The organism is Clostridium collagenovorans DSM 3089 (genome assembly GCF_900130005.1).
Taxonomy (GTDB): Bacteria; Bacillota; Clostridia; order Clostridiales; family Clostridiaceae; genus Clostridium_D; species Clostridium_D collagenovorans.
This window is the reverse complement of the sequence record NZ_FQXP01000009.1, coordinates 115,344-158,390: the sequence shown is the minus strand read 5'-3', so window position 1 is coordinate 158,390 and position 43,047 is coordinate 115,344. Positions and strand designations below refer to the sequence as shown.

Sequence of the window (43,047 nt, the reverse complement as noted above, 5' to 3'; positions counted from 1 at the left end):
TCAGAAGTCAGTTCAAGTCATAGTACTGTAGGAGCTTCTTCGAAAGTTGAGGTTAGGGAAGGACTTGACGGTAATTAATTGAGAGTTATTGAGAATGGTAATCCATGTTTGAAAGCAGATAACCGTTGAACGGACTATCTAATTGAAGATAGAGTGGAACTCAAAAATAAATATTAGAAGTGCTTAGTGGATCCTACGCTCAATACATGAACAAGATTCACTTAATTAATTGCTGAACCGCCGTGTACCGAACGGTACGCACGGTGGTGTGAGAGGACGGCGGTTAGTCACCGCCTCCTACTCGATTTAGGTAACAGGTATGGCCCATGTGTAAGAATATAAAAGAGGGACATAAATGTTACTTATTATACAACTTGTTGCGACAATAGGCGAATGAGTGAAACGAATGAAGCCTACTAGATTAATTAAGTAAGGTTAAAATCTTCTTTATGTAAAGTGAACTTTAGAAAAAATAATTATATTATATTATATAAATATAAGGCTACAAAGCCATTTAAACAAAAGATTAAAGGAGATTGATTTACTATGAAAAATGAAATGCAAGAATGCGGGATGGTAAATATCTCTTATAATATTGCAGAAGCGTTAGTGAAAGCAGAAGAATTTACAAATGAAGGAGAATATATAATGATGTTGTATAATTTAATAGAAAGTGTAAAGAAAAAAATATACAAAGCTAAATACATATCTAGATGTACTATAATTATATGTTCAATTTGGGTATACCTTGTAGTGAACAATAATATTATAATTACATATTAAGATACAGATGAAGAGGAATATATATGATATTTGGATATGTAAGAGTAAGTACAAAAGAAGAGAATCAAGAAAGACAGATAAAAGCTTTATTAGATTATGAAAAAAACTTAGAAGAGGATAATATTTATACAGATAAACAAAGTGGTAAAGACTTTAATAGAAAAAACTATTTAGGGTTGAAAGAAAAGCTAAGAAAAGGTGATACATTAATAATAAAAGAATTAGATAGGTTTGGAAGAAATAAGAGTATGGTATTAGATGAATTAAATTATTACAAAGCCTTAGGGGTAAGGGTTAAAGTTCTAGATGTACCAACTATATTAATGGATTTAGATTCTTTTGGTAATGAAGTAGCTAAGGCGATGATAGATATGATAAATAACTTATTAATAGAAGTTCTATCTACAATATCAGAGCAGGAAAGAATTAAAATAAAGCAAAGACAAGCAGAAGGTATTGCTATTGCTAAGCGGGAAGGAAAATATAAAGGGAGGAAAGCAGTAACAGAGAAAGATTTACCTAAAAACTTTTCTAAAGTGTATAAGCAGTGGAAAAATAAAAGTATAAATGGAACACAATTTGCACAGTTGTTATGATTAAAAAGTAGAGCAACATTATATAAGTACATAAAGATATATGAAGATACTATGTAGAAGAGTAATAATAAACCTCTTCTTTTTTTTATATCTCCCCCGAGAATTACAAGAAAAAAGGTATGGGTATTTTATACAGATATATTGGCCACTATTAGTTAAAGTACAAACCAATTGAAATTTTTATGTAAACCAAGTGTATACCCAAGAATAGAATATTCAAAATAATTAAATATGAGCTATTTGAATTAAAATTGAAGGTTTATTTTAAGTGGAAGTAGCTTCTATATGCCTCAAAGTGAACTTTTGAAAAATATAAGTATAAAATATAAATATAAGGTATTTTACAAAAGATAAAATGTAATGAGGTAGAAGTTTATGATAGATATTATGATTATGGAAGAAAAAGATTATGTAAAAGTGTATAATTGTGGAGTTTTAATTTTAGAGGAGAACAATTATAATGAAATTGTATTAACTATAAAAGAAGCATTAACCATCATAGAAGATGATTTATATCAAATTGAAGTTTTAAGAAACGTATTAAGACAAGTTGAAGATATAAAGAGGTTGGTGGCTTAAGTGTTAGATGAAAAGAAAATAATTAGTTGTTATGTAAGGGTAAGTACAAATAAGGAAGACCAGCAGAAATGCTTACAACAACAAAGAGAATTATTACAAGAGATGTACAAAGATTATGAAATATTCTTGTATAGTGATACTGGAACTGGGATAAGCTTTAATAGGCAAGGATTTAAAAAGTTATTATATGATGCAGGCTTAAATGAAAAGAGGTTAAAGGATGGAAGATTAACTTTTGAAGCAGATGAATTTAGAGAGCCATTGTTTAATGAAATAGTAGTATTATCTACTTCAAGGTTTGCAAGAAATATAATAATTATTGATGTGTTAAGAACTTTATGGGATTTTAAGAAAGTAAATGTTAAATTTCTAGGTGTTCAAAAAGATAGTAGTAATATGAATGATAGTATTCTACTTCAAATGTTCTTTGCAATGGCTGAAAATGAAGTTAAAGAAACAAGTGTAAGAACTAAAAGAGGAAATAAAACTACTGTAATGCAGAATAAGATAAGGAATAATAGTATTTTTGGATGGGATTTTGATAAAGATACTAATTCATTAGTTGCAAATGAGAAGGAAGCAGAAGTAGTTAGGTTTATTTATAACACTGCATTAGTGCAAGGATTAAAAAGAACTGCACAAATAACAAATGAAGCAGGATATAGAACAAAGAAAGGTAATCTGTGGAGTGATAGCACAATAAAAACATTAATAACTAATCCCAAGTATAAAGGCTACAATGTTAGAAATAAGTTTACCAGTCAAAATCTTTTTACAGAAAGTAAAGTTAAGTATGTAAAAAAGGAAGATTGGATTGTAAAGAAAAATGAAAGAATTGAACCTTTAGTGAGTGAAGAACTTTGGGAAGAGGTACAAGAAGCAATGAAAAATAGATGTTCACATGGTAATAGAGGAACTAATGCTAGAAAGTATGATACTGGAGGAAAAGTTATTTGTAAATGTTGTGGTGCTACATATGTAAGATGTGTTGAAAAAAGAATAAGTGATAAACCACAAGGACATCATTATTTGATTTGTTCTCATAAAAAGAAATATACAAAGAAATATTACCAGTCTGAAAATATTAATGTTGAGATGTCAGATGATTTTATAGAAGAGCAAAGAAAAGTGTATTATAAAAATGTTCACTTGCAGATAAATTTTTAAATTATAAAGCTTAATAAAGAACTGTCAAAGGCAAATTCAGAAACAGTTGATATGGTAAATGATTTGATAAAAATAGAAAAGGACAAGCTAAAGAAAAATAAAAATTCATTAGAAACTCTTTTGAATTCTTTTATTGATTCAACAAGTAACACTATGAAAGATATTATTAAGAAAAAGATGCAGACTTTAGAAAATGCAATACAGATTACTGAAATAAAGATAGCTATTTTAGAAAATAAGAGAGCTGATAAAAATAAATACATAAGAGAGCTAAGTAATAAGGTATCTGCATTAAAGAAAAAGGGGGGAAGAACTACAAACTAATGTCTTAGAAAGAAGAGAATGGCTTTATAAGGTAGAAAATATTGTTGTTGGTGGGAAGAATAATTTGATTGCAGTTTACAAGTTAGATTTAAATTATATATAGCGTCGTTTTAATGTAAAGATATAGGGGGGATTTAATGTATAAATATAGTACATATGTTGATGTTGAAGATTTAGGAGGGGAGGATGTTTGGCTTGGGTTAAGCTTGAAGTCAGGTATAGCTTTTAAATTTCAAGAATGTTATTGTAGTTTTAAAAGAAAAGTTGATGGCCCTGACATTTTTGAAAGATTAACAATAAGGTATTATAGTGATAATCTAGAAGAAGTGAAAAAAGTCGAAGTGAAAATAAAACGATGTTTAGATTTATTATCATTTATATTTTTTATTCCTATGCCAGTTGGATATGTTAGTCGTACTAAGTGTGAAGTAGAAGAAGAGTTAGATAAGATGTGTACAAATAAAAAAATAGAAAAACTTAATGAAATAGATAATATAGTAAATGGTTTTAGAAAAACTAAAGATAGGTTTTTTGATGTGTTGGAAATATTCAGAAAAGGAATGAGATATCACTTTATGCTAGATTTTCAAGAAGAGGCATATTTGTATTATTTCAAAGCTATTGAAAATGTTGTTAAAGATTATTTTGACAAAGAAGGAAAAGATAAATTAGATGTTGATAATAGTAAAGTGAAGAAGTTTCTTGAAGATATATATGCTAAGGAATTAAATGTTGTTTATTCAGAAAATAAGCTAGAGAATTTAATTGGTAATTTAAAAAAAATGTTGATAAAAAGTTGTTCGGAGGATGTGTATTCTAAAATATCTTTTTTTGCAATAAAAATAAGATTAAGGTTGATTATAATGTGCTAGGTAATGCAGTTACAGTAAGAAATGGAATTGCACATGAGGAGAATGTAAATATTCAAGATTTTTCAGATGAATTTAAATGTATAGCATTATTAAGTAAAGATATAATAGCAAAAAAATATTTTAATGAATTGTATAAGAAAATTGCAATAGATTCTCGCATAGAAATCTTATGATAATGTATAGATTGTTTTGTTGAGGTAAATGCAATAAAATACTTCTTAAAGGTGTGAAAGAGGGACAACTAAGTTAGTTTAATGAAATTTTGAAAGAGTTAGTGTAAAAGCTAACTCTTTTTGTTACAAGTGTATTAAATTATTATTTGAGAGGTAAATATGGAAAGAGATGAGGTAATAAGTGAGATTATATGTATTCAGTGAAAAATATGATTTGATAATTGCTCATGGAATTCTACAATTTATTAAGAAAAATGATAGAGATAAATTTATTAAATATATGAAAGCTAATACTAAGCATAGTGGATATAATGTAATAGCTGTTTTTACTGATACTATTGAGTTGCCAAAAGATTTAGAAAAACATCTTATAGGAATATTCAAGGAAGAAGAAATAAAAAGTTATTATGATGATTGGGAAATTGAGATGTTTGAATCATATATTTTTGAAGATGAACATGAAAATGGATTAAGGCATAGCCATGCAATAAATAAAATAGTTGCTAGAAAGATATAAGTTTTATAATGAATTTAGTTTAATAAAATAATAATTTAAGGATTAAGTTTACAGGATTTTAGGAATAGATATCAATAAGATTTTATTTTTCCTTGAATAAAATTTAGCTTTGAATTTAAAAAAGAAAGAAGCAATAAATGAATTCAAAGGAGTAGTATTATTAATATGACACCAATCACAATTCTACACAGGGGTTGTAACATAGATGTTGAATATAGAATGGTGCAACTAAAGTAGTGCAATCGAAATATAATAGATGAACAATGAAGAGTAGCTTAAACTAAAGGTTTAAGCTACTTTTATCATTTTATCCTTCTGATAGAATAAAAGTTTATATAATATTAATAGGAAACATATAAAAAGTTTGTAACAAAGCAAATTAATGGGCTTGAATTAAATTATATAAATTTTCAAAATAGTTAAGTGTTAAAAAAGGTGTCGAAAATAATCAGTTGAGTTATAGTATTTAATAATGTAGAATACAGAAGGTAATTATTTTAAGGGGGATATATATTTTGATAAAAGATAAAATAAAATCAATAGTTAAAAGTAAAATATTTGTTGGAGTACTATGTTTTATTCTAGGAGGTGTAGTTCTAGGAGGACCTTCTGGAATAGATATTACTGAAGAGCGATATAATCAATTATTAGAGATGGAGAAAGTTGCATTAGGTAAAACAAATCAAAATAGTGATGATAAATCAAATAATGCAAACAATAATGATAAGCCAGAAGAAAAGAAGGAAAACAAACCTTTTGCGCCTGGTGAAACGGCTTATTTAAGTAGTGATAAGGGTGTTAACTTGATGTCATTAACCATAAATAGTGCTAAATTAATAGATGATAGAAATAAATTCTCAGATAAAAAGGCTGATAAAGTTGTTGAAATTGAATATACTTATGAAAATATAGGGTTTGATGAGAATTTACAAATATTTGATTCGAACTTTAAGATATATGACAAGTCAGGAAATGCATTAGAAACATACCCAGCTGGTGGAGAGAAGCATTCACAAGCTATTAGTAAAGGGAAAAAATGTACTGCTAATATGTCTTTTGCATTAAATGATGAATCTAATGAGCTAGAAATAGAATTTTATAAAAATCCTCTTAGCAAGAAGGCTAATGGAGTATTTACAATAACAGCAGAATAAAAATAGGGGAAGTACTCTCTTTTGATTTCAATAATATGTTTTTAAAACCTAAGGACTGTATAATTAAGTGATTCTAACTTTAATAATATGTAATTTCAAGTTTAATTTTACTAATAATCTTAAACTTTGAAATTATATTATTAATGGGGTTCGCTTAAGTATACAGTCCTTAATTATTTAAACTATTGAATTTTTACTTTAAAGGTTTCTCCTGGTTCTTTTACTATATGACCTGAAGAGTAGGGTTTGCCATCTAGGGTTATAATTACTTCTTTTACATTAAAAGCATAGCCTAAAGTGTTAACTATAGCTTCTAAGGTAGCTGCTTCGGGACCACTTCCTAAGCCCATTACTTCATTGAAATTAGATGCAAAATCTATAGTTAAAACCTTGTTTTTATTAAAATAAACTTCGTTTATTTTAACAGCAGGTTTTAGAAGTGGTGGGGTATTAGCATCGGAGCCTGTTTCGAATTCTTTTTCAAAAAGTTCAGCGTAGTTTGTAGAGTCAGATACTTCGATTTCTTTTTCGTTATATTTTAGAGAGTAATCTTCTATAGAAAAAGAATATATTCTGAATTTTTTTAATTGGTTTTTAGGTTCAGAGGATGAGGTGTTACCAGTATTAGATGAAGTATTACTGGAATTAGAGTTAGATGAAGTTCCATCGTTACTTGTTACAGTGTTACCTCCATCCTCTTTATTAGCGTCATCCTTTTCTAAAGTTTCCTTAATTTCTGTATCTTTTTTATCTGAAGTATCACTTGAATCAGTTTTTGCTTCTTCCTTTTGGATTGTTCCAGAGGTGTTGTTTTCTTGCTTTCCATTATCTTGTTTTTTATCACCACAACCAATGAATGAAAGTGACATAACCATTGCGATAATCAGGCTTATAACTTTTTTATTCATTTTAAATTCTCTCCTTTTAATATCTCGCGTATATGATAACACAAGACCTTATTTTATACATAGACTACATATAAATTATTTAGTTTATAACTTTTCCTATAACTAAACTTAATTTTCCTGTATTGAGGATTATTTCTTAGAATTATATATAATTATAATTGTTTTTTTGTGTTTTTAATATAGAAAATAATGAGAAAAGGAAAATTTAATAAAAAATCCACATAAGAATTCATAAATTATATTAACAAGGCTTATACTTAGAGGTATAATGTAAAGGATATTTAATTGAAAATAATGTTAGAATTGATGTAAATAAATTGTATATTAAGTTATAATTTAGAATTAAGCCTTCATTTATTTAATGGGCTATATTTTATGTAGTATATATTGTATAAATAAAATTAAACTATAATTATAATGTTATCATAAGAAGTTAAATATAAAATAAGTTATATTAAATTAAGTTTTAATATTTCGAAGTCTATATACTTTAGCAAGGATTATCTATAATACTAACAATTAATCATTACTAAATAAATATAATTTAAAGCTAAAATATATATTCTTGAAGGAAACGCATGTACTTAAAAGAGTTTTAAATAATTACAAAATAATTGCTTTAGGAGAAATTAACATGAAAAGATTTATAGTATTACTTTCTATAATTATCTTTAGCATATTAATGGTATTTCCAAGAAATCCTGTTTTTGCTACTATAGAAGAAGATAAAGAGTTTATAACTAGCACTTATAATATAAATTCAGATATAAAGTTAAATGGATTAAGTTCTGGGGTGGCATATAGTTTTTATATTCCTGATACCTGTGAAATTGTTAAAAATGGAGTTATGACTTTAGAAATTCAACTAGAAAATATGGATAAGGAAAAATATGAGGACGTGAATATAGAGGTGACACTTAATGGAGGAATTTTACCTTTAGTTATGTTGCCTAGTGAAGAGGAATCTTTTAAGCTTGAGATTGAATTACCTAAGGGTAATTTAGTAAAAGGATATAATAATATAAGCTTTACATCTAATGTAAAACTTAAAGAGGATGTAAATAAAGAAGATTTTAAAGGAAGCAGTATAAATATAAAAAAGGAAAGTAGCATTGAGGTTTTTTATGCTGATGTAAAGGATACCTTGGGTTTATTTGAATACCCATACCCTTATTTATCATTAGGGTACAGTAAAGAAGTGAATTCTATAATTGTACTTAATGACAATTGTTCTGAAGCTGAATTAAGTGCAGCTTTAAATATAGTTCAAGATTTTTCACAGAGGGCTAAGCTTACAACGGAATATATAAAGATTAAACAGTATAGTGATTTATCGGAAGAGGATAAAAATCAAAATCTAATATATGTTGGCGATATAGATAATGCTTCTAGTAGTATTTACAATTTAGTTGAGGGACCTATTTTAAAGCAGTTAAAGGATAAGGTTTTTATATGTGAGTATAATAGCCCTTTTAATAATAGTAAGAAACTACTTTTTATAGGAAGTGAGAAAGTAGAACAATTAAATAATGCTACTAAAAGTCTAGCTTATAAAGGTTATACTAAGTTTGTAAAGGAAAAGGGAACTTTTTTTGAGGATCCAGTATTATCTAAGCTTAATAAAGAAGATATTAGTGCCTTGTATCTGAAAAATTTAGGTTATGAAGATGCCTATGCTTATAGGGATAAGAATAATTCATATGAGTATTTAATACCCTTAGAAGAAAAATGTAAGTTATATAGTAATTCTTTATTAAAGTTAAAGATAAATTCTTCTCCTTTTATAGATAATGAAGCAATTACCTTTGATGTTATTATAAATGATATATTAATTGAGAATTACAAGTTAACTCCTAATGCAAATAAGCATGAGTATGATATAAAGTTACCAGAGGAGGCTCTTAAATCACCTTACCTTAAAATTAAAGTTAAGTTTAACTTTGATGAAGAGAAATTAAATGAAGTAAAGGGTGAAAATGCGTACATAGCTGTTTCTAAGGAATCTAAGGTTAACTTAGGAAATGATATTCAAGCAAAAAGGAATATTGGTGATTACAGTAAATGCTTTATAAGAGATGGTAAGCTAAATGATTTAGCAGTGGTTGTACCTGAGGTTTTAACAGGCAATGAATTGAATTTAATAGGTAAATTAATATATAAGATGAGTGAAAAATTAAGTGAAGTTGATAGTGTGCAAATTATTAAGGGGCAAGACTTTAGGGAAGGTAATAAGAATTATATCTTCTTAGGTTCAGCAAAATTTAATGAAGGAATTCAAAATATTAACTCTGAGCTTTACATAAAATATAAAAGAGGCTATAGAGAATTTAAAGAAAATGATGTTATAGGAAATGAAAAGGAAGAACTTTTAAATTCTGCAACGGTTCAACTTATAAAGTCCCCTTGGTATGGTGAGAATTCATTATTAATATTAACTGCACCAAAGAATGAAAGAATTAATAATTTAGTAGATATATTATGTAGTGATGAAGAATTGAAGGATATACATGGAGATTTGTTAATAGTAAGTAGAAATAATGAAAATAAAGGTTTTTATTTTGATATTACATCTAATATAATTTCACCAGAGGATGAAGGAATTAATGATATAAGTTTTAGTGATTTTAAAAATAAAAAGATATTTATTTTATCTACAATCTTCATAATCTTAACTGCATTGTCTTGTGTATTAGTTATGCACTCAAAAAGAAAAAAAGGTAAAAAGAAAAAATAGTTATATAGAAAGCTGTAACATTAAAGGATATAAGATATCTTTTGATGCTACAGCTTTTATTTTATCTTTGAAAATGGTTTTATAATAAGAATTTTACACATATAAATATAAAATTTAATAAAATTTGTGTTTAAAAGGGAATATGAATCATAGATTAATAATGTAAATATTATAGGAGGTTGGCTAATGGGAAAACATAATGATAAATATGACGTAATAGAACTAGGTAAGGAAGAATTTATGATGGTTCCATTAAGCAAGATGATGGATAAGAACAAAGGAGACAAAAAGCTTGATGATCAGTGCAAAAAAGATTTGGAGATGAAGAAGGAAAAGAAAAAACAAAAGGATATGTATAATATGTGTGCAATGGATAATGATTTCTTTAAAGAGGGCATGTATGTAAATCCATACTTACTAAATATGATGTATATGAATTCATGCTTAATGATGAGTATGATGAACAGTGGATCACAATTCCCAATGAATCCTTTTATGAATTTTAATATGAATAAAATTGAAGAAAGAGATTTTGAGGATTTATTTGGTGAGGGAGTAATTGAAGAAGATTACGAGATTGTAGAGGAAGATATTAGAGATCATCATGAGGAAAAGCATAAATGTGAGCTTAGGCATATAGTTAAAAGAATAGAATGTAATCATCCAGATATTATAAGAACAATGCTTAGATATGGAATGCCAGCAGGTATTGTAAGGAATGAAATTATGAAAATTGTTAAAGTTGCTATGGAAGAGTGCAAGTGTAGAGAATAATTTATGAATAAGAAAGTAAACTTACAATCTATTTCATTGACTTCTTGATTAATAGTTAATTAAGAATGGAGGTTAAATTATAAAATTAATTTGTTGATTTTAAAGTTTTTTATTAATTTGTTGGTTAATAGTTGATTAATAATAGGAGTTGAATTATAAAATCACTGTATTGATTTTAAAGCTCCTTATTAATTTGTTGATTAATAATGGTAAATTAAGTAACTTAGAATTAATTTTAAATTTATAGTTATAAAGGAGTTCTTTGAAGCTGCAATATGCTTTAAGAACTTCTTTTCTTTTAGGGGGAAAGATTTATATAAGTGTGTTTACAATAAAAGGTAAAGATATTATAATGGTAATTAATTACATATATTAAAACAAGTTTTGAAGCTTAGTAATAAGTTTATGCAAAATATATAGAAACGAAGGATGGAAATTATAGAAACCAAGTTAAAATAATGAGAATTTAGTGTACAAGCTACTTTGTGAAGTGAGGAGGAGAGCTATGAAAAATAATAATGTTCGTTATACCAGAGGAGGGGGATCTATAAATAGGCCCAGAAAGAAAAGCGGTTTCCCAAAGGGATTTTTAGTACTATTACTTTTGTTGCTTTCATTAGCGGCTTTTTTTACTAAAGTGCTTAGCAATGAACAGGATATAGCTGGTGCTAATACAGGAAGTGGAAGTAGTACCACAGAACAAGGGAAGAATAATGAAGAAAATGCTACTGAAAAGGTAAATAGTGAACAAAGTGGAAAAGAAGTCAAGGGTGAAACAGCAAAGGTCTATGTTGTTCAATGTGGTGTTTTTAAAAATGAGGAAAATGCTAAAAAGGTAGGAAATCAATTATCATCTATAGGGGAGGCGTTTTACACTAAGAGTGGTGAGTTAATAAGAGTTAACTTAGGAATTTATACAGAGGAAAATGCATCAGCTATAGTTGAAAAGATAAAGTCTCATAATATAGATGCAACAAGAATACCTATAACTATGAGTGCAAATACAGTAGCAGAAAAGGAAATAGTTGAAATAATAAATGCTAATCTTAAGATTTTAAATAAGGCAGCAGAGGATAAAGTAGAGGCTGTTGATACTGCTAGTATGAAAAAGTGGATTGATGAGTTAAAGAAAGTTCCAGAAACTGATCCTAGCTTTGAAAATTTGAAAAAAATAACTGAATTCAGCAAAGGACTTGAAGAAAAAGTATCTAAAAATAAAAGTGCTGAATATTACGAATATATATATAATTTTATAAAAGATTTAGGTTATATAAAATAAAACTCAATAAAATAAAATTTAAATATGAGCAAAAAGTTTTTTATGTAACAAAACGGTAAAAGTTATTAAAAAAATTATTAATTACATTCTTATAGACTTGTTTATGAAGATATTAAATGATAAACTATATAAGATGTAGCAATAAGGTGGGATATTAGTGAAAAAAACAGAGGGAGGAACTCCCTATTTTATTTTCATAGTATTGTTAGGAGCTATATCAGGAACACTTTTGGGTGACATATTAGGAAATCACATAGAAGCGTTAAGTGTGTTAAAGCTTAGTTATCAAATAGGCATGGACACACCTATTTTATTGAATTTAAAGTTTATGGTTTTAACCATAGGTTTAAATTTTAATGTCAACATTATGTCTATTTTAGGGATAATTTTGGCAATAATAATTTATAGGAAGTTTTAGGAGTGATAACTTGAACATAATATTAGCATCAGCTTCTATAAGGAGACAGGAATTATTAAAAAGATTAGTTTCGGATTTTGAAATCATAGTAAGTGATTTTGATGAAGACACAATTAAATTTTATGGTTCTTGTAGTGAATATGTTATGAATCTTTCTAAGGGTAAAGCTTTAGATGTAGTAAAAAAAGCTGAAAAAGATTCTATCATAATTGGATGTGACACCATAGTATCAATTGATAATAGAGTCTTAGGTAAACCAAAGGATAAAGAGGAAGCAATTAACATGATGGAATCTTTAAGTGGCAGAAAGCATGAGGTTTACTCAGGAATTACTATTATAAATACAATGACAAAAGAAGTTGTAAGTGACTTTTCATGTACTTCTGTTGAATTTTCAGAACTAAGTAAAGAAGAAATATTGCGTTATGTAGAAAGTGATGAACCTTATGATAAGGCTGGAGCTTATGGAATACAAGGAAAAGCTGGAGTCTTTGTTAAGGAAATTCACGGATGTTACTATAATGTAGTTGGTCTTCCACTAAATAAGCTAAGAGGAATGCTAAAGAAAATGGGGGTAAATTAAATAAAGGAGTTTAGTAATAATGAGTGAAATTATTACCATTAAAAATTTACCTGAAAATGAAAGACCTCAAGAAAGACTCTTAAGATATGGTGCAGAGTCTTTATCTAATGCAGAATTATTAGCTATTATTTTAAGAACAGGAATAAAAAACGAGAATGTAATACAACTTAGTAATAGAGTTATTAAGACTCAAGGTGGCTTGAATGGATTATTAGGATCTACGGCTGAAGACTTTAAAGAAATTAAAGGAATTGGTCTTAGTAAGACAGCACAGATTTTGGCTGTAGCTGAAATATCTAAACGATTTAGAAGTTATAAATCGGGGGTAGATTATAAAATATCGAAACCAAAGGATGCCGCAGATTTAGTTAAGGAAAGTATGAAATCTTTAAATAAAGAAGTTTTAAAGATTATTCTTTTAAATACAAAAAATGTAGTCTTGTGTATAAAAGATGTTTCAATGGGGAGCTTAAATAGCTCCATAGTTCATCCGAGGGAAGTCTTTATAGAAGCTGTAAAGAAAAGTGCAGCCTCTATAATAGTTTGTCATAACCATCCCTCTGGTGATCCGACTCCTAGTAAAGAGGACATTAATATTACATGTAGATTGAAAGAATGTGGTAAGTTACTTGGTATAGAGTTTGTTGATCATATAATAATAGGTGGAGAGACTTTTATAAGTCTCAAAGAAAAAGGAATAGTTTAAATACGAAAGGAGAAATATTTATATGGGATTATTTGGGATTTCCAAAGATATGGGTATTGATTTAGGAACAGCTAACACCCTAGTATATGTTAAAGGAAAGGGGATTGTTTTAAGAGAACCTTCAGTTGTTGCTATTAATGTTGATACAAATAAAGTTTTAGCAGTTGGTAATGAAGCTAAGGAAATGATAGGTAGAACACCAGGAAATATAGTAGCTATTAGACCTCTAAAGGATGGAGTAATAGCTGATTTTGATAGTACAGAAAAAATGTTAAAGCATTTTATAACAAAATTAAATTCAAAAAGTGCTTTTGCTAGCCCAAGAATAGTTGTTTGTTATCCTTCAGGAGTAACAGCTGTTGAGAAAAGAGCTATAGAAGAAGCAACTAGAAGTGCTGGAGCTAGAGAAGTATACTTAATGGAAGAGCCTATGGCAGCAGCTATCGGAGCAGGACTTCCAGTAAATGAACCTACAGGAAGCATGGTTGTAGATATTGGTGGTGGTACTACAGAGGTTGCTATTATATCTTTAGGCGGAATAGTTACTAGCCAATCTTTAAGAATTGCTGGTGATGAATTAGATAAATCAATCATCAATTACATAAAAAGAAAATACAATCTTATGATAGGTGAAAGAACTGCAGAAGATATTAAAATTAAATTAGGTACAGTTTATAAACCAGAAGATGATGAGAGCGAAGATGAGAGTATGGAGATTAAAGGTAGAGACTTAATCTCAGGATTACCTAAAAATACAATTATAACTGATAATGAAGTTAGAGAAGCTTTAAATGAACCTATTATGTCTATTATTGAGGCTATAAAGGTAACTTTAGAAAAGACACCTCCAGAATTAGCATCAGATATTATGGATAAAGGTATTACTTTAACTGGAGGTGGAGCTCAGTTAAAGGGGCTTGATGCTCTAATTAATGCTGAAACACACATGCCTGTACATATTGCTGAATCATCTTTAGATTGCGTTGCTGTTGGAGCAGGAACTGCTTTAGATAGCATCAACGTTATGCAAAAAAGAAGATAGTAAATGAAATTCTTAAAAAAGAATAAACTTGCTATATTAATAGTAGTACTTTCAATAGGATTTTTAGTGCTTATAGGAACAAGCACTAAAAGTCCTAATACTAATTTAGCAGAAAATGGCATAGGTGCAGTGTTGAATCCCATACATAGAGTTCTTTATAAAGTTGGTACAAAGGTAAGAAGTAGTTTTAGCTTTATAACTAATTTTAAAGAGGTTAAGAATGAAAACAATGAGTTAAAAGATCAAAATAGAGAACTAAAGAATAAGGCCTTAGGATATGATATTCTTAAAAAAGAAAATGATAGACTAAGATCAATGTTAAATTATGTTGAAAGTAGTTCCAATGACTACTCTTATATAGGTGCGGACATCATTGGGATAAGTGGTAATAGTTTCTTAGATGGTTTCATTATTAATCACGGATCGGATAATGGAATAGAAAAGGGAATGGTAGCAATGACTGGAGAGGGTCTTGTAGGTCAAGTTACTTCTGTTGGTTCAAACTGGGCTATTGTTCAAAGTCTATCTAATGAAAATATTGCAGTTGCAGGATACGTAGAAAGGGTTTCTGAAAACAATGGTATAGTTAAGGGTTATAGAGATGATAATAATAGACTTTTAGCACAAATTGAAATACCATCCTTAGAATCAGAGATTCAAAAAGGGGATATAATTCTTACTTCTGGTATAGGTGGAATATATCCAAAGGGATTAAAAATAGGAGAAGTAATAGAAGTAACAGAAAATAAAGCAGACATAAGTAAGACAGGAATAATTAAACCTTATGTAGATATAAATAAACTTGAAGAAATATTTATAGTTATACCAAAAGAAAAACGAGAAGTTAAATATTAATTATTAAAGAGGTTTATTATGAAGAAAACAATAGTATTAACTTTAATAGTCTGTGCTTTATTGGTTTTGGATAATACTTTAATTCCTATGATAGGAATTAAGAACTATTATCCAAGTCTTTTATTTACATTTGTGTGTATATTCTCAATTATTAACGGTCCTATTGATGCTGCGATTTTAGGTTCGGTATCAGGACTTTTACAAGATGTATATTTCTTTAATGGATTTGGAATAAATGCTTTTGCTAATTTAATAATATGTGTTTTAGCAGCTAAGTTAGGGGAAAATATATTTAAAGAAAAAGCATTGATTCCAGTTGGTGCGACATTCTTTTTTAGTGCTTTAAAAGGAATATCATTATATTGTATATTGTATATATTAGGAGAATTCACAAGTATTCCTGCAATATTGTACACAAGTATATATAATATGGTAGTTGCCATATTAATGTATAGATTAGTTTATAAATTAAGTATTAAGCAGTATATGAAAAGAGAATGGAAATTCTAGTAGTGTGGTGATCTAATGAAAAGTAGAAAAAAGCGAAAAGAATTTAACAGATACATAGCCTTTATAATATGCATGGCTTTGATTTTCACTGCTATTCTTAGCAAGCTAATAGAATTGCAAATAAAAGATGTGGAATATTATAGAGAAATTGCGGATAAAAATTCCCATAAAATAATTAATAAAGCCTCTCCAAGAGGAGAGATTTACGATAAAGAAGGTAAACTTTTAGCTACTAATAAGCAAAGTTATATAATTACCTTTACAGAAACAGAAGAAAGTAAAGAAAAATTTTACAAAACTATAGATGATGTTTTAAAGCTTTTAGCAGAAAATGGTGAGAAGTTAGAAGATGGCTTTGCCTTAAAGGTAGATCCTTTTAAATTAGAGTTTAATGTTAGTGATGAAAGTGCTATAGAATGGAATGACTTAAGGTTTAAAAAGGATAGAGGTTTAAGTGAAGCAGTGGCTAAGAAGAAGTTTCCTAATAAGAACTTAGATCAGCTTAATGATGAACAAAAAGCTGAAGTTGAAGAAGCTCTTAAGTTTATAACTCCTGAGCAAGTTTTTCATCATTTAGTTATTCAATATAGTTTATTTGATTTAGTGAAGGATCAATATATAGAGGAAAGTTGGAATAAACTATCTGAAGAGGAGAAATCAACTATAAATAAAGATGAGTGGTATAAGAAGGAAGTTAAGAACTGGGAAAATACAAAACCAGAAGCTAAGTCTGAATACCTATATGAAAAGGTTGATTATGCTACTATAAGAAACTATATGATTGTAAAAGATAAAATCAATATGCAAAGATTCTCAGGATCTAATCCTGTTACAATTGCTAATGATATTAAAGAAGAAACAGCTTTTATATTTGAACAAATGCAACCTAATTTACCTGGTATATCTGTAATGAAGCAACCTATAAGAGAATATCCAAATGGGGATTTGGCTTCATCTATTTTAGGATATATGAGAAAGATAAATCCAGGTGAGCAAAGCAAATATGAAGAAAAGGGCTATGACCCTAATACGGATTATATCGGAGCTGATGGAATAGAAGCAGCCTTCGAGGATGTCCTAAGGGGAACTAAGGGACAAGAAAGTATTGAAACTAATAAATCTGGAAGAAAGATTAAAAGTTTAGGAGAGCAGGTTGCTTACCCAGGAAATAATGTTAAACTAACACTTGATGCAGATCTTCAAAAGGTATCTGATAAAGCTTTAGATGACACTATGGCAGAACTTAGAAAGAAACGTAGAACTACTTATGGTAATGATAGTGATGTAAACACTGCCAATGCTACAAGAGGTGCAGCAGTTACCATAGATGTTAAAACAGGTGAGATTTTAGCGATGTCTAGTAGACCTGGATATGATCCAAACTTATTCACGGTTCCAGGAAGATTAAGTGATGAAGAATACAAAAAGTATTTCAGTCCTGATATGGAAGCCTTTGGAAGAGAATATATTAAAAAGAGTGGATTAACATCTTTATCTACATACAGAAAGAAAAGTATGGTTGGTATGAGTGCTCAAGAAAGAGAAGACTATATACTAAATGACTTATTCCCAGTTGTTAGGGATGAAAATGGTGAAGCTGTAGGTAGGACAGATAAGTACGATATTGCGCCTAAACCTTTATTTAACTATGCAACACAAACCTTAGTTCCACCGGGATCTATATTTAAGGTTTTAACTTCTATTGCTGGTTTAGAAGAAGGGGTAATCAATAGAAATACTATGATTCATGACTCTGGTTACTATAATAAGAGATATAAACAATATAAAGGTGCCAGCTGGAAGTTTAACTTAAATGGTGGAAGTCATGGTAATCAAAATATTATTCAAGCTTTAGCTGACTCAAACAACTATTACATGTATGAAATTGCTGATAGAATGTTTGAAAAGGGTGGAGTTGAGACTAAAGAAGGTCTTAATATGCTTGCTAAGTACGCTTGGAAGTATGGATTAGGTGCTGAACCAAGTGAAAATGCTAACTATTCTACTGGCATAGAGTTAAATGAATACTTTGGTCAAGTTTATAACTATGAATCAAGTAAAAAAAGTTTTGCTGTGCTATATACTCAAAATATTTATGAGTTTTTACAACAGGGAACTAACTCTATAAAAAGTAATACTTATAAAGGAATAGATATAGTACCTTCTAATACTGATGAGGAAAGTATTAAACAGATTAAGAAGGATTTAACTAATATAATAAAGAATGAAATAATAGAAGGTGTAGACGGAAGAGAATTCCAAGCAGACTTTAAGAAAACCCTAGAGGATAAATTAAAAGAATTAATTAATTCTCAGGACAAGGTATATAAAGACAGTCATAAACAACTAATTGATATCTTAAACTCACAGGTTCTTAATGAAGAAAGTACTGTTAAGTTAGATGGTGCTACAAAGGAAGCTTTAAAAAATGAGATTAAGAATTCTAAACCAGAGGATTATAAATCTTTAGTTAGTTATGTGGAGAACAATTTGGTATCTAAAGCAGAAGAAATAGAGTTAAACAATGAGACTAAAGCTAAGCTTGAAAATATAATAGCTAACTCTAAGTCAGAAAATATTAATGGCTATAGTGATAAAGATATTAATGGAATGATAGAAACTATACAGTTCTCTGTAAGAGATGCTAAGGAAGAAATAAAAAGTGGTACAAATACCTACAACGCCTCTATCGGGCAAGGTTTAAATCAATTTACACCACTTCAGTTAGCTAACTATATAGCTACAGTAGTAAATGGTGGTAATAGATATAAGGCTCATATTGTGGATAGCATAACAGATGCTGACGGTAATGTAATTAAGGATTACAGTGAACCAGAATTAATTGAAAACACCGGTGTAAGTAAAGAAACTATTGATATTGTTAAAGAGGGTATGCTAGGAAGTACTACCACTGGTACAGGATCAAAAGCCTTTCAAGGATTCCCAATTCCGAGTGGAAGTAAAACAAGTTCATCTACTTTCCACAATGAAGAACTTGATATGGGAAGAACTACTTATGCATTATATGGAAGTTTTGCACCTTATGATAACCCTGAGATTGCAGTAGTTGTAATTATCTTCGACGGAGGTAATGGAGGAGATGCAGGACCTGTTGTAAGAGCTATTTATGAAGAGTATTTTAGGGATAAGATAACCGAAATGAATCCAGGGTATAAATTTACATATACTAAGGAAGAAGAAAAGGTAGATCCTAATAAACTTAATACTAATAGTAGCAATGAGGATAAAACTACAAATCCAGCAGGAACTTTAAGTCAGTCTGAGGTTAATGATGTAAATCAAAATGTTGGTAATACACCATAATAACGAATTTTAAATAATTTTAAAGAAATTTTAAGAATATTATATAGAAGTTAATAGAATTTATGGTTTTAATTTGGAAGTTTTAGTTATATAATAAGAGGTAGTACCTATGTACTACCTCTTATTTTATAAAAATATTGTAAAACTAATAAAAAAATATTATATTATTACATATAATGTTATTCTTTGCGTTGAATGATCATATTAATTTAATAGAAAATAAGAGAAAATGGTTTAATTTGTATTGCAAATTGTTTAGAATCCAAGAAAATATCCTCTCTGGGATATTGAAATTTATGCACTAAGTACTTAGAAAATATATAGTATTATGATTTCTATATAGTGTATAATTAAATTTATTATAATATTAAAAAATATGAAAGCAAACTGTAAAAATAGGGTGGATAATCGTTTTGGAGGGGTATATGCAAAAAAATAGAATTATCATTAAAGGCAATAGAGAAGGCTTAAATGCGGTAATAAACATAAATGCCTTCAGTGATTTTGAAGATATGTTAAATGCCTTAATTGAGAAACTATCTAAGGGGAAGAGATTTTACAAGGGAGCAATTTTGACTATAACTACAGAGTTAAAGTATATGAAGGCAAGGGATATAAGAAAGTTAAAGGATGTATTATTTGATACCTTTATGATTAAGGATTGTATTTTTCAAGATTCAGAAGAAGAAAAGAATAAAGTATTTACTGGTGTATTTGAAGGAAGAACAAAGTTTGTACATAAAACAATTAGAAGTGGACAAATGGTTAAATACCCTGGAAATTTAGTTATTATAGGTGATGTTAATCCCGGTGCAGAAATATATGCCGCTGGAAATATAATTGTATTTGGAAAACTTAGAGGAATTGTACATGCTGGCAGTGATGGCAATAGTAAAGCTATAATTGCAGCTTTAAAGTTACAACCACAAATTATAGACATAGCTGGTGTAATAAATAGGGGGGCAGAGGATGATTATGAACCTGCTTATCCTGAAGTTGCTAAATTAAAAAATAACTATATAAGTGTAGAACCGTATACACCTAATAAATATATTTAAGTGGAGGTATTGAAATGAGTGAGGTAATTGTAATAACATCGGGAAAGGGTGGAGTAGGAAAAACTACTACAACAGCTAATATTGGAACTGCTTTAGCTAGTTTAGGGAAAAGGGTAGTTGTAGTTGATGGAGACACTGGTCTTAGAAATTTAGATGTACTTATGGGATTAGAAAGAAGAATAATTTATACTATTTTAGATGTAATTGAAGGAAAGTGTACTTTGAAAAAGGCTCTTATTAAAGATAAGAGATTTGAAACCCTATATCTCCTACCAACAGCTCAATGTAGGGATAAGGATGATATTTCTGCTGAAAATATGATTAAAATAATAGACGAGCTTAAAAATGAATTTGACTATATATTAATAGATTGTCCAGCTGGTATAGAACAAGGCTTTGAAAATGCTGTTATAGGTGCAGATAGAGCTATTGTAGTTGTAAATCCAGAGATTACATCTGTAAGAGATGCTGATAGAGTAATAGGGAAGTTAAATGACAAAGGTTTAGAAGATCATGGGGTTATAGTTAATAGATTAAATTATGAAATGACTAAACGTGGTGAGATGCTAGGCGTAGATGATATTATAGATTGTCTTGCTATCAAATTAATAGGTGTTGTTCCAGAAGATAAGAATGTAACTGTAAGCACTAATAAGGGTGAACCAGTGGTTCTTGATGATCATGCTATGGCAGGCGTGGCATTTAAAAATATTGCAAGAAGAATAATGCATGAAGAGGTTCCTTTTGAAGATTTCAGTGAAGAAAAGGGATTTTTAGCTACAATCAAAAGATTGTTTAAAAGATAACTGGGGGTGTAGATATGGATTTATTTAAGTTTTTTTCTAAACAAACACCTAAAGAAACAGCTTCGAGTAGATTAAAGTTGATATTAATTCATGATAGAGCAACTGTATCTCCTGATTTTTTAGAAAATATAAAAAGAGATTTGCTTGAAGTAATAGCTAAGTACGCGGAGATTGAAGATGAAGAGGTTGATGTTAAATTAACTGATACAGAAGAGATTGAAGATAGTTTTCCTGCATTAATAGCAAGTATTCCTATAAAAAGAATAAAGGGATAGAAATTTTTCTATGGATATATTATAGAACTATATGCAACACTAAGCATATAGTTCTATAAATTTTCAATGTATTGTTACATATAAATCATAAATTTGTGTTATAATTTTTAGGAGTATTTATTGGAGGATCATATAAATGTTACAAAAACTCAAGATTAATAGAAAGGTATTAAGAGAACTTGATATAATAACCTTACTAACCTTAGTAACTATAGTTATTTTTGGTTCTTTGAACATAGGTAGTATAAGTGGAATAGATCAAATGAAAAAGCAACTTATATTTTTGATTATAGGACTAGTAATAGTCTATGTTACCTTATTATTTGATTATTCTTTATTACTAAATTACACAGATATATTCTATTGGTTGTGTATATTTTTCTTAATACTTAACGATTTTACTCCTTTAGGACATACAGTAAATGGTGCTCAATCCTGGGTTAAAATAGGGCCAATCCAATTTCAGCCTTCGGAATTTGCAAAAATAGCTATGATATTTATGCTAGGTAAAAAGCTTCAAGAAATGGATGGAAAGATAAATGAACCTAAAAACTTCTTTACTCTTTGCTTTTATGCTGCATTACCTATGCTTTTAATAGTTATTCAACCAGATATGGGGATGACAATGGTATCATTCTTTATAGTATTAGGTATATTTTTTGCTGCAGGACTTGATATGAGGGTAATATTAGGAGGACTTGGAACCTTAGTGGTATCCGTATTAGTTCTTTGGAATACGCCTATAATAAAACCTTATTGGAAGGTTAGATTATTATCATTTTTAAATCCGACGCAGTTTAGCCAATCCTCCACTTTCCAATTGGTACAATCTCAGATAAGTATAGGTTCGGGAGGTTTAGCAGGATTAGGACTATTTAATGCAAAGCAAGCAAACTTTGTTCCAGAAGCTAGAACGGACTTTATTTTTGCTGTTGTTGGTGAACAGTTTGGCCTTTTAGGAGCTATATTTTTACTTGTACTATATGGAGTAGTAATTTATAGATTTATTAAGATTGCACAGACTTCTAAGGATATCTTTGGATCTGTAATAACTATAGGGATGACATCGGTATTATTATTCTCTATATTCCAAAATATAGGTATGACTATAGGAATTATGCCAGTTACAGGAATAACTTTACCACTTATGAGTGCAGGAGGAAGTTCACTTATAACTAACTTCATGACCTTTGGTTTAGTTTTGAATATTGGTATGAGAAGAAAGAAAATAAACTTTTAAGGCATATAGTACCTTAGTTAATATCATATAAAAAAGAGTAAGCAGTATTTTTATAATACTTCTTACTCTTTTTTATTGTGATATATGGTCCTGTTTTTTGTTTTTAGTAAAGAAATTCTTAAACTATAAGAAAATATTCATATAATCATAAGTTTTTAAATATAATTTAAAGATAAATGATTAAGGAGGGTACTTATGAGTAATTATCGTATGCAATATGAAAACTATTACAATAATATCTCTAAAAAGCGTAAAGTCAAAGCTGCTAATAAGAGTAACGATAAAGAGAAGATTACATCCAATTATAGAGAAAGGGAATGCAATCATAGAGATAAGGAATATGATTATATCTTAAAAAGAAATGGTTACAGAAATAGTTCTAGGAGTAGTAAGAAGAGCTGGGCTAATACAATTATTATGCAATTATCTGGGGTTTTGATTATGAGTGTACTTTTGCTAGGATGTAAGGCTATAGATACATCTACTACTCAAAAAGTATATTCTAAAAGTTGTACCATTTTATCAAAAAATTATGATTTAACTGCCATAGCAAGTAGTATTAAGAATGGTGGATATAAGGAATTTGAGGGTAAAGTTTTATCTTACATAGATGGAGTTAAGAGCAAGGTCCTTGGAGGTAAAACACTTGAAGAAAGGCTCAAAGAGGATTTTAGCTTTCCAACTATTCAAAATAATAGCTTAGGTTTAAAAGCTGATAGTAATGAAGGTAAAGTGATATCTACATCTAATAAGGGAGTAGCAAGTAATAGGTTTGTTCAAGCTGCTAGTTCTGGGAAAGTAGTTAAATGTGATTTTAGAGGTGATAAGCAAGTTGTTTTAATAGATCATGGGCAAGGTATTCAAACTGAATATGCAGGACTTGATGAGGTTTTTGTTTGTGAAGGTGATTATATAAACAGAGATGAAAACATTGGTGCTGTCAAAGAAAAGGATAGTGAAGATAAGAGCTGTGATTTTAAATTATTGTATATGGGAAAAGATAAGGATTTCCAAAAGTACATTAATTAAAAATATATATGAAGAAGGGTCAGTTTTAAATTATTAATTGGCTAAAACACTAAATATTCAGGGGGATAAAGTGATTAAATTTACTAAAGTTTTTTTTATATATTTAATTTATTTTTTATTATGCTTTAATGGACAATTTTTAGTAGCATTAGGTTTAGTAATGATACATGAGATGTCACATTATTTAGCTGCATATTCCTTTGGATTTAAGGAGTTTAATATACAAATTATGCCCTTTGGAGCTAGACTGAATTTGGAGGCTCTAGAGGATGCAACCCCTAAACAGGACTTAATAATAACAATAGCTGGACCCTTAAGCAATTTTATTTTGGCATTGGTATTTTATTGTATAAATATATTTTTAAATACAAATTCAATAAGACTATTGATATATAGTAATTTGGCTTTGGGTATATTAAATTTGCTACCGTCTTTACCCTTAGATGGGGGAAGAATACTTAGAGATATTTTAGCTATAAAAATGCCTTATAGACAAGCTAACAAGTATGCTGTTAATACTAGCTTTGTGGTTGGAAGTCTTATGGCAATGGTATATTTTATATTGTTTTTTAGGGGAGAAGGAAATATACTTTTATGCTTAATATCTTTACTTGTATTAGTCACAGCTATTAAAGAAAAAGAAAGGGTGGCATATGTAATCATGGGTGATATCATTAAAAAAAGGGCTAAATTTTTGAAAAAGGGATACATGGAAAATAGAAGTATATGTATCTTTTATAAAAAGGACTTATTATCTGCCTTATCCTTAGTTGATAAAAATAAGTATTCCATGTTTTTGATTGTGGATGAAGATATGAGTGTTGTGGATGTGGTTTATGAAAATGAAATTATAAAGGGCATTTCAAGTTACGGTAATATAAGCTTAGAGGAGTTTATGGACAAACATGATGATTTTGGAGGAATTTAAACTTAATATATTATAAGAAAAGGTGAGCATTTTTAAATGTTCATCTTTTTTAAAAGCAATTATTACTATTTGTAATTTACTCCTTATATGATACAATATATTGATACTAAAAGTTTAGGAGGAATATAAATGAAGAAAATTTCTGATGACATTCTATATAAAGTAGAAAAACCTGCTAGATATATAGGTGGAGAATTAAATTCATTTGTTAAGGATAAAGATAAAGTTGATATAAGATTAGGCTTTTGTTTCCCAGATGTTTATGAGGTAGGGATGTCTCACCTTGGAAGCAAAATATTATATTACGTTTTAAACAATAGAGAAGATACATATTGTGAAAGAGTTTTTGCTCCATGGCCTGATATGGAGGAGCAACTTAGAGAACATAACATACCATTATATGCTTTAGAGAGCAAGGATCCTTTAGGAGAGTTTGATATTTTAGCTTTCACTCTTCAATATGAAATGAGTTACACTAATATATTAAATATGCTTGATATGGCTGATATACCTTTAAGAAGCACTGATAGAAGTGAAGAAGATCCACTTGTTTTCTTTGGTGGACCATGTGCTTACAACCCAGAGCCTATATATAACATAGCGGACTTTTTTGCAATGGGTGAAGGGGAAGAGCAGTTAAATGATGTTTTAGACTTATATAAAGAGTTTAAGAAGAATGGTAAAACTAAAAAAGAATTTTTAAGAGAAGTATGTAAGGTAGAGGGCATATATGTTCCTAGCTTATATGAGGTTTCTTACAATGAAGATGGTACTATAAAAGAATTTAAACCTATGTATGAAGATGTACCAGCTAAGGTTAAGAAGAGAATTATAACTAACTTTACAGAGGCTGAATTCCCTGAGAAGTTAATAGTTCCATATACTGATATAGTTCATGATAGAGTTACAGTTGAGACTTTCAGAGGATGTACAAGAGGATGTAGATTCTGCCAAGCTGGTATGATTTATAGACCTGTTAGAGAGAAGTCTACTGAAAAATTAATGGAGCAAACTGAACAGTTAATTAAGGCAACAGGATACGGAGAGGTTTCTTTAATATCTTTAAGTATTTGTGACTACTCTAATATTGATACTTTAGTTAGAGGTTTAGTTGATAAGTTTGGAAATCAAAAGGTAGGGGTATCCCTTCCATCTATAAGAATAGATTCTTTATCTGTGGATTTATTAAATGAAATCCAAAAGGTAAGAAAAACTGGTTTAACTTTAGCACCAGAGGCTGGTTCTCAAAGAATGAGAGACATAATTAATAAGGGTGTTAATGAAGAGGATTTAAAATCAGCTGTAGGAAGTGCTTTTAGAGCTGGTTGGTCAACTGTAAAATTATACTTTATGGTAGGTCTTCCATATGAGACTGCAGAGGATGTTATAGGAATTGCTAACTTAGGACAGCTTGTATGTGATGAGTACTTTAGCATACCTAAGAATGAAAGACAAAAGGGCTTGAAGGTTACTTTAAGTACGTCTATTTTTGTACCTAAACCATTTACACCATTCCAGTGGGCTGCACAGGATAGAATGGAAAGTGTTAAAGAGAAAATAGGTATGTTAAGAGATAATATTAAGAGTAGAGCCATTCAATATAACTGGCATGAAACTCCAGTAAGCTTCATGGAAGCTGTAATTGCTAGAGGTGACAGAAGACTTTGTGAAGTTATCATAAATGCTTTTGAGAATGGTGCTAGATTTGACGGATGGCAAGAATATTTTAACTTTGATACATGGCTAAATGCATTAGAAGCTTGTGGAGTTGATGGCGAGTTCTATGCTTACAGAGAAAGAAGCTATGATGAAGTTCTTCCTTGGGATTTCATAGATGTTGGAGTAACTAAGGAATTCTTAATGAGAGAAAATGAAAAAGCTAAGGCAGTAGAAGTTACTGTAGACTGTAGAGAAAAGTGTTCAAACTGTGGTATTAACAGAAGTTTTAAGGAAGGGAAGTGTTTTGAAGGTGCGTTACTTAATTAAGTATACAAAGGAAGGCGAAATTAAATTTGTATCTCACTTAGACTTAATGAGAACAATTCAAAGAAATGTTAGAAGAGCAGAACTTCCTATAGAATTTTCAAAGGGATTTAATCCACATATGGCTATTTCTATAGCACAGCCTTTATCAGTTGGAATGTATTCATGTGGTGAATATTTAGATATGGTTTTAACTGAAGAGATTCCTGGAAATGAAATAGTTGATAGATTAAACTCAAGTGCTCCAATGGGAGTTAGATTTTTAGATGCTGTTAAGGTTGAGAAGATTGAGGGTAAAAAACAACTTCAAGCTATGGCTTTAATAGATGGTGCTCAATATACTATTAAGCTTAAATGTAGTGACCTTAAAAAAGCTGAGGAGGAGTTAACAGAACTAAACTCTAAGGCTATTTGGGAAACTTTAAAGAAAAGTAAGAGCGGTGAGAAGATAGTAGATATTAAACCTATGATAAAAGAATTCAGATTCTGGATTAAGGATGATAATTTAGTTGTAAACTCACTAATAGCTTGTGGTAGTAGAGAGAACTTATCTGCTCAATTATTAGCAGAATACATAATTAACAATTGTGAAAGCTGTGAAAAAGACAGATTTGTAGACATAAAAAGAGAAGAAATGTATGCAACTAAGGGTGATAAATTAGTTACATTAAGTGCATACTTTAAATAAGATTTATATAAAATATTAAATCGCACTTAGAGAAAATATTTTATGATTATTGAGAGGGGATGCTTTAATTTGCATCTCCTTTTATATTAATTGATTTAGGTGGAAGTTAAAATGAGAGAGATATTCATTGAAAGAAATAATAATTTACTTAGACTAGCTGTGAAACTAGATGAAAAGTTTATAAATTGTAGATTTTATGAGGAAGATAATAAGCCTAAGGTTGGAGAAATATATCTTGGAGTAGTAAAGAATATAATACCCTCTATGAAAAGTATTTTTATAGATTTAGGTACTGATAGAAATGCTTATTTGTACCTTGATAAGTATAATTCTAAAATTAAAACAGGTGATGAAATCTTAGTTGAGGTTTTAAAGGAAGAGATAGGTGAAAAGGGAGCTACTGTTACCACTAAGGTTAGCTTAGGTGGAGATTTTGCAGTGGTTGGAGACTTTGGAGTAGGAATTAAAATATCTAAGAAAATAGATGATATTGAGTTTGTGGAGAGCATAAAGAAGAGCATAGATGCTCCTAAGGATATGGCAGTAACAATAAGATCAAGAGCAACTGAAAAAACCATAGATTTTATTGAAGCTGAGATTAACTCTCTTATTTCTAGATTTAAGGATATAAAGCAAAGGGGTACATACTCTAAGGGACCTAAACTTTTATATAAGCAACAAAGAGCTTTAAGAGAAGAACTACTAGAATTAAAATCTGGTGATAAGGTGTACTGTAATAGCAAAGATGATCATGAGAACGTAGCTTCATTGCTAAAGGAAATGAATAAAGAGGAAGCATCCAATAGCTTATATGAGGGAGAAATTAATTTGTTTCTTCAGTATGGATTAGAAAAGGAAATACTAGCTTTGAGAAAAAGAGAGGTAATGCTTAAGTCTCAAGGGTATTTAGTTTTTAACAAAACTGAGGCTATGAATGTAATTGATGTTAATAGTGGGGCTTTAATTGAGGGCAAAAATATGGAGGATAACATATTTAAGGTCAATTTAGAAGCTGCCAATGAAATATGTAGGCAAATTGCTTTAAGAGATTTAAGTGGCATAATAATTATAGATTTTATAGATATGTTTAAGGAAAATCATAAGAAGAAAATAATAGAGGTCTTAAGAGAAAACTTAAGAAATCATAGAAATAAAATAAAGGTTTATAATTTTACAGAGCTTTCCTTGGTTCAAATAACAAGGGAAAGAAGAGAGAAGTCTATCTTAGAGTATGTTGAAGAGGTGGAGAGGCAGGAAGCTTATACTTTAAGCAGAATAAGTAAAGAGTATTTGATGTTTTTAATTAAAAATGAGCTTATAAGACTTAGAAAAACTTTGGATTTAAAGAAAGTGAAAATAGAAATAAATGAACTTTACTATTTTGATTTTATAAATAATTTAGAGGAATTTAAAAATTATTTGTGTAAAAATGAAATAGAAGTAGAAGTTATTTTTAATAAAGTGGAAATTTTCAATATTATTTCATCTGTATTTAATTAAAAATAAAATCTTTACAAGGAATAATCATTATGGTACAATAGCCTTTGTAGGCCGCACACAAAGGGTTTTAAATCACTTTTTATAGGTGTACCTTAGTGGCGAGATTGGATAGAGGAGGTGCTTTCAGTGTACGCAATAATCGCAACTGGTGGTAAACAATACAGAGTTCAAGAAGGAGACGTAATATACGTTGAAAAAATGAGCGCTGATGTTGATTCTACTGTAGAATTAAATGAAGTTCTTGCATTAAGTAAAGAAGAAGGTTTAGTTGTTGGAAAACCTGTAGTTGAGGGAGCTAAAGTTGTTGCTAAAGTTTTAGAACAAGGAAAAGCTAAGAAGGTTATAGTATTTAGATACAAACCTAAAAAAGATTACAGAAAGAAGAATGGTCATAGACAACCTTACACTAAACTTCAAATCGAAAAAATCGAAGCATAATACATATTGTTATGACAGAGATTACATTTAGAAGACAAAATAGTAAGATAGTATCGTTCAATATAGATGGACATTCTGGATATGCTGAGGAAGGTAGCGACATAGTTTGTGCCGCAATTTCTGCAATATCATTGACAATAGTTAATGGTATAGCAGGGGTATTAAAGAAAAAGATAAAACCTACTGTTAAACATGGTTTTTTAAGTCTTGATCTTAGAGGTTTTTCAGTGGAAGACATAGATGACTGTCAAATATTAATGGAGACTATGCTTTTAGGTTTGAAAAGTGTAGAAATAGAATACGATGATTACGTAGTAGTAAAGGAAGAGGAGGTGTAATGACTATGCTAACAATGAATCTTCAGTTATTTGCCCACAAAAAAGGGGTAGGTAGCTCAAAGAACGGAAGAGATTCTGAATCTAAGAGACTTGGTGCTAAGCGTGCTGATGGTCAATTTGTACTTGCAGGAAACATTCTTGTAAGACAAAGAGGAACAAAAATTCATCCAGGTTTAAACGTAGGAAAAGGTGGAGATGACACTCTTTTCGCTAAAGTTGATGGAGTATTAAAGTTCGAGAAGTTCGGTAAAGATAAAAAAAGAGCAAGTGTTTACCCTGTAGAGATCGAAATCGTTGCAGAGTAATATTAATGCTTAAAAGGCACCCGTTTTCGGGTGCTTTTTTAAAATTACAAAACTTTTTAAAATGACATACAACCTCTATTCAGAATTAATTGAAGACACAATGATTTAAATACATATATAATAGAAGTATACTTTTGGTATTTATGTTCAATCATAAATATATATGCAATTTAAATTTCGTAAATAAGGTAGGGTGAGAATTTATGTTTATAGATAAAGCGAAAATATTTGTTAAGTCTGGTGACGGTGGAGACGGAGCTATTTCTTTTAGAAGAGAGAAATACGTTGATCTTGGTGGACCAGACGGTGGTGATGGAGGTAGAGGAGGAAGTGTTAAGTTAGTTGTAGATCCTAACATGACAACACTTATGGACTTTACTTATAAAAGAAAATACGTAGCAGGAAAAGGTGAGAACGGTGGAAGATCCAAATGCTATGGTAAAGATGGAGAAACTTTAATAGTTAAGGTACCTATGGGTACAGTTATTAGAGATGAAGAAAGCGGAAAAATAATGGCTGACTTAGCTCATAAAGATGATTCTTTTGTAGTTACTAAAGGTGGTAAGGGTGGTAAAGGAAACGCTAAGTTTGCAACACCTACAAGACAGGCACCAGGTTTTGCTGAGCCAGGTATGCCAGGAGAAGAAAGATACATACGTTTAGAGTTAAAATTACTTGCTGATGTTGGATTATTAGGTTTCCCTAATGTAGGTAAATCAACTTTACTTTCTATGGTTTCAAAGGCTAAACCTAAGATTGCCAACTATCACTTTACAACTTTAAAACCTAACTTAGGTGTTGTAGCTATGCCTGGAATTGAAAGTTTTGTAATTGCAGATATCCCAGGTATCATTGAAGGTGCAGCAGAGGGTGTTGGTTTAGGATTAGAATTCTTAAGACATATTGAACGAACTAGATTACTTATTCATGTAGTTGATATTTCAGGTGTTGAAGGAAGAGATGCTATAGAGGACGTTAAGAAGATTAACGAAGAACTTAAGCAATACAGTGTTAAGCTTTGGGATAGACCTCAAATAATAGCTGCTAATAAGAGCGATATGCTATATGATGAGGAATATTTTGAGACTTTCAAGGCTGAAATGGAGAAATTAGGTTTCAATAAGATATTTAAGATTTCTGCTGCTACTAACGAAGGTGTTCCGGAGTTAATGAAGGAAGCTGCAGAAATGCTATCTAAGATCCCTGTTACAGAACTTGAAATTAAGGAAGAAGATAGATTTGTGGAAGAAGAGAAGAAATTCACTTACACAATTGGAAGAGCTGAAGATGGAGTATTTGAAGTTACAGGTAGCTTCGTAGATAGATTACTTCATGCAGTAAATGTTAATGAGCCAGATTCTTTAAGATATGTTCATAAGGTTCTTACTAACAAAGGTATCTTTGATGAGTTAAGAGAATTAGGAATACAAGATGGAGAAATAGTAAGATTAAATGACTTTGAATTTGAGTATTTATTATAATTTAGGAGGAACAAGATGATAACATCAAAACAACGTGCACAATTAAGATCACTAGCTAATGGTATAGACGCTATATTCCAGATAGGTAAAAATGGGGTAGACGAAACTTTCTTAGAGCAAGTGAGTAATGCTTTAGAAAAAAGAGAATTAATAAAAATAAGTGTTTTAAATAACAGCGGGTTAGAGGCTAGAGAAGCTAGTGATATGATTTGTGAAGAATTAGGATGTGAAGGGGTTCAAGCAATCGGAAACAAGTTTGTTATATATAGAAAGTCTTCAAAAAAACCTGTAATAGAATTATAATAGAATTAGAATAATATATAATATTAAGCTTTAGATAATAAATCTAAAGCTTAATGCTTATGTAGAACTTTTCTATATAAAGAATTTAAGAGAAAGTTTTTTATTAAATAAGGTTAAGATATATTTTTAGGTTAGGTTTCATAATAAGTATAAAATTTTTATAGGTTTACTTTTAAAGAAGTAAGAAGCTTTGATTGTATATATTATAAAATACATTTTATAAGCATTGAATATTAAGGACTATATCTATATTTATTTAATATTAAAATTAAGCAAAATATTAGGAAGGTTTTTATTGAAACTTATATAAACAAGGGTTTATATATAGAAATATAAATTTTAAAATAAGGATGATATTCATGGTGAGAAAAGCTATTTTTGGTGGAACTTTTGATCCTATACATAATGGACATTTAAATATAGCATATGAATCTCTAGAAAGATTAAATCTTGACGAAATAATTTTTATGCCAGCAGGAGATCCTCCGCATAAAAGTATTAAAAAGATAACTAATGCAACATTAAGATGTGAAATGGTCTTGATGGCTATACGGCACGAAAAAAGGTTTAGCCTAGACTATTATGAAGTAAGAGAAGAGGGAATAAGTTATACATATAAGACTTTACTTCATTTTTCAAAGGTTCAACCTGAGGTTCAGTGGCATTTTATCACTGGAGCAGATTGTTTATTTTACATAGATACATGGAAAAATGTTAAGGAACTATTAGGATTATGTACTCTTGTAGTTTTTAATAGATTAGGATTTTCAGAAGATGAAATACAAGTTAGGAAAGAATATATAGAGAAAAAATACAACACTAAGATTATTGTCTTAAATACTCCTTTTCTCGAAATATCTTCCACAAACATTCGTAATAGAATAGCTGCGGATAAAGAAGTAAGTTATTTACTTCCAAGTGGTGTGGACAATATTATAAAGGAACTTGGATTGTATAGGGGGATTAATAATGTGGAGTAATGAAGAAATTAAGGAATATTTAAAAAGTAGCTTAAATGAGAATAGATACAATCATTGTATTGGGGTAAGCAAAACTTCTAAAAAACTTGCAAAGCTTTATGGTGCGAATGAAGAAAAGGCAGAACTTGCAGGGCTTACTCATGATTGTGCAAAGTATATGGAAAGCGAAAAAATATTACAGATTTTAAAAGATAATGGTGAAGAGATAGATGTGGTAGTACAGCATTGGCCTCCTTTGATGCATGGCTATGCTGGAGAATATGTTGCAAGAGAAGTATTTGGAATAGAAGATGAGGAAGTTTTAAGTGCTATTAAGTATCATGTTACAGGAAGAGAAAATATGACGCTTTTAGAAAAGATAGTGTTTATAGCTGATTTCATAGAACCTGGAAGAGATTTTCCGGGAGTTGAAAAGGCAAGAACTCTTGCTTATGAAGATTTAGATGAGGCCATTATATTTGCTTTTGATTCAACTATTTCCTTTGTTATGAAAAGTGGTAACTTATTACACACTAAAACAATCGATTCAAGGAATTATTTGTTGCTTAATAGAAAAAATAAATAGTATAAACTTTCTGTATAATTAAATATTTGGATATGCTGTGATATAATATAAATGAGATCATACCCTAAGGGTAATATTTTCTTTCTAGTTTAATAATAGTTTTAGAAAATAGAGCTATAATAAGGACTAGATAAAATTAAATTTAGGAGGCATGACATATGCAAAAAGAAATTATAAACACTGAAAAAGCACCAAGTGCTATTGGACCATATTCTCAAGGAACAAAGATAGGAAATCTAGTTTATACTTCAGGACAGCTTCCAATTAATCCTGCTACAGGTGAGTTAGTAAAAGATGACGTTAAAGAAGCTGCTAAACAATCTTTAGAGAATGTTAAAGCTATTTTAGAATCAGCTGGTACTTCTTTAGACAAAGTTGTTAAAACATTAGTATTTGTTAAAGACCTTAATGATTTCGCAGCAATAAACGAAGTTTATGCTCAATATTTTACTGAAAATTACCCAGCAAGATCTTGTGTTCAAGTAGCTAAGCTACCAATGGATGCTAAATTAGAAATAGAAGCAATTGCTTTAGTTTAATATAAGTACTTATAACCCCGAGGAAACTCGGGGTTTATGTAAATACATTTTAAAATATATAACTTTGAGGATTTACACTTAAGTTTGAAACTTTGAGAATTTGCATTTAAGCGTATTTAAAAGTGCGTAATTCTTAAAATTTATTTTTAAGAGTGTAGTAGAATATGATACCTTAAGAATTTATATTTAAGCGTATTTTCAAGTATATACCTTTTAAGAATTATATTGAAGTATATCTTAGAATATGATGCTTTGAGGATTTACATTTAAGTGTATTTTTAAGTGTGAAACTTTAAAGATTTAAATTTAAATGTATTTAGAGATATATAATTTTTAATTTACATTTAATTATATTTAATAATGGGGATTAAAATATAATTAAATTGTAAACTCTTTATTATAAGATATATTCTAATAAGTAGAGCTAATACATATCTTAATAAAAGAGTGAATATTTAATAAATTATACATAAGGGAAGAGTTTAAAATATTTAATATAATATATTTAAAATAGTACATAATAATTAAAACTTAGGGGGACTTAATATTTATGAAACTAATAGAACAATTTAAATGGATAAGACAATGTACAAAGACTGTAAAGCTATATACAGCTGGAAGTTATGATGAGGCATTAGTATATGCAAATAAGTCATATGAGACAGTATTAAAGGTATTTAATAAGGATCATGTAAATGTTGCTAAGGTATTATATAATCTTATAGCTATAAATCATAAGCTTGGACATGATAAAGAGGCTTTAGAGTATGGTAAAGAAGCTATTAGAATATGTGAGAAAATATATGGATATGATAAACTACTTATAGATTACCTAGAAATTGTAATTCCTGTTTGTGAAGCTTTAAATGAGGATGATTACAAAGAAGAATTATTAGCAAAGGTAGCTAAATGTAAGGGAATAAACATTGAAGATGCTGAATGCTTTGAAGATGAATGTGAAGAAAAAGAATGTTGTAAAGTAAAGGATATAGAAGAATGTGAGGAAGCTCATGAAGAGAATTCAGAAATATCAGAATGCGATAAGGAAGAAGTTAAATAAGAAAATATGTTTAGATAGATAAAGAAGAGGTGGACAGATGGAAAATAACCTTTTATATAGGGTTAAGGAGCAATATGATAATCTTAAATTAAGAGATTATTTAAAGCACTATGAAAATCTTTCAAGTAGAATGATAAAAAGTGCGGGAATTCAAAAACGTATTAAGGTAAATGGTAAGGTTGAAAAACTAAATTATATAGTGAAATTAGGCGATGAGATATCTTTTAATATAACAAAAGAGGAAAGTCAAAATATAATGCCAGAACCTATGGAGTTAGATATAGTCTTTGAGGATATGGATTTAATTGTGGTGAATAAGAGTCCGAATATGGTGGTTCATCCAACTAAAAGTCATCCCTATGGTACTTTAGCTAATGGCTTAATGTATCACTTTAAAGAAACCAATCAAAATTGCATAGTTAGATTAGTAAGCAGACTTGATATGGATACCTCAGGCTTGATTATGATTGGAAAAAATCAACATGCTCACATGGTTTTATCAAGAGATATGCAAGAAAATAAGGTTGTAAAAGAATATCTAGCTATAATTCATGGTAATTTAGAAAATAAGTCAGGAACAATTGATTTGCCAATAGGAAGAAGAACAGAGGATTCTATTAAAAGAGAGGTTCTTGAAGAGGGGCAAAGAAGCATAACGCATTATGAAGTTTTAGAAAGTTATCCAAAGGGAGATTTAGTAAGACTTAGATTGGAGACAGGAAGAACACATCAAATTAGAGTTCATTTAAGTCACTTAGGGCATCCTATCTTTGGAGATGTTTTATATGGAGAGGAAGAGAAAGAACTTATAGATAGGCAGGCCTTACATGCATACAGATTAGAAATACTTCATCCTAAAACACGTGAAAAACTAGAACTACAATGTGATTTACCAGAAGATATGAAGAATTTAATAGAGAATTATTTGAAATAAAGAAAGTCGCTAATATTAAAGTTTATGCTTAAAGCAATTTAATAATTAGCGACTTTTATTAATTATATATTATTTTCTTTTATTAGAACGATATAAATTAGGTGATGAAACATGAAGATTGTATTTTCTCATTAACCTTCTTTTTTTACGAATACTACGGATTCTAAAAATAAGTAAAATAAATAATAAGAATAATACTAAAATCCCACCTATAATTAAAATAAAGGTATTTGTCTTGGTAAAGTCCTTAAGCTTATCTTTAAAGGTCAATACAGGAGGTACATAATCTGCAGCTGATATTACATCGACATTAAAGGTTTCACCGTTATAAGATACTGATGCAGTTTTAAGTTTAGTACCCTTTGCAATAGCCTCTTTTCCAAAAGTTATTTCTTCAGTGCTTAATTTAATATCACTTATCTCTTTATCGGAGCTTAAGTTTTTAACTACATATAAATCATTTTTTGCAACTAAAGGAATAGTTGATGAATTATCTTTAAGTGCACACTCTCCAAGTACTTGATCCTTAGAAATAGCTTTAACTACATCGAAATTATTAAAGCCATATTCGAAAAGATTTTTAGCATCCTTAAAGAAGGTTTTTTTACCATCATGTAAGAAAGCTGCTATTAATCTTGTACCATCTTTTTTAGCACTTGCTACATAACTATGTAATGATTCATCGGTATAGCCTGTCTTACCAGCCTCTGCATATTTGTAATAAAGAGGATTCTCTGGGTACAATAAATAGTTTTGGTTCCAAAGAGGTCTAACTTCATTACATTTATTTGTAGGTTGAATTTCATAAGAATAGCTAGAAGCTATTTCTTTAAAATTTGGCTGTTTCATCAATTCTCTCATTATTAAAGAAAGATCATATGCAGTTGTAACATGTCCCTCTTGATATAAACCATGAGGATTTTTAAATGTAGTGTTTTTACATCCAAGTTCCTTTGCTCTTTCAGTCATAAGCTTTGCGAAATCTTCTGTACTTCCACTTATATGTTTTGCTAAGGCTATAGCAGCGTCATTAGCAGAAACCTTCATTAAAGCATGTAGCAAATCTCTTACTGTCATTTGCTCATCTTCAAAGATATAAATTTTTGATCCTTCAACAGGTTCACATTCCTTACATACAGTTACTAAGTCATCTAAATTACATTTTTCTAATACTAGTAAGGCAGTCATTATCTTAGTTGTTGAAGCAGGAGGAAATTGCTCATCTTTATTTTTATCATATAAGACTTCCCCTGTAAGTTCATCAATTAACACAGCTCCATCAGCAGTTACTTCTACGGGTTCTGCATAAACCTTAGTGAAGTTAAAAAAACATAGAGCCATAAAAAAAGCTAAGATCATAGTAAAATATTTAGTTTTTTTAGCTGAATGATACATTTAATCCTCCCAGTCATTTTAGTATTATGTAGGTTCTAATTAAGTTGTTTATGGCCTTATAAGCCATATTAAGATATATATTATTTAAAACTTAAATAAGTACTAATTAAGTTTTATATTTAGAGTTACTTAAAGTTAGAACTTACACTAGATAGCATAAGCTAACTTATTAAAAATGAGCTATTAGCTTAAATTGAAGTAATGTTTTAAGCCGTGGAAAATTTCTTTAAACATGAGAATAAAACATAAATTCTAATGTAGTCTAAAATATAGCTCAAAAAGGGAATTTTAATAAATTATATCAAAAGTTTATTAAAAAAGCGATAGTTTCCTTTGAAAAATGTTATTTTTGAATAAAAAATGAAATTAATGGATATAAAGAAGGTAAGGAAAGAGAAGTACTTTAAATAGAATACATAGTAAGTTTTAAAATTTCACTATAAATTTATAAAAAAGTTAAGTTTATTTAATGAAATATATAAGTTCCAATTAATATTCTACATGTATATTTAAGATATGAATTTACTTAATAAAGAAACTTAGTAAAGAGGCTTATCTCTAAATACAATGAAGATCCTTTAGGAAGATATATAAATTCCGGGTGTTAAATAATGTATATTAATATAAATACTATGAAGGAGGAAATTTAGATGCAGTATGGCACCTAAGGGCTAGGACTATTTATATACATACTATTTCTAAGCATAAGATATGAATAAAAATAAAAGGTTTATAGGAGCTATAGTTCTTGTTGTAAGTTTTGCTTTGTTTTTAATTGGTGGCTTTGTACTTAATAAAATAAATGCTGCAGAATCATATAAAGCGGGAGATAAAGAATTATTATATAGCAGTGGTGTAAGTAAAGATGAAGATAAAGATGTATCCCTTAAGAATGAAGAAAATGTGAAAAATAAGGAAAGTTCTAATTCAGAGAATGTAATAGAAGGTAATAGGGAAAATACTAATAACAGCTCTATTATAAAGGTGGATGTTAAGGGGGCTATTAATAAGCCTGGTATATATTCTTTGAAAGAAGGAGATAGAATTGATGATCTTTTAAAGTTATGTGGAGGACTTACACAGGACGCAGATGCAAATAGAGTTTACTTTTCAAAAAAGCTTTGTGATGAAGATATAATTTATATTTTTAAAAATGGCGAAAGTGAAGAGGAGGTACCTAAGATGAGTATAAGTAGTGAAAATAATGGTGCAAATAATGTAGATAATAAAAATTTTAATAAAACTAGTAGTGGAAAGATAAATATAAATACTGCAAACCTAGAAGAATTAAAGACTTTGAGTGGTATTGGAGATAGTAAGGCTCAAGCTATAATAGATTATAGAGAGAAGAATGGTGGCTTTAAAGATGTAAGTGAACTGCGAAATGTGGAGGGAATTGGAGAAAAAACTTTAAATAAATTTATTGACTCTGTGGACATTAAGTAATTATTATTATAAAATTAACATGAAGCAATAAAATAAATAACAATAAAAACTCTATATTCGACAGTGTGTGAATTTTAAATAAAGAGTTGTTTTAGAAGGGAGAGTTAGTGCTTTGAATAAGAAACTTACAGAATTATCTAAAACCTCAGGGTGAGCAGCCAAAATAGGGCCGGAGACCCTTTCTAAAATACTAGATAAACTTCCTAAAATGGAGGACAAAAACTTAATAGTAGGAATAGAGACTTCTGATGATGCAGCGGTTTACAAATTAACTGATGAACTTGCAGCTATTCAAACATTAGACTTTTTCACTCCTGTAGTGGATGATCCATATACTTTTGGACAGATAGCAGCAGCTAACTCTTTAAGTGATGTATATGCCATGGGAGGAAAGCCAAGTGTAGCATTAAATATTGTATGCTTTCCTAATTGTTTAGATATAAATATTTTAGGGGAAATACTAAAAGGTGGAGCAGATAAGGTAATGGAGTGTGGAGCCGTAGTAATTGGTGGCCATTCTGTTTCTGATGACGAACCTAAGTATGGTTTATCTGTTATGGGACTTGTACATCCTGACAAGGTACTTAAGAACTGTGGTACTAATGTAGGAGATGTTTTAATACTTACAAAGCCTATAGGAACAGGTATACTTAACACAGCTATAAAAGCGGAAATGGCTGATAAAGAAAGTTATGATTATGCTGTTAAGGTCATGAGTACTTTAAATAAATATGCTGGTGAAATAATGATGGATTATGAAGTGACAGCATGTACTGATATAACAGGATTTGGAATAATGGGTCATGCTTATGAAATGGCTCAAGGCTCTGATGTAACTTTAAAATTATATAAGGATGAAATACCTTATATAGAAAAAGCTAAGGAATTTGCAGAAATGGGATTAGTTCCAGCAGGTACATATAGTAATAGAAGTTACTTAGATGGAAAATATAGATTAAATAATATACCTGAATGGTTTGAAGATATATTATTTGATCCTCAAACATCAGGTGGTTTATTAATTAGTTGTTCAAAGGAAGTCGCTAAGGATATGATGGAAGAGTTAAGTAAATTAGATTTACCATCTTCTGTTATAGGTGAAGCTATAGAACTAAGTGATGTTTACATAATTGTAGAATAATGAAACTTCAGGCTTTAAGTATATGGTACTTAAAGCCTAAATTTTGCAAAAATACAAAGTGAAAATTAAAAATATTAAAAATAGTAGGTGCATAACATGAACAAGAATTTACTGAAATCTTTGCCTAAAATGGATGAATTATTAGAAAATGATAAGATAAAAAAAGTTATAGAAAGCTCAATGAGAGTTTTAGTTATTGAATCTTTAAGAGAAGCTATTGATTATTACAGAACAGGGATATTAAAGGATAAAATCACAGAGTTAAATAATGAGGAAATAGTGGATTATGCTTTAGAGATTCTTGAAAAGAAAAAGCAAAACAAATTAAGAAGAGTTATAAATGCAACTGGTACAGTTATACATACTAACTTAGGTAGATCAATATTATCAAAGCAAGCCTTAGAAGCTGTTGAGAATGTGGCTGTAAATTATAATAACTTAGAGTATGATGTAGAGGCTGGTAAAAGAGGGTCAAGATATTCACATATTGAGGAGTTATTAGTTAAGATAACTGGAGCTGAGGCTGGATTAGTTGTTAATAACAATGCTGCTGCTGTTATGTTAATATTAAATACTTTATGTAAGGATAAAGAAGCTATAGTTTCAAGAGGACAGTTAGTAGAAATAGGTGGTTCTTTTAGAATTCCTGATGTAATGGCTTTTAGTAGTGCTAAATTAATCGAGGTGGGTACAACTAATAGAACTCACGATTATGATTACACAAGAAATATAAATGAAAATACAGGAGTTTTATTAAAGGTTCATACTTCAAACTTCAAAATCATGGGATTCACTGAGGAAGTGGATTTAGAAACTCTTGTTAAAATGGGTAAAGAACACAATATTCCTGTAGTTGAGGATATAGGAAGTGGAGTTTTAGTAGACTTTAATAAATATGGATTTATTCCAGAACCTACAGTGCAAGAAAGTATTAAAAAGGGCGTTGATGTTGTAAGCTTTAGTGGAGATAAAATGCTTGGTGGTCCTCAAGCTGGTATTATAGTTGGTAAAAAAGAGTATATTGACAGAATGAAGAAAAACCAAATAACTAGAGCTTTAAGAATTGATAAAATGACTTTAGCTGCTTTAGAAGCAACTTTAAAATTATATTTAGATGAAAAGGAAGCTATAGAAAATATACCAACCTTGAATATGATTTTATCAGATAAGGAAACATTAAAACAAAAGGCATTTAGATTAAAAAGAAAATTAAGCAGTAAGACAACAGAATTCTCTTATAAAGTAGAAACTGAATATTCTATGGTAGGTGGAGGTTCTATGCCTACAGAAACTATTGAAGGATATGCAGTTAAATTTACTTGTGATAAGATGACTCCTCAACAAATAGAGATTGCTTTAAGAAATAATAAAACACCTATAGTTGTTAGGGTTAATAATGGAGAGGTTATTTTAGATGTGAGAACTCTTAAAGTAGAAGAGTTTGATATCATATTAGATGCCTTAGTGAATATAGAAAAAAAGCTTAAGTAAGGAGAAGGAATATGAAAAATATAGTAATTGGAACAGCAGGACATATTGATCATGGAAAAACTTCTTTAATAAGAGCTATAACTGGAAGAGAAACAGATACTTTAAAAGAAGAAAAAAATAGAGGTATATCTATAAACTTAGGATTTACTTTCTTTGACTTACCATCTCAAAGAAGAGCTGGAATAATAGACGTTCCAGGTCATGAGAAATTTGTAAAGAACATGCTTGCAGGTGTTAGTGGAGTAGATATAGTACTTTTAGTAATAGCTGCAGATGAGGGGGTAATGCCTCAAACTAAGGAACACTTTGAGATTCTTCAACTTTTAAATGTTAAAAAGGGAATAATCGTATTAACTAAAACTGATATGGTTGATGAAGAATGGGTTTCTATGATAGAAGAGGATGTAAAGGGAGAATTCAAAGGAACTTTCTTAGAGGGTGCTCCTATTTGTAGAGTATCTTCTAAAACTAAAACAGGCATTCCTGAATTAATAGAAACTATTGATAAATTAACAGAGGATACAGATGGAAAAGACGTAGAAGGACACTTTAGACTTCCTGTTGACCGTTCCTTCTCTGTAAGTGGTTTTGGTACAGTTGTAACTGGAACTATTATAAGTGGAAGAGCGAAGATTGGTGATACTGTGGAGATATATCCTTCAAAGGTTAAAACTAAGATTAGAAGTATACAAATTCATGGTAATCCTTCAGAGGTTGGAGAAGCTGGTCAAAGATGTGCTATAAACTTAGCTAATGTTAAGACTACAGAAGTAGGAAGAGGATGTGTAGTTGCCACTGAGGATATTATGGAACCTACAATGATTTTAGATTGTAATTTATATTATCTAAAAAGCATGGAAAAGCCTCTTTTAAATAGACAAAGAGTTAGATTATATCACGGTACTAACGAGATATTATGTAGAGTAATACTTTTAGATAGAGAAGAACTAAAACCTGGTGAAACAGCTTATGTGCAGCTTAGGTTAGAGGAAGAGTTAACAGCTCAAAGAAATGATAGATATGTAATAAGAAGCTACTCACCTATGTATACAATCGGTGGTGGTACTATTATAGAGCCAGTATCACATAAAGCTAAGAGGTTTGATGAAGAACATATAGAGGATATGAAAATAAAAGAAAGTGGAAAAACTGAAAGTATTTTAGAAAATACAGTTAAGAACTTAAGTGTTGAGTTTCCAGACTGTGCGCAAATACTAAAATCTCTTGGTAAAAATGAAGAAGCCATAGAAGAAAAATTAGAAGAATTAATTGGGGATAAAAAGATATTAAAACTTGTATCCTTAGAAAAGCCTGTGTATATTCACATAGATTACTTAAAGGAATGCATGGCTAAAATAGAAACTTTACTTTTAGATTATCATAAGAAAAATCCTCTAAAAGTAGGTATTTCCAAGGAAGAATTAAAAAATAAAATCTTTGGAAAGAAACTTAAGCAAAAGTTATATGCTGAAGCTTTAGGTGAAATGGAAGAAAGGTTCTTAATTAAGGTAACTGACAAATTTGTTTCTTTATATACCTTTGAAATAAAATTAAATAAAGAGCAAGAGAGAGTCAAAGATTTATTATTAAAAACTTATAGTGAAGGACAATACAATACTCCTAAGTATAATGATGTAATATCTAATGAAAAGGATAAAAAGGCCTGTCAAATGGTATTTGAACTTTTATTAGATGGAGAAAAATTAATTAAGCTACAGGATGATTGTATATTCACTAAGGAAAACTATGATAAAGCTAAGGAAATGGTTGTAGAATATATAAATAAAAATGGAAAGATTACAGCCTCAGAGGCAAGAGAATTATTC

44 protein-coding genes (1 of these 44 cut by a window edge) are annotated in these 43,047 nt (G+C 29.5%); 42 read left to right on the top strand and 2 right to left on the bottom strand.

All coding sequences use genetic code 11. The features are described from left to right. Nucleotides 1–546: 546 nt before the first annotated feature. The 9 genes from BUA48_RS11985 to BUA48_RS11945 all read left to right on the top strand — a co-directional run bounded on the left by BUA48_RS11985 (nucleotide 547) and on the right by BUA48_RS11945 (nucleotide 6,165). The gene (locus BUA48_RS11985) at nucleotides 547–783 is read left to right on the top strand and encodes a hypothetical protein (protein WP_072832297.1); all 237 of its coding nucleotides are present in this window, start codon (nucleotides 547–549) and stop codon (nucleotides 781–783) included. 23 nt (nucleotides 784–806) lie between these two features. After that, nucleotides 807–1,379 carry a recombinase family protein gene (locus tag BUA48_RS11980; RefSeq protein ID WP_072832296.1) on the top strand — a complete coding sequence of 191 codons (573 nt, stop codon included), beginning with the start codon at nucleotides 807–809 and terminating at the stop codon, nucleotides 1,377–1,379. Between the two features lie 375 nt (nucleotides 1,380–1,754). Beyond that, a complete protein-coding gene (locus BUA48_RS11975) occupies nucleotides 1,755–1,958 on the top strand; it encodes a hypothetical protein (RefSeq protein ID WP_072832295.1) in 204 nt (67 codons plus the stop codon). Next, nucleotides 1,959–3,125, top strand: coding sequence for a recombinase family protein (locus tag BUA48_RS11970; RefSeq protein ID WP_072832294.1), 1,167 nt, complete (start codon nucleotides 1,959–1,961; stop codon nucleotides 3,123–3,125). Nucleotides 3,126–3,176: 51 nt separating this feature from the next. Next, nucleotides 3,177–3,449 (top strand): hypothetical protein, encoded by a 273-nt coding sequence (locus tag BUA48_RS15845; RefSeq protein WP_072832293.1) that lies wholly within the window; start codon nucleotides 3,177–3,179, stop codon nucleotides 3,447–3,449. A 137-nt stretch (nucleotides 3,450–3,586) separates the two neighbouring features. Continuing rightward, on the top strand, nucleotides 3,587–4,321 hold the full coding sequence (locus BUA48_RS11960) for a hypothetical protein (RefSeq protein WP_072832292.1): 735 nt from the start codon (nucleotides 3,587–3,589) through the stop codon (nucleotides 4,319–4,321). Next, nucleotides 4,315–4,494: a hypothetical protein gene (locus tag BUA48_RS11955; RefSeq protein ID WP_072832291.1), complete on the top strand. Its 180-nt coding sequence runs from the start codon at nucleotides 4,315–4,317 to the stop codon at nucleotides 4,492–4,494. The genes BUA48_RS11960 and BUA48_RS11955 overlap by 7 nt, the downstream gene beginning before the upstream one ends. A gap of 181 nt (nucleotides 4,495–4,675) precedes the next feature. Beyond that, complete coding sequence (locus BUA48_RS11950) at nucleotides 4,676–5,011, top strand: class I SAM-dependent methyltransferase (protein ID WP_072832290.1); 336 nt, start codon at nucleotides 4,676–4,678, stop codon at nucleotides 5,009–5,011. A gap of 515 nt (nucleotides 5,012–5,526) precedes the next feature. Next, entirely contained in the window at nucleotides 5,527–6,165 is a 639-nt protein-coding gene (locus BUA48_RS11945; protein WP_072832289.1) for a DUF4352 domain-containing protein, read from the top strand. Between the two features lie 182 nt (nucleotides 6,166–6,347). Here the strand turns inward: BUA48_RS11945 and BUA48_RS11940 are convergent, their stop codons facing one another. Next, nucleotides 6,348–7,073, bottom strand: coding sequence for a GerMN domain-containing protein (locus tag BUA48_RS11940; RefSeq protein WP_072832288.1), 726 nt, complete (start codon nucleotides 7,071–7,073; stop codon nucleotides 6,348–6,350). Between the two features lie 634 nt (nucleotides 7,074–7,707). Between BUA48_RS11940 and BUA48_RS11935 the strand changes: the two genes are divergently transcribed. The 29 genes from BUA48_RS11935 (at nucleotide 7,708) to BUA48_RS11795 (ending at nucleotide 35,748) form a co-directional block, all read left to right on the top strand. Beyond that, complete coding sequence (locus BUA48_RS11935) at nucleotides 7,708–9,807, top strand: cellulose biosynthesis cyclic di-GMP-binding regulatory protein BcsB (RefSeq protein ID WP_072832287.1); 2,100 nt, start codon at nucleotides 7,708–7,710, stop codon at nucleotides 9,805–9,807. 186 nt (nucleotides 9,808–9,993) lie between these two features. Further along, nucleotides 9,994–10,581: a hypothetical protein gene (locus tag BUA48_RS11930; RefSeq protein WP_072832286.1), complete on the top strand. Its 588-nt coding sequence runs from the start codon at nucleotides 9,994–9,996 to the stop codon at nucleotides 10,579–10,581. A 505-nt stretch (nucleotides 10,582–11,086) separates the two neighbouring features. After that, nucleotides 11,087–11,860 carry an SPOR domain-containing protein gene (locus BUA48_RS11925; RefSeq protein ID WP_072832285.1) on the top strand — a complete coding sequence of 258 codons (774 nt, stop codon included), beginning with the start codon at nucleotides 11,087–11,089 and terminating at the stop codon, nucleotides 11,858–11,860. A 157-nt stretch (nucleotides 11,861–12,017) separates the two neighbouring features. Beyond that, nucleotides 12,018–12,278: a DUF4321 domain-containing protein gene (locus tag BUA48_RS11920; RefSeq protein WP_072832284.1), complete on the top strand. Its 261-nt coding sequence runs from the start codon at nucleotides 12,018–12,020 to the stop codon at nucleotides 12,276–12,278. A gap of 10 nt (nucleotides 12,279–12,288) precedes the next feature. Next, nucleotides 12,289–12,861, top strand: coding sequence for a Maf-like protein (locus tag BUA48_RS11915; protein ID WP_072832283.1), 573 nt, complete (start codon nucleotides 12,289–12,291; stop codon nucleotides 12,859–12,861). Nucleotides 12,862–12,880: 19 nt separating this feature from the next. Continuing rightward, nucleotides 12,881–13,567, top strand: coding sequence for a RadC family protein (gene radC / locus BUA48_RS11910; RefSeq protein ID WP_072832282.1), 687 nt, complete (start codon nucleotides 12,881–12,883; stop codon nucleotides 13,565–13,567). Nucleotides 13,568–13,589: 22 nt separating this feature from the next. Continuing rightward, nucleotides 13,590–14,609: a rod shape-determining protein gene (locus tag BUA48_RS11905; RefSeq protein WP_072832281.1), complete on the top strand. Its 1,020-nt coding sequence runs from the start codon at nucleotides 13,590–13,592 to the stop codon at nucleotides 14,607–14,609. A gap of 3 nt (nucleotides 14,610–14,612) precedes the next feature. Further along, a complete protein-coding gene (gene mreC / locus BUA48_RS11900) occupies nucleotides 14,613–15,464 on the top strand; it encodes a rod shape-determining protein MreC (protein WP_072832280.1) in 852 nt (283 codons plus the stop codon). Between the two features lie 18 nt (nucleotides 15,465–15,482). Continuing rightward, nucleotides 15,483–15,974: a rod shape-determining protein MreD gene (gene mreD / locus BUA48_RS11895; RefSeq protein ID WP_072832279.1), complete on the top strand. Its 492-nt coding sequence runs from the start codon at nucleotides 15,483–15,485 to the stop codon at nucleotides 15,972–15,974. A gap of 15 nt (nucleotides 15,975–15,989) precedes the next feature. Next, nucleotides 15,990–19,298, top strand: a complete 3,309-nt coding sequence (locus BUA48_RS11890) for a penicillin-binding transpeptidase domain-containing protein (RefSeq protein WP_072832278.1) — start codon at nucleotides 15,990–15,992, stop codon at nucleotides 19,296–19,298. Between the two features lie 425 nt (nucleotides 19,299–19,723). Further along, nucleotides 19,724–20,356: a septum site-determining protein MinC gene (minC, locus tag BUA48_RS11885; protein ID WP_072832277.1), complete on the top strand. Its 633-nt coding sequence runs from the start codon at nucleotides 19,724–19,726 to the stop codon at nucleotides 20,354–20,356. Nucleotides 20,357–20,370: 14 nt separating this feature from the next. Next, nucleotides 20,371–21,162 (top strand): septum site-determining protein MinD, encoded by a 792-nt coding sequence (gene minD / locus BUA48_RS11880; RefSeq protein WP_072832276.1) that lies wholly within the window; start codon nucleotides 20,371–20,373, stop codon nucleotides 21,160–21,162. 14 nt (nucleotides 21,163–21,176) lie between these two features. Next, on the top strand, nucleotides 21,177–21,437 hold the full coding sequence (gene minE / locus BUA48_RS11875; RefSeq protein WP_072832275.1) for a cell division topological specificity factor MinE: 261 nt from the start codon (nucleotides 21,177–21,179) through the stop codon (nucleotides 21,435–21,437). 136 nt (nucleotides 21,438–21,573) lie between these two features. Next, the gene (gene rodA / locus BUA48_RS11870; protein WP_072832274.1) at nucleotides 21,574–22,677 is read left to right on the top strand and encodes a rod shape-determining protein RodA; all 1,104 of its coding nucleotides are present in this window, start codon (nucleotides 21,574–21,576) and stop codon (nucleotides 22,675–22,677) included. A gap of 195 nt (nucleotides 22,678–22,872) precedes the next feature. After that, nucleotides 22,873–23,706 carry a M23 family metallopeptidase gene (locus BUA48_RS11865; protein WP_072832273.1) on the top strand — a complete coding sequence of 278 codons (834 nt, stop codon included), beginning with the start codon at nucleotides 22,873–22,875 and terminating at the stop codon, nucleotides 23,704–23,706. A 70-nt stretch (nucleotides 23,707–23,776) separates the two neighbouring features. Then, on the top strand, nucleotides 23,777–24,634 hold the full coding sequence (locus BUA48_RS11860) for a M50 family metallopeptidase (protein ID WP_072832272.1): 858 nt from the start codon (nucleotides 23,777–23,779) through the stop codon (nucleotides 24,632–24,634). 129 nt (nucleotides 24,635–24,763) lie between these two features. Continuing rightward, a complete protein-coding gene (locus BUA48_RS11855) occupies nucleotides 24,764–26,620 on the top strand; it encodes a TIGR03960 family B12-binding radical SAM protein (protein WP_072832271.1) in 1,857 nt (618 codons plus the stop codon). Then, on the top strand, nucleotides 26,604–27,305 hold the full coding sequence (locus BUA48_RS11850) for a TIGR03936 family radical SAM-associated protein (RefSeq protein WP_072832308.1): 702 nt from the start codon (nucleotides 26,604–26,606) through the stop codon (nucleotides 27,303–27,305). The genes BUA48_RS11855 and BUA48_RS11850 overlap by 17 nt, the downstream gene beginning before the upstream one ends. Nucleotides 27,306–27,416: 111 nt before the next feature. Then, nucleotides 27,417–28,805: a ribonuclease E/G gene (locus BUA48_RS11845; RefSeq protein WP_072832270.1), complete on the top strand. Its 1,389-nt coding sequence runs from the start codon at nucleotides 27,417–27,419 to the stop codon at nucleotides 28,803–28,805. Nucleotides 28,806–28,931: 126 nt separating this feature from the next. Further along, entirely contained in the window at nucleotides 28,932–29,243 is a 312-nt protein-coding gene (gene rplU / locus BUA48_RS11840; RefSeq protein WP_072832269.1) for a 50S ribosomal protein L21, read from the top strand. Nucleotides 29,244–29,254: 11 nt separating this feature from the next. After that, nucleotides 29,255–29,581 carry a ribosomal-processing cysteine protease Prp gene (locus tag BUA48_RS11835; RefSeq protein WP_072832268.1) on the top strand — a complete coding sequence of 109 codons (327 nt, stop codon included), beginning with the start codon at nucleotides 29,255–29,257 and terminating at the stop codon, nucleotides 29,579–29,581. Between the two features lie 5 nt (nucleotides 29,582–29,586). Beyond that, nucleotides 29,587–29,886: a 50S ribosomal protein L27 gene (gene rpmA / locus BUA48_RS11830; protein WP_072832307.1), complete on the top strand. Its 300-nt coding sequence runs from the start codon at nucleotides 29,587–29,589 to the stop codon at nucleotides 29,884–29,886. Between the two features lie 203 nt (nucleotides 29,887–30,089). Next, nucleotides 30,090–31,367 carry a GTPase ObgE gene (obgE, locus tag BUA48_RS11825; protein ID WP_072832267.1) on the top strand — a complete coding sequence of 426 codons (1,278 nt, stop codon included), beginning with the start codon at nucleotides 30,090–30,092 and terminating at the stop codon, nucleotides 31,365–31,367. A gap of 15 nt (nucleotides 31,368–31,382) precedes the next feature. Beyond that, a complete protein-coding gene (locus BUA48_RS11820; protein WP_072832266.1) occupies nucleotides 31,383–31,670 on the top strand; it encodes a YhbY family RNA-binding protein in 288 nt (95 codons plus the stop codon). Between the two features lie 359 nt (nucleotides 31,671–32,029). Beyond that, on the top strand, nucleotides 32,030–32,650 hold the full coding sequence (nadD, locus tag BUA48_RS11815; protein ID WP_072832265.1) for a nicotinate-nucleotide adenylyltransferase: 621 nt from the start codon (nucleotides 32,030–32,032) through the stop codon (nucleotides 32,648–32,650). Continuing rightward, entirely contained in the window at nucleotides 32,640–33,215 is a 576-nt protein-coding gene (gene yqeK / locus BUA48_RS11810; protein WP_072832264.1) for a bis(5'-nucleosyl)-tetraphosphatase (symmetrical) YqeK, read from the top strand. The genes nadD and yqeK overlap by 11 nt, the downstream gene beginning before the upstream one ends. Nucleotides 33,216–33,373: 158 nt before the next feature. Continuing rightward, complete coding sequence (locus BUA48_RS11805) at nucleotides 33,374–33,754, top strand: RidA family protein (protein ID WP_072832263.1); 381 nt, start codon at nucleotides 33,374–33,376, stop codon at nucleotides 33,752–33,754. Between the two features lie 550 nt (nucleotides 33,755–34,304). Then, a complete protein-coding gene (locus BUA48_RS11800) occupies nucleotides 34,305–34,814 on the top strand; it encodes a tetratricopeptide repeat protein (RefSeq protein ID WP_072832262.1) in 510 nt (169 codons plus the stop codon). 37 nt (nucleotides 34,815–34,851) lie between these two features. Then, nucleotides 34,852–35,748, top strand: coding sequence for an RluA family pseudouridine synthase (locus tag BUA48_RS11795; RefSeq protein ID WP_072832261.1), 897 nt, complete (start codon nucleotides 34,852–34,854; stop codon nucleotides 35,746–35,748). 69 nt (nucleotides 35,749–35,817) lie between these two features. On the opposite strand, the gene BUA48_RS11790 is transcribed toward BUA48_RS11795, so the two are convergent. Beyond that, complete coding sequence (locus BUA48_RS11790; protein ID WP_072832260.1) at nucleotides 35,818–37,143, bottom strand: D-alanyl-D-alanine carboxypeptidase family protein; 1,326 nt, start codon at nucleotides 37,141–37,143, stop codon at nucleotides 35,818–35,820. Between the two features lie 711 nt (nucleotides 37,144–37,854). Between BUA48_RS11790 and BUA48_RS11785 the strand changes: the two genes are divergently transcribed. The 4 genes from BUA48_RS11785 to selB form a co-directional block, all read left to right on the top strand. Then, complete coding sequence (locus BUA48_RS11785; protein ID WP_072832259.1) at nucleotides 37,855–38,589, top strand: helix-hairpin-helix domain-containing protein; 735 nt, start codon at nucleotides 37,855–37,857, stop codon at nucleotides 38,587–38,589. A 112-nt stretch (nucleotides 38,590–38,701) separates the two neighbouring features. Next, a complete protein-coding gene (gene selD, locus BUA48_RS11780) occupies nucleotides 38,702–39,730 on the top strand; it encodes a selenide, water dikinase SelD (RefSeq protein ID WP_084666298.1) in 1,029 nt (342 codons plus the stop codon). Nucleotides 39,731–39,826: 96 nt separating this feature from the next. Next, complete coding sequence (gene selA, locus BUA48_RS11775) at nucleotides 39,827–41,221, top strand: L-seryl-tRNA(Sec) selenium transferase (RefSeq protein ID WP_072832257.1); 1,395 nt, start codon at nucleotides 39,827–39,829, stop codon at nucleotides 41,219–41,221. An 11-nt stretch (nucleotides 41,222–41,232) separates the two neighbouring features. Then, nucleotides 41,233–43,047: the 5' portion of a selenocysteine-specific translation elongation factor gene (selB, locus tag BUA48_RS11770; protein WP_072832256.1), read on the top strand. The gene runs 93 nt beyond the window's last position; the window shows 1,815 of its 1,908 coding nt (coding positions 1–1,815); the start codon lies at nucleotides 41,233–41,235; its stop codon lies off the right edge, out of view.

What these genes read in the sequence shown, in the direction of transcription:
- BUA48_RS11985 (WP_072832297.1), top strand. Translation starts at nt 547, where the DNA reads ATGAAAAATGAAATGCAAGAATGCGGGATGGTAAATATCTCTTATAAT.
- BUA48_RS11980 (WP_072832296.1), top strand. Translation starts at nt 807, where the DNA reads ATGATATTTGGATATGTAAGAGTAAGTACAAAAGAAGAGAATCAAGAA.
- BUA48_RS11975 (WP_072832295.1), top strand. Translation starts at nt 1,755, where the DNA reads ATGATAGATATTATGATTATGGAAGAAAAAGATTATGTAAAAGTGTAT.
- BUA48_RS15845 (WP_072832293.1), top strand. Translation starts at nt 3,177, where the DNA reads ATGGTAAATGATTTGATAAAAATAGAAAAGGACAAGCTAAAGAAAAAT.
- BUA48_RS11960 (WP_072832292.1), top strand. Translation starts at nt 3,587, where the DNA reads ATGTATAAATATAGTACATATGTTGATGTTGAAGATTTAGGAGGGGAG.
- BUA48_RS11940 (WP_072832288.1), bottom strand. Translation starts at nt 7,073, where the DNA reads ATGAATAAAAAAGTTATAAGCCTGATTATCGCAATGGTTATGTCACTT.
- BUA48_RS11935 (WP_072832287.1), top strand. Translation starts at nt 7,708, where the DNA reads ATGAAAAGATTTATAGTATTACTTTCTATAATTATCTTTAGCATATTA.
- BUA48_RS11930 (WP_072832286.1), top strand. Translation starts at nt 9,994, where the DNA reads ATGGGAAAACATAATGATAAATATGACGTAATAGAACTAGGTAAGGAA.
- BUA48_RS11925 (WP_072832285.1), top strand. Translation starts at nt 11,087, where the DNA reads ATGAAAAATAATAATGTTCGTTATACCAGAGGAGGGGGATCTATAAAT.
- radC (WP_072832282.1), top strand. Translation starts at nt 12,881, where the DNA reads ATGAGTGAAATTATTACCATTAAAAATTTACCTGAAAATGAAAGACCT.
- BUA48_RS11905 (WP_072832281.1), top strand. Translation starts at nt 13,590, where the DNA reads ATGGGATTATTTGGGATTTCCAAAGATATGGGTATTGATTTAGGAACA.
- mreC (WP_072832280.1), top strand. Translation starts at nt 14,613, where the DNA reads ATGAAATTCTTAAAAAAGAATAAACTTGCTATATTAATAGTAGTACTT.
- mreD (WP_072832279.1), top strand. Translation starts at nt 15,483, where the DNA reads ATGAAGAAAACAATAGTATTAACTTTAATAGTCTGTGCTTTATTGGTT.
- BUA48_RS11890 (WP_072832278.1), top strand. Translation starts at nt 15,990, where the DNA reads ATGAAAAGTAGAAAAAAGCGAAAAGAATTTAACAGATACATAGCCTTT.
- minC (WP_072832277.1), top strand. Translation starts at nt 19,724, where the DNA reads ATGCAAAAAAATAGAATTATCATTAAAGGCAATAGAGAAGGCTTAAAT.
- minD (WP_072832276.1), top strand. Translation starts at nt 20,371, where the DNA reads ATGAGTGAGGTAATTGTAATAACATCGGGAAAGGGTGGAGTAGGAAAA.
- minE (WP_072832275.1), top strand. Translation starts at nt 21,177, where the DNA reads ATGGATTTATTTAAGTTTTTTTCTAAACAAACACCTAAAGAAACAGCT.
- rodA (WP_072832274.1), top strand. Translation starts at nt 21,574, where the DNA reads ATGTTACAAAAACTCAAGATTAATAGAAAGGTATTAAGAGAACTTGAT.
- BUA48_RS11865 (WP_072832273.1), top strand. Translation starts at nt 22,873, where the DNA reads ATGAGTAATTATCGTATGCAATATGAAAACTATTACAATAATATCTCT.
- BUA48_RS11855 (WP_072832271.1), top strand. Translation starts at nt 24,764, where the DNA reads ATGAAGAAAATTTCTGATGACATTCTATATAAAGTAGAAAAACCTGCT.
- BUA48_RS11845 (WP_072832270.1), top strand. Translation starts at nt 27,417, where the DNA reads ATGAGAGAGATATTCATTGAAAGAAATAATAATTTACTTAGACTAGCT.
- BUA48_RS11835 (WP_072832268.1), top strand. Translation starts at nt 29,255, where the DNA reads ATGACAGAGATTACATTTAGAAGACAAAATAGTAAGATAGTATCGTTC.
- rpmA (WP_072832307.1), top strand. Translation starts at nt 29,587, where the DNA reads ATGCTAACAATGAATCTTCAGTTATTTGCCCACAAAAAAGGGGTAGGT.
- obgE (WP_072832267.1), top strand. Translation starts at nt 30,090, where the DNA reads ATGTTTATAGATAAAGCGAAAATATTTGTTAAGTCTGGTGACGGTGGA.
- BUA48_RS11820 (WP_072832266.1), top strand. Translation starts at nt 31,383, where the DNA reads ATGATAACATCAAAACAACGTGCACAATTAAGATCACTAGCTAATGGT.
- nadD (WP_072832265.1), top strand. Translation starts at nt 32,030, where the DNA reads ATGGTGAGAAAAGCTATTTTTGGTGGAACTTTTGATCCTATACATAAT.
- yqeK (WP_072832264.1), top strand. Translation starts at nt 32,640, where the DNA reads ATGTGGAGTAATGAAGAAATTAAGGAATATTTAAAAAGTAGCTTAAAT.
- BUA48_RS11805 (WP_072832263.1), top strand. Translation starts at nt 33,374, where the DNA reads ATGCAAAAAGAAATTATAAACACTGAAAAAGCACCAAGTGCTATTGGA.
- BUA48_RS11800 (WP_072832262.1), top strand. Translation starts at nt 34,305, where the DNA reads ATGAAACTAATAGAACAATTTAAATGGATAAGACAATGTACAAAGACT.
- BUA48_RS11795 (WP_072832261.1), top strand. Translation starts at nt 34,852, where the DNA reads ATGGAAAATAACCTTTTATATAGGGTTAAGGAGCAATATGATAATCTT.
- BUA48_RS11790 (WP_072832260.1), bottom strand. Translation starts at nt 37,143, where the DNA reads ATGTATCATTCAGCTAAAAAAACTAAATATTTTACTATGATCTTAGCT.
- BUA48_RS11785 (WP_072832259.1), top strand. Translation starts at nt 37,855, where the DNA reads ATGAATAAAAATAAAAGGTTTATAGGAGCTATAGTTCTTGTTGTAAGT.
- selA (WP_072832257.1), top strand. Translation starts at nt 39,827, where the DNA reads ATGAACAAGAATTTACTGAAATCTTTGCCTAAAATGGATGAATTATTA.